Origin of the sequence: Pseudomonas mandelii (assembly GCF_002251635.1) — a bacterium.
GTDB classification, from domain to species: domain Bacteria; phylum Pseudomonadota; class Gammaproteobacteria; order Pseudomonadales; family Pseudomonadaceae; genus Aquipseudomonas; species Aquipseudomonas mandelii_B.
In genome coordinates, this window is the sequence record NZ_NMOJ01000154.1 from 1 (window position 1) to 57,671 (window position 57,671).

At 59.9% G+C, this 57,671-nt stretch carries 50 protein-coding genes, 1 tRNA gene and 1 pseudogene (1 of these 52 running past the window's edge); 21 read left to right on the forward strand and 31 right to left on the reverse strand.

Going from position 1 to position 57,671, the window contains the following annotated elements; all coding sequences use genetic code 11:
- Positions 1-151: 151 nt before the first annotated feature.
- Both B7L09_RS32025 and B7L09_RS19880 read right to left on the reverse strand, forming a co-directional pair.
- The gene (locus B7L09_RS32025) at positions 152-643 is read right to left on the reverse strand and encodes a DUF3757 domain-containing protein (RefSeq protein WP_176457735.1); all 492 of its coding nucleotides are present in this window, start codon (positions 641-643) and stop codon (positions 152-154) included.
- Between the two features lie 273 nt (positions 644-916).
- Positions 917-1,129: a cold-shock protein gene (locus tag B7L09_RS19880; protein ID WP_010467055.1), complete on the reverse strand. Its 213-nt coding sequence runs from the start codon at positions 1,127-1,129 to the stop codon at positions 917-919.
- A gap of 323 nt (positions 1,130-1,452) precedes the next feature.
- On the opposite strand from B7L09_RS19880, the gene B7L09_RS19885 reads away from it, so the two are divergent.
- On the forward strand, positions 1,453-2,010 hold the full coding sequence (locus tag B7L09_RS19885; RefSeq protein ID WP_094470293.1) for a DUF2780 domain-containing protein: 558 nt from the start codon (positions 1,453-1,455) through the stop codon (positions 2,008-2,010).
- 1 nt (position 2,011) lies between these two features.
- On the opposite strand, the gene yihG is transcribed toward B7L09_RS19885, so the two are convergent.
- Complete coding sequence (gene yihG, locus B7L09_RS19890; protein ID WP_094470294.1) at positions 2,012-2,899, reverse strand: 1-acylglycerol-3-phosphate O-acyltransferase, YihG family; 888 nt, start codon at positions 2,897-2,899, stop codon at positions 2,012-2,014.
- A 342-nt stretch (positions 2,900-3,241) separates the two neighbouring features.
- Here yihG and rloA2 point away from each other — a divergent pair, with 342 nt between their 5' ends.
- The 4 genes from rloA2 (at position 3,242) to creD (ending at position 7,454) form a co-directional block, all read left to right on the forward strand.
- A complete protein-coding gene (gene rloA2, locus B7L09_RS19895; RefSeq protein WP_176457736.1) occupies positions 3,242-3,748 on the forward strand; it encodes a retropepsin-like aspartic peptidase RloA2 in 507 nt (168 codons plus the stop codon).
- 59 nt (positions 3,749-3,807) lie between these two features.
- The gene (gene creB, locus B7L09_RS19900) at positions 3,808-4,488 is read left to right on the forward strand and encodes a two-component system response regulator CreB (protein ID WP_094470296.1); all 681 of its coding nucleotides are present in this window, start codon (positions 3,808-3,810) and stop codon (positions 4,486-4,488) included.
- The gene (gene creC, locus B7L09_RS19905) at positions 4,488-5,906 is read left to right on the forward strand and encodes a two-component system sensor histidine kinase CreC (RefSeq protein ID WP_094470297.1); all 1,419 of its coding nucleotides are present in this window, start codon (positions 4,488-4,490) and stop codon (positions 5,904-5,906) included. The genes creB and creC overlap by 1 nt, the downstream gene beginning before the upstream one ends.
- A gap of 177 nt (positions 5,907-6,083) precedes the next feature.
- Positions 6,084-7,454, forward strand: a complete 1,371-nt coding sequence (creD, locus tag B7L09_RS19910) for a cell envelope integrity protein CreD (RefSeq protein ID WP_094470298.1) — start codon at positions 6,084-6,086, stop codon at positions 7,452-7,454.
- A 207-nt stretch (positions 7,455-7,661) separates the two neighbouring features.
- Here creD and B7L09_RS19920 read toward each other — a convergent pair whose 3' ends face one another.
- The 8 genes from B7L09_RS19920 to B7L09_RS19955 form a co-directional block, all read right to left on the reverse strand.
- Entirely contained in the window at positions 7,662-8,291 is a 630-nt protein-coding gene (locus tag B7L09_RS19920) for a glutathione S-transferase (RefSeq protein WP_094470335.1), read from the reverse strand.
- Positions 8,292-8,392: 101 nt separating this feature from the next.
- A complete protein-coding gene (locus tag B7L09_RS32030; RefSeq protein WP_176457734.1) occupies positions 8,393-8,629 on the reverse strand; it encodes a hypothetical protein in 237 nt (78 codons plus the stop codon).
- Positions 8,626-9,756: a PepSY-associated TM helix domain-containing protein gene (locus B7L09_RS19930; RefSeq protein WP_094470336.1), complete on the reverse strand. Its 1,131-nt coding sequence runs from the start codon at positions 9,754-9,756 to the stop codon at positions 8,626-8,628. The genes B7L09_RS32030 and B7L09_RS19930 overlap by 4 nt, the downstream gene beginning before the upstream one ends.
- Positions 9,757-9,828: 72 nt before the next feature.
- Positions 9,829-12,255, reverse strand: a complete 2,427-nt coding sequence (locus B7L09_RS19935; protein WP_094470299.1) for a TonB-dependent siderophore receptor — start codon at positions 12,253-12,255, stop codon at positions 9,829-9,831.
- A 245-nt stretch (positions 12,256-12,500) separates the two neighbouring features.
- Positions 12,501-13,472, reverse strand: coding sequence for a FecR family protein (locus B7L09_RS19940; RefSeq protein ID WP_094470300.1), 972 nt, complete (start codon positions 13,470-13,472; stop codon positions 12,501-12,503).
- Positions 13,469-13,987 carry an RNA polymerase sigma factor gene (locus B7L09_RS19945; protein ID WP_094470301.1) on the reverse strand — a complete coding sequence of 173 codons (519 nt, stop codon included), beginning with the start codon at positions 13,985-13,987 and terminating at the stop codon, positions 13,469-13,471. Before B7L09_RS19945 ends, B7L09_RS19940 begins: the two co-directional genes overlap by 4 nt.
- Positions 13,988-14,226: 239 nt before the next feature.
- On the reverse strand, positions 14,227-14,934 hold the full coding sequence (locus B7L09_RS19950) for a 3'-5' exonuclease (protein WP_094470302.1): 708 nt from the start codon (positions 14,932-14,934) through the stop codon (positions 14,227-14,229).
- Entirely contained in the window at positions 14,931-16,871 is a 1,941-nt protein-coding gene (locus B7L09_RS19955) for a putative nucleotidyltransferase substrate binding domain-containing protein (protein ID WP_094470303.1), read from the reverse strand. The genes B7L09_RS19950 and B7L09_RS19955 overlap by 4 nt, the downstream gene beginning before the upstream one ends.
- 255 nt (positions 16,872-17,126) lie before the next feature.
- On the opposite strand from B7L09_RS19955, the gene B7L09_RS19960 reads away from it, so the two are divergent.
- Entirely contained in the window at positions 17,127-17,585 is a 459-nt protein-coding gene (locus B7L09_RS19960; protein ID WP_094470304.1) for a response regulator, read from the forward strand.
- A gap of 57 nt (positions 17,586-17,642) precedes the next feature.
- Here the strand turns inward: B7L09_RS19960 and B7L09_RS19965 are convergent, their stop codons facing one another.
- Positions 17,643-19,820 carry a malate synthase G gene (locus B7L09_RS19965; RefSeq protein ID WP_094470305.1) on the reverse strand — a complete coding sequence of 726 codons (2,178 nt, stop codon included), beginning with the start codon at positions 19,818-19,820 and terminating at the stop codon, positions 17,643-17,645.
- 534 nt (positions 19,821-20,354) lie between these two features.
- Here B7L09_RS19965 and B7L09_RS19970 point away from each other — a divergent pair.
- Positions 20,355-20,873 (forward strand): glycine cleavage system transcriptional repressor, encoded by a 519-nt coding sequence (locus B7L09_RS19970; protein ID WP_094470306.1) that lies wholly within the window; start codon positions 20,355-20,357, stop codon positions 20,871-20,873.
- A gap of 215 nt (positions 20,874-21,088) precedes the next feature.
- Here B7L09_RS19970 and rarD read toward each other — a convergent pair whose 3' ends face one another.
- From rarD to B7L09_RS19995, 5 genes are all read right to left on the reverse strand, one after another.
- The gene (gene rarD / locus B7L09_RS19975; protein WP_094470307.1) at positions 21,089-21,976 is read right to left on the reverse strand and encodes an EamA family transporter RarD; all 888 of its coding nucleotides are present in this window, start codon (positions 21,974-21,976) and stop codon (positions 21,089-21,091) included.
- Positions 21,977-22,144: 168 nt separating this feature from the next.
- Positions 22,145-23,119 carry a serine/threonine protein kinase gene (locus B7L09_RS19980; RefSeq protein WP_094470308.1) on the reverse strand — a complete coding sequence of 325 codons (975 nt, stop codon included), beginning with the start codon at positions 23,117-23,119 and terminating at the stop codon, positions 22,145-22,147.
- 183 nt (positions 23,120-23,302) lie between these two features.
- Positions 23,303-25,204 carry a PhoX family protein gene (locus B7L09_RS19985; RefSeq protein ID WP_094470309.1) on the reverse strand — a complete coding sequence of 634 codons (1,902 nt, stop codon included), beginning with the start codon at positions 25,202-25,204 and terminating at the stop codon, positions 23,303-23,305.
- 58 nt (positions 25,205-25,262) lie between these two features.
- On the reverse strand, positions 25,263-26,027 hold the full coding sequence (locus B7L09_RS19990; RefSeq protein WP_094470310.1) for a TOBE domain-containing protein: 765 nt from the start codon (positions 26,025-26,027) through the stop codon (positions 25,263-25,265).
- Between the two features lie 188 nt (positions 26,028-26,215).
- On the reverse strand, positions 26,216-26,956 hold the full coding sequence (locus B7L09_RS19995) for a ComF family protein (RefSeq protein WP_094470311.1): 741 nt from the start codon (positions 26,954-26,956) through the stop codon (positions 26,216-26,218).
- 91 nt (positions 26,957-27,047) lie between these two features.
- On the opposite strand from B7L09_RS19995, the gene bioB reads away from it, so the two are divergent.
- From bioB to B7L09_RS20045, 10 genes are all read left to right on the forward strand, one after another.
- Positions 27,048-28,103, forward strand: coding sequence for a biotin synthase BioB (bioB, locus tag B7L09_RS20000; RefSeq protein ID WP_058415231.1), 1,056 nt, complete (start codon positions 27,048-27,050; stop codon positions 28,101-28,103).
- 166 nt (positions 28,104-28,269) lie between these two features.
- A complete protein-coding gene (bioF, locus tag B7L09_RS20005) occupies positions 28,270-29,448 on the forward strand; it encodes an 8-amino-7-oxononanoate synthase (RefSeq protein ID WP_094470312.1) in 1,179 nt (392 codons plus the stop codon).
- The gene (locus tag B7L09_RS20010) at positions 29,441-30,172 is read left to right on the forward strand and encodes an alpha/beta fold hydrolase (protein ID WP_094470313.1); all 732 of its coding nucleotides are present in this window, start codon (positions 29,441-29,443) and stop codon (positions 30,170-30,172) included. The genes bioF and B7L09_RS20010 overlap by 8 nt, the downstream gene beginning before the upstream one ends.
- A complete protein-coding gene (bioC, locus tag B7L09_RS20015) occupies positions 30,165-30,977 on the forward strand; it encodes a malonyl-ACP O-methyltransferase BioC (RefSeq protein ID WP_094470314.1) in 813 nt (270 codons plus the stop codon). Before B7L09_RS20010 ends, bioC begins: the two co-directional genes overlap by 8 nt.
- Positions 30,974-31,654 carry a dethiobiotin synthase gene (gene bioD, locus B7L09_RS20020; protein ID WP_094470315.1) on the forward strand — a complete coding sequence of 227 codons (681 nt, stop codon included), beginning with the start codon at positions 30,974-30,976 and terminating at the stop codon, positions 31,652-31,654. Before bioC ends, bioD begins: the two co-directional genes overlap by 4 nt.
- 106 nt (positions 31,655-31,760) lie before the next feature.
- A complete protein-coding gene (locus B7L09_RS20025) occupies positions 31,761-32,057 on the forward strand; it encodes a pyrroloquinoline quinone biosynthesis protein PqqE (protein ID WP_094470316.1) in 297 nt (98 codons plus the stop codon).
- A 276-nt stretch (positions 32,058-32,333) separates the two neighbouring features.
- A complete protein-coding gene (locus B7L09_RS20030; protein WP_094470317.1) occupies positions 32,334-34,139 on the forward strand; it encodes a phenylacyl-CoA dehydrogenase in 1,806 nt (601 codons plus the stop codon).
- A 241-nt stretch (positions 34,140-34,380) separates the two neighbouring features.
- On the forward strand, positions 34,381-35,670 hold the full coding sequence (locus tag B7L09_RS20035) for a GGDEF domain-containing protein (protein ID WP_094470318.1): 1,290 nt from the start codon (positions 34,381-34,383) through the stop codon (positions 35,668-35,670).
- Positions 35,671-35,760: 90 nt separating this feature from the next.
- A complete protein-coding gene (locus B7L09_RS20040; protein ID WP_094470319.1) occupies positions 35,761-37,557 on the forward strand; it encodes an acyl-CoA dehydrogenase C-terminal domain-containing protein in 1,797 nt (598 codons plus the stop codon).
- A gap of 263 nt (positions 37,558-37,820) precedes the next feature.
- On the forward strand, positions 37,821-39,599 hold the full coding sequence (locus B7L09_RS20045) for an acyl-CoA dehydrogenase C-terminal domain-containing protein (RefSeq protein WP_094470320.1): 1,779 nt from the start codon (positions 37,821-37,823) through the stop codon (positions 39,597-39,599).
- A 227-nt stretch (positions 39,600-39,826) separates the two neighbouring features.
- On the opposite strand, the gene B7L09_RS20050 is transcribed toward B7L09_RS20045, so the two are convergent.
- Positions 39,827-40,756: a LysR family transcriptional regulator gene (locus B7L09_RS20050; RefSeq protein ID WP_094470321.1), complete on the reverse strand. Its 930-nt coding sequence runs from the start codon at positions 40,754-40,756 to the stop codon at positions 39,827-39,829.
- A gap of 169 nt (positions 40,757-40,925) precedes the next feature.
- Here B7L09_RS20050 and B7L09_RS20055 point away from each other — a divergent pair, with 169 nt between their 5' ends.
- Positions 40,926-42,167 (forward strand): aspartate aminotransferase family protein, encoded by a 1,242-nt coding sequence (locus B7L09_RS20055; RefSeq protein WP_094470322.1) that lies wholly within the window; start codon positions 40,926-40,928, stop codon positions 42,165-42,167.
- Between the two features lie 209 nt (positions 42,168-42,376).
- On the forward strand, positions 42,377-42,535 hold the full coding sequence (locus B7L09_RS20060) for a YqaE/Pmp3 family membrane protein (protein WP_007904205.1): 159 nt from the start codon (positions 42,377-42,379) through the stop codon (positions 42,533-42,535).
- A gap of 115 nt (positions 42,536-42,650) precedes the next feature.
- Here B7L09_RS20060 and B7L09_RS20065 read toward each other — a convergent pair whose 3' ends face one another.
- From B7L09_RS20065 to B7L09_RS20110, 10 genes are all read right to left on the reverse strand, one after another.
- Positions 42,651-44,471, reverse strand: a complete 1,821-nt coding sequence (locus B7L09_RS20065) for a S9 family peptidase (RefSeq protein ID WP_094470323.1) — start codon at positions 44,469-44,471, stop codon at positions 42,651-42,653.
- Positions 44,437-45,579, reverse strand: a complete 1,143-nt coding sequence (gene pqqE, locus B7L09_RS20070) for a pyrroloquinoline quinone biosynthesis protein PqqE (protein ID WP_176457738.1) — start codon at positions 45,577-45,579, stop codon at positions 44,437-44,439. The genes B7L09_RS20065 and pqqE overlap by 35 nt, the downstream gene beginning before the upstream one ends.
- A 4-nt stretch (positions 45,580-45,583) precedes the next feature.
- Complete coding sequence (pqqD, locus tag B7L09_RS20075) at positions 45,584-45,859, reverse strand: pyrroloquinoline quinone biosynthesis peptide chaperone PqqD (protein ID WP_094470325.1); 276 nt, start codon at positions 45,857-45,859, stop codon at positions 45,584-45,586.
- Entirely contained in the window at positions 45,856-46,608 is a 753-nt protein-coding gene (gene pqqC, locus B7L09_RS20080; protein WP_094470326.1) for a pyrroloquinoline-quinone synthase PqqC, read from the reverse strand. The genes pqqD and pqqC overlap by 4 nt, the downstream gene beginning before the upstream one ends.
- Before the next feature lie 133 nt (positions 46,609-46,741).
- Complete coding sequence (pqqB, locus tag B7L09_RS20085; protein ID WP_094470327.1) at positions 46,742-47,653, reverse strand: pyrroloquinoline quinone biosynthesis protein PqqB; 912 nt, start codon at positions 47,651-47,653, stop codon at positions 46,742-46,744.
- Positions 47,654-47,732: 79 nt separating this feature from the next.
- On the reverse strand, positions 47,733-47,807 hold the full coding sequence (gene pqqA, locus B7L09_RS20090) for a pyrroloquinoline quinone precursor peptide PqqA (protein WP_009045898.1): 75 nt from the start codon (positions 47,805-47,807) through the stop codon (positions 47,733-47,735).
- A 155-nt stretch (positions 47,808-47,962) separates the two neighbouring features.
- Positions 47,963-50,389 carry a pyrroloquinoline quinone biosynthesis protein PqqF gene (gene pqqF / locus B7L09_RS20095; RefSeq protein ID WP_094470328.1) on the reverse strand — a complete coding sequence of 809 codons (2,427 nt, stop codon included), beginning with the start codon at positions 50,387-50,389 and terminating at the stop codon, positions 47,963-47,965.
- Positions 50,390-50,437: 48 nt separating this feature from the next.
- Entirely contained in the window at positions 50,438-51,232 is a 795-nt protein-coding gene (locus B7L09_RS20100) for a carbon-nitrogen hydrolase family protein (RefSeq protein WP_094470329.1), read from the reverse strand.
- Positions 51,233-51,244: 12 nt separating this feature from the next.
- Complete coding sequence (locus B7L09_RS20105) at positions 51,245-52,927, reverse strand: flavin monoamine oxidase family protein (RefSeq protein WP_094470330.1); 1,683 nt, start codon at positions 52,925-52,927, stop codon at positions 51,245-51,247.
- Positions 52,928-53,133: 206 nt separating this feature from the next.
- On the reverse strand, positions 53,134-53,595 hold the full coding sequence (locus tag B7L09_RS20110) for an Lrp/AsnC family transcriptional regulator (RefSeq protein ID WP_094470331.1): 462 nt from the start codon (positions 53,593-53,595) through the stop codon (positions 53,134-53,136).
- Positions 53,596-53,751: 156 nt separating this feature from the next.
- Between B7L09_RS20110 and B7L09_RS20115 the strand changes: the two genes are divergently transcribed.
- On the forward strand, positions 53,752-54,429 hold the full coding sequence (locus B7L09_RS20115; RefSeq protein WP_094470332.1) for a peptidase M41: 678 nt from the start codon (positions 53,752-53,754) through the stop codon (positions 54,427-54,429).
- 79 nt (positions 54,430-54,508) lie between these two features.
- Here B7L09_RS20115 and B7L09_RS20120 read toward each other — a convergent pair whose 3' ends face one another.
- Positions 54,509-54,817 carry a DUF3077 domain-containing protein gene (locus B7L09_RS20120; RefSeq protein WP_094470333.1) on the reverse strand — a complete coding sequence of 103 codons (309 nt, stop codon included), beginning with the start codon at positions 54,815-54,817 and terminating at the stop codon, positions 54,509-54,511.
- Between the two features lie 451 nt (positions 54,818-55,268).
- On the opposite strand from B7L09_RS20120, the pseudogene B7L09_RS32885 reads away from it, so the two are divergent.
- Positions 55,269-55,462 (forward strand): annotated as a pseudogene (locus tag B7L09_RS32885) (hypothetical protein).
- Between the two features lie 370 nt (positions 55,463-55,832).
- On the opposite strand, the gene B7L09_RS20130 reads toward B7L09_RS32885, so the two are convergent.
- Positions 55,833-55,909, reverse strand: a tRNA-Ile gene (locus B7L09_RS20130).
- A gap of 15 nt (positions 55,910-55,924) precedes the next feature.
- Positions 55,925-57,671: the 3' portion of an EAL domain-containing protein gene (locus B7L09_RS20135; protein ID WP_094470334.1), read on the reverse strand. The gene runs 1,976 nt beyond the window's last position; 1,747 of the gene's 3,723 nt are visible here — the last part of the coding sequence; the start codon falls outside the window, past its right edge; it ends in the stop codon at positions 55,925-55,927.

Consider the following 57,671-nt stretch of genomic DNA (forward strand, 5'->3'; position numbering starts at 1 on the left):
GCAAGACGGGAGAAGGGCGACAGTGATGTCGCCCTTTTTTATTGATTGCTGATGGTGAATGAGCACTCGCTGATGGATTTCGTACAGTGATTTGCTTTGTCCCAGGCTCCAGAGGCTGGTTTCCAACCGGTCACGTTATCGAGAACCATCGCTATTTTTCCGTAACGACAGCTGCCAGATTTTGGTAGCGGCAACTCAACTGACTGACTTTCACTGGCCCGTTTTCGGTTTCGTCTTCAGTGATATACGCCGCATCTTCAAAAACCAGAGTCTTAACATCGACCGGTTGTCCCGGATCTTCTCCTTTCCAGATATGGCCGGATTTGTCCTTGGCTTCAAAGCTACTTTTTGTTTTGTAAATAGATGAGGGTTCAGGGCAAGTATCTGCGTAGGTATAGTTACTCACGGTCAGGATTGCTAAAACGCTGGCAATAATCTTTGTCTGCATGGTGTCTAACCCCCGTTTGTTTGTCAGTAATAAACACTCGCGTTGATACCTATTGCCAGCTAATTGCCGTAAGTGAAGAAAAACAATAGCTTCAGTTGGTATGTACGCACAAGAGAAGCTGGACTTACGGTCAAAGCCAAATAGATTTAATGAGGCTTTTTGTCGCTTACCACTATGATGTTCTTTGCGTACCACTGTCCGTTATCGCCTTGGACTAGGTCATACGTCACCTTATCGCCGACCTTTGGATGACGGTCGCCCGGGTTGATGCAAAAGATAATTGGTTGAGTCTCCAGTTCTATATGTTCCAAACTTTTCGATGGCGACGAAGTAGGTTCGTTAACGACTGTGGTATCGCACTTTTCTGTTTTTCGCCTCATCGCCGTGTCTCCGATAAGAATGGCCTGCCCTAACGACTAGGTGGAAGCAGGCCTGGTCGAGTCTTCAACGACTTTGGTCATTGTTTATTTATTCGGTGCGTACCTGCGCAGCCTGTTGACCTTTTTGCCCTTTTTCTGAAACGTAAGATACTGCTTGTCCCTCTTTCAAAGTTTTAAAGCCGTCTGATTCAATTGCTTTGAAGTGTACGAAAAGTTCCGCTCCTCCACTATCTGGAGTGATAAATCCAAAGCCCTTTTCATCGTTAAACCATTTAACTATACCTGTTTCTCTGCCAGCCATATTAATGCTTCCTACCAGATCGAAAACGAAGAGGTGCGAGCTGCTATTTAATAACTCACTCCCAATTGCAGTATTGCGACTAAAAGACTAAGTAAACTATGGGTAGGTAGCAACTGTCAGATCTGACAGATTTTTATGTCGGTTTGGTGTAATGGATACATTTTTTATAGCCGGGGAATATTCGTTGTTTCCAACGCACATTTATCGCGTAAGCGGGATAAAATGCCTGCCCCATCGAGGAACAATGCCACCTAAACCCCGGTCAAACCGGCAGTTTTCCCGTCCGCTCTCGGGCGGCTCTCACGGCACAAGAGGATGTCTGGATGAAGATTTCACGCAGTTTTGCACTGGCCTCTCTGATGACCCTCGCGGCCAGCCCGGTCTTCGCCGGTTTCAGCCTGGACGATGTGACCAAAGCGGCCTCGAGCATGCAGGGTGGTAATGCGGCCACTGCCGCCGCACCCACGCAGGAAACCGCCGGGCTGCTCGGCGCGCTGACTTCGCAGTTGAACGTTAAACCTGAGCAAGCCGTCGGTGGCACCGCAGCGATGTTAGGGCTGGCAAAGAATCAATTGAGCTCGACTGATTACTCGCAACTGGCCAAAAGCGTACCGGGCCTGGACAAGCTGTCAGGCGGCGGTGAACTGGGCGCTCTCGCGGGTTTGCTCGGCTCGTCCGGCAAGTCGGCCGGTCTGGAGAACGCGCTGGGCAATGTGAAGAACACCAGCGACCTGAACAGCGCGTTCGGCGCTCTGGGCATGGACGGCAGCATGGTCGGCCAGTTTGCCCCGGTGCTCCTCAAGTACCTCGGCGATCAGGGCGTGGGCGGTCCGTTGCTGGAAAGCCTGGGCGGGATCTGGGGTGCCGGCACCGGTAGTTGATTCAACGGCGCTCGGCGCGCAATGCGTCGATGCGTTGATCCTTCTCGATCCAGAGCTGGTTGACCCAGTTCTGGATCGTTTCGCGAAACACCGGATCGTTCTCGTAATCACCCTGCCACAACGCCGGGTCGAGTTCGCGGGTCTTGATGTCGATGATGATCCTCGGCACGTTGCCGCTGATCAAATCCCAGAATCCCGGAATTTTCTGCTGCGGATACACCACCGTGACATCGAGCACAGCGTCCAGCTGTTCGCCCATTGCCGCGAGCACAAACGCCACGCCGCCGGCCTTGGGCTTGAGCAGGTGAGTGAAGGGTGACTGCTGCTGAGTGCTTTTCGCTGCGGTGTATCGGGTGCCTTCCAGGTAATTGACCACGGTCACCCGCTGACGCTTGTACAACTCGCACGCCGCTTTGGTGATGTCCAGGTCCTGGCCCGCCAGTTCCGGGTGCTTGGCCAGGAACGCCTTGGTGTAGCGTTTCATGAACGGGTAATCCAGTGCCCACCACGCCAGCCCCAGGAATGGCACCCAGATCAGTTCCTTCTTGAGGAAGAACTTGAAGAACGGCGTGCGGCGGTTGAGTGTCTGGATCAGGGCTGGAATGTCGACCCACGACTGATGGTTGCTGATCACCAGGTAAGAGGTATCGCGTCGCAGGTCGCCGCCGCCGCGAATGTCCCATTGAGTGGGCGTGCACCGGGAGAATATAAGCTTGTCGATTTCGGCCCAGGTTTCGGCGATCCACATCACCGCCCATGACGCGTAGTCGCGACAGCGCCCGCGGGCCACCAACTTGATCAGGGCAAACACCATCAGNGGCCCGAACAGGACCAGGGTGTTGAGCAACAACAGCAGGGTAACGAAACAGCCGGTGAGCAGGCGGCGCATAAGTAACTCTTGAAAGCCTTTGGGCGCGCCATGATATGCAGCTTCGCGCGGCAGGCCAAATCGGCGGTGACGAATGTTTCACTTTTACATCGTTATGCTTGAGTGAATTTGAATCTGTCAGCATTTTTGGTGACTGATCTGGCCTCTTCGCGGGCAAGCCCGCTCCCACAGTAGATTAGGGTGTACTCAAGGTTTGTNAGTAGATTAGGGTGTACTCAAGGTTTGTGAACGACACGAAACCCTGTGGGAGCGTGGCTTGCCCGCGATGCGATTTCAAGAGCGAACGAATTGCTCACTGACGGTCTAAAATTCCGCTGCCCACTCCTTATGGATGCCCATTACGTGAAATCCCTCCTTGCACTGCTTTCCCTCGTGGCCCTGCCAGTCCTGGCCGCCGAGCCGACGCTGTACGGGCGTTACGAATACATTGCGCTGCCGGAAATCGGCGGCGAAGTGCTCAAGGCCAAAATGGACACCGGTGCCCTGACGGCATCACTGTCGGCCAAGGACATCGAAACCTTCACCCGCGACGGGGACGAGTGGGTACGTTTCCGCCTCGCCACCAAAGACGCGAGCAACAAGGTCTACGAACACAAGGTCGCGCGGATCAGCAAGATCAAGACACGCTCCGAAGAAGACGAGGATGACAAGGAAGCCATCGAGCCCACCAAACGCCCGGTGGTCGATCTGGAGCTGTGCCTGGGCAACGTCAAGCGCACCGTCGAGGTCAACCTTACTGACCGCAGCAGCTTCAACTACCCGCTGCTGATCGGCGCCAAGGCCCTGCGTGAATTCGGCGCGGCGGTCAACCCGGCGCGGCGTTTCACGGCCGACAAACCCGACTGCTGATTGACGGAACGAGAGGCTTGGGGCACCGTTCGCCCACTTAACTGCCGGGCTCGGACGCCATGCCTCATATCCTGATTGTCGAAGACGAAGCGGCGATTGCCGACACCCTGATATTCGCGCTGCAGGGCGAGGGGTTCACCACCACCTGGTTGAGCCTCGGCGCGGCGGCGCTGGAGCATCAGCGCCAGACCCCGGCCGACCTGATCATTCTCGACATCGGCCTGCCGGACATCAGCGGCTTCGAGACCTGCAAGCAACTGCGGCGTTTCAGCGACGTGCCGGTGATCTTCCTCAGCGCCCGTGATGCGGAAATCGACCGCGTCGTGGGCCTGGANATCGGCGCCGACGATTATGTGGTCAAGCCGTTCAGCCCACGGGAAGTCGCGGCGCGGGTCCGGGCGATTCTCAAGCGAATGGCGCCGCGACTGGTGGCCGACGTCTCATCGGCGTTGTTTCGTGTCGACAGCGAACGCGTGCAGATCAGCTATCGCAATCAGCCCTTGAGCCTCACCCGGCACGAATTCCGTCTGCTGCAGTGCCTGCTGGAACAACCCGAACGCGTCTTCAGCCGCGAGCAATTGCTCGATGCGCTGGGGGTCGCCGCCGATGCCGGTTACGAGCGCAGCATCGACAGCCACATCAAAAGCGTGCGCGCCAAATTGCGTCTGGTGAAGGCCGACGCCGAACCGATCCACACCCATCGCGGCCTCGGTTACAGTTACAGCCCGGGGCACAGCTGATGCCATTGGGGATNCGGATTTTCCTGGTGTATGCGCTGTTTATCGGCCTGACCGGTTACTTCGTGCTCAATACCGTGATGGAAGAAATTCGCCCCGGCGTGCGTCAGTCCACGGAAGAAACCCTGGTCGACACCGCCAACCTGATGGCCGAAATCCTGCGTGATGATTTCAAGGCCGGCACCCTCAACCAGAACCGCTGGCCCGAACTGCTCAAGGCCTACGGCGAACGGCAGCCGAAGGCAAGCATCTGGGGCTTGCCAAAGAATCAGGTCAACCACCGCATCTACGTCACCGACGCCAAAGGCATCGTCGTGCTGGATTCCAGTGGCGCGGCGATGGGGCAGGATTACTCGCGCTGGAACGACGTCTACCTGACGCTACGCGGTGAATACGGCGCACGTTCCACCCGCAGCGATCCCAACGATGCGNCCTCGTCGGTGATGCACGTTGGTGCGCCGATCCGCGATAACGGGCAAATCATCGGCGTGGTCACCGTGGCCAAGCCCAACAGTTCGTTGCAGCCCTATGTCGACCGCACCGAACGTCGATTACTCGTCTATGGCGCCGGACTGATCGGCCTGGGCCTGCTGTTCGGCGCGCTGTTGTCGTGGTGGTTGAGCGCGGCCCTGCGGCGGTTGACGGCTTATGCACAGGCCGTCAGCGAAGGGCGTCGCGTCGAGGTGCCGCATTATCGTGGCGGGGAGCTGGAGCAACTGGCCACGGCGGTGGAGCAGATGCGAACGCAGCTGGAAGGCAAAGCCTACGTCGAGCGTTATGTGCACACCCTGACCCATGAATTGAAAAGCCCATTGGCGGCGATTCGCGGTGCAGCGGAGTTGCTGCAAGGTGAAATGCCGTTGGCTCAGCAGCAGCGTTTCGTCAGTAACATCGACAGCGAAAGTGTGCGGATGCAGCAGTTGATTGAGCGGTTGCTGAACCTGGCCCAGGTTGAACAGCGTCAAGGGCTGGAAGAGCGGGTGGCGGTGCCGTTGGCGGGTTTGGTGAATGAATTGCTCATCGCCCAGGCTGCGCGGATCGAAAGCAAGCAGTTGCATGTGGAACAGCTGATTGCGCCGGATATCACCCTGCATGGCGAGCCGTTTCTGTTGCGTCAGGCGTTGGGGAATCTGCTGGAGAATGCTTTGGATTTCACTGCGCCTCAGGGCTTGCTGCGGTTCAGCGCCGAGAGGGTCGGTGAGCAGATCGAGTTCAAGTTGTTCAACCAGGCCGAGGCGATTCCCGACTATGCGTTGCCGCGTTTGAGCGAGCGTTTTTACTCGCTGCCGCGCCCGGACAGTGGGCGCAAGAGCACCGGGTTAGGGCTTAACTTTGTGGAAGAAGTGGTCAAGTTACATGGCGGGGCATTGAGCGTCGGCAATGTCGAGGGTGGTGTTGAAGTCAGGTTGCGCCTGGCTTAGGACCGAGTTGCGATTGGGTCGGCCCAGTCTCCACATGTGGTGTTGAAGTCAGGTTGCGCCTGGCTTAGGACCGAGTTGCGATTGGGTCGGCCCAGTCTCCACATAATCTACATATTGCCCCCATAAATCCCCCACACACCCATCCCAGACTCTCCCCATCCAAACAGGGAGAGTCCCATGAACCGCAGCCTGCNTTTCAAACTTGGCGCAATTGCGCTGCTGATTCTGTTGTTGCTGATTCCGTTGCTGATGATCAACGGCATCATCAGCGACCGTCAGCAACTGCGCGATGGCGTATTGATGGACATCGCCCGCAGCTCCAGCTACAGCCAGCGCCTGAGCGGGCCGCTGATGGTGGTGCCGTATCGCAAAGTGGTGCGCACCTGGAAACTCAACGAGAAAACCAACCAGCGCTACCAGGACATCGGTGAGGAGCGAGGTCGTCTGTATTTCCTCCCGGAACGCTTCGAACTCGACGGGCAGGTGCAGACCGAACTGCGCTCCCGAGGCATTTACGAGGCGCGGCTGTTCCACGCCGACAACCGCATCAGCGGGCATTTCTCAGTCCCGGCGCAACTGGGCATCAAGGAAGACTTCGCTGATTACCAGTTCGATCAGCCGTTTCTGGCGGTCGGTATCAGCGACATTCGCGGCATCGAAAACGCCCTGAAACTCGAACTCAATGACCAGCGGCTGGACTTCGTTCCGGGGACCCAGGTGGGCTGGCTAGGCGAAGGTGTACACGTGACATTGCCAGCGCTGGATGCCAGGCAATCCACGGAATTGACCTTCGGTTTCGACCTGCGGCTGCAAGGCACCGGTCAATTGCAGATCCTTCCAGTGGGCAAGACCAGCAAGGTGTCGCTGAGCGCCAACTGGCCGCACCCAAGCTTCATCGGCAACTACCTGCCGGCCCAGCGTGAAGTCACCGATCAGGGGTTTACCGCCAACTGGCAGACCTCGTTTTTCTCCACCAACCTACAAGAAGCGCTGAGCAGTTGTGTGTCCGGCGGTGGGTGCGAGGCGTACAGCGGCCGCAGCTTTGGCGTGAGTTTCATCGATCCGGTGGACCAGTACCTGAAGAGCGATCGGGCAATCAAGTATGCGCTGCTGTTCATCGTGCTGACCTTCGCCGGCTTCTTCCTCTTCGAAGTGCTGAAAAGCCTGGCGGTGCACCCGGTGCAATATGCATTGGTGGGCGTGGCGCTGGCGTTCTTCTACCTGTTGCTGCTGTCACTGTCGGAGCACATCGGTTTTGCCTTGGCTTATCTGTTGTCGGCCGGTGGCTGCGTGTTACTAATCGGGTTCTATGTCTGCCATGTACTGCGCAGCGTGCGTCACGGCCTGGGGTTTTCGGCGGGGTTGGCGGCGTTGTATGGCTTGTTGTACGGGTTGCTGAGTGCCGAGGATTACGCGCTGCTGATGGGCTCGTTGTTGCTGTTCGGCTTGCTCGGCGTGTTCATGGTGCTGACCCGCAAGCTGGATTGGTACGGGATCGGGCAGAAGCCGGCCAAGCCGCTGGCGTTTGATCTTGGAGCGGTGGAATGAGCCGGTCGTTGGGGTTGCGCGAGGACCAGCGGGAAGGGGAGGTGTTGGCGACGCTGATTGCGGTGTTGTTTCCTGTGGATCCGGTGGGGTGCCATCGCGGGCAAGTCGCTCCCACAAGGGATCTTCTGCGAACACGAATTTCGCGCACGGCAAGGACCCTGTGGGAGCGGGCTTGCCCGCGATGAGGCCGGTACAGTCGGCGAAGATCTAGAGCTTCGGCATCGTCGCCACCATCGAAGGCCGCTGACTCACCTCGAAATACCAGGCCGCCAGCTGCGGGTTCGTCTCGCGCCATTGCAGATCCGGATGGCGCAGGTCGAGGTAACCCAACGCACACGCCACGCTGATCGCCGCCACATCGAAATGGCTGGTCAGCTCGGCAATCGCGTCCTTCTCCAACAGCGCCAGCGCGCGACGAATCTTGTCGCGCTGGCCATCGAGCCATTCGTCCCAGTGTTTTTCCGGAGCGCGCAGGGCCACTTCGTACCGAACCATCACCGAAGCGTCCATGATCCCGTCGGCCAGGGAGGCCAGGGTCAAACGACGCCAGCGGGCCGCGCCGTCGCGGGGTATCAGCGGGTTGCCGACGTGCTGGTAGTCAAGGTAATCGAGGATCACCCGGCTGTCATGGATGACGTTGCCGTCAGCCAGGCGCAGGGCCGGGATCTTGCCCAGCGGGTTGTCTTCGTTGAGTGTCTGGTCCGGGTTCACCGGCGTGAGCACGCAGTCTTGCAGCGCCACGCGGTCGGTCTGACCGGTTTCGTGCAACAGCACCATGACTTTGCGAACGAAGGGCGATAACGAGTTATGGAACAGGGTCATGCTGGGGGCGGACATGGCAACGTCTCGGTGTTGGGCAGTGCTGGGCAGCATAGCNCGATGACCAACGCACGCAAATCCTTGTGGGAGCGAGCCTGCTCGCGATGAGGTCGTCACATTCAGCACTCATGTTGAATGTCAGGCCGCCATCGCGAGCAGGCTCGCTCCCACATGGGTTCAGGTTCAGGCGGCTGGCCGCGCAGGGCCAGGACAGCAGGAATACCCAGGCCGAGCCAGCTCAAGGCATCCCACACCCCATCGCCCAGCAACGCGGCGAACAACCCCGCGGCGCTGAGAAGCGCGATCACGGTGGGTGTGGCGAAGACCTTCCAGAAGTTCGACTGTCGCGGCCTCATGCTTGAGCCTCCGCTTGCTCGAGCGCAGGTTTCGCCGCCTTGCGCCGCACCACCCACAGATAAACCCCGCTGCCCAGCACGACGATGGTCAGCCCATCCAGGGTCGCCCAGAGAATTTTCATCGGCANGCCGCCATAGTCACCAAAGTGCAACGGCTGGGACATGCCCATGGCGTCCATGTACCACGGCCGTTCGGCGATGGCGGTGACGGCCAGGGTGCTCGCGTCGATCAGCACTGGCGTCAGCAGGTGCGANGTCAGATGGGTGCTGCCTTTCATGAACACGGCGTAATGGTGTTCGCTGGAAAACCGCGTGCCGGGGAAGGCGATGAAATCGGGTTGCATACCCGGCGCGACTTCCTTGGCGATGTCGAGCAAACGGGTCGCGGGTGCCAATTGCGTCAGCGGTGGCGCGTCGCGGTACGGCGCGATCATCGTGCTCAGTGCGTCGTTGCGCCAGGCGGCGATCAGCAGGTCGGCGCAGGCGCTGATCACGCCGGTCACGCCCACCACCAGCGCCCAGGTCAGCGTGACCACGCCGATAAGGTTATGCAGGTCGAGCCAGCGCAGGCGGGTGGATTTGTCCTGGCGTACGGTGGCGAACTTCAAGCGGCGCATAAACGGCAGGTACAGCACCGTGCCCGAGACAATCGCCAGCACAAACAGAATGCCCATGAACGCCAGCAGCAATTTGCCCGGNAGCCCGGCGAACATGTCCACGTGCAGGCGCAGCATCACCATCATGAAACCGCCGTTGGCCGACGGCATCTCCAGCGCTTCGCCGGTGCGGGCATCGAGCATGAAGGTGTGCGACGAATTGGGTTCCGTGCCGGCGGTGGCCGCCATGATGGCGATCGCCGCGTTGGGTTCTTCTTCGTCGAAGCCAAAATACTGCATGACTTCGCCGGGGCGATGTTTTTCCGCCGCCTGGACCAACTGCTGCAAATTCAGTTGCGGGGTGTCCGCCGGCATGTGCTTCAACTCGGCGGCATCGCCCAGCAAGTGGTCGATCTCGTGGTGAAAGATCAACGGCAGGCCGGTCAGCGCCAGCATCAGCAGGAACACGGTGCAGATCAGGCTGGTCCACGTATGGATGAACGACCAGCGGCGAATTGTTTTACTTTTCATTTGATGGCCTTCAGAAATACCAAAGCCGTCCTCGAGGGACGGCTTGGTCTTGGAGCGTTTCAGCTCAGGCAATTACCACTTGTAAGTTGCACTGGCGACGACACTGCGCTGGTCGCCGTAGTAGCAGTAGAAACTGTCACAGGTGGAGATGTAGTCCTTGTCCAGCAGGTTGGTGGCGTTCAGTGCCAGGGACGCGCCTTTCAGGCTGTTGTCCAGACGGCCGAGGTCGTAATGGACCGCGGCGTCGAACACGGTATAGGCGTCGGCCTTGCCCAGCCAGGTGTTGGCCTGATCGCCGTAGGTGTTGCCGGTATAGCGAGCGCCGGCACCAATACCGAAGCCGTCCAGCACGCCGGTGTGCCAGGTGTAATCGGCCCACAGTGAAGCCTGTTGGTTAGGCATCAGTTGCAGACGATTGCCCTTGTTGTCGCCTTTTTGCACTTCGGATTTGGCCAGGGTGTAGGCCGCGATGATTTTCAGGTTTTCGGTAACGTCGGACACCGCTTCCAGCTCCAGGCCCTTGACCTTCACTTCGCCAGTCTGGCTGGTGATCGGTGTCGCGCCGACGGTGGTGGTGACCGAGACGTTTTTCTGGGTCAGGTCATACACCGCCGCGGTGAGCAGGGTGTTGCTGCCCGGTGGCTGGTACTTGATGCCCAATTCCCACTGCTTGCCTTCGGTCGGCTTGAACGAGTCGGTGGCCGTGGCCGAAGCACCCATGGTTGGCTGGAAGGATTCGGCGTACGACAGGTACGGCACAAAGCCCGAATCAAACACATAGCTGATCGCCGCGTTGCCGCTGAAGTTCTTGTCGCGCTGGGTGTTGGTGGCATCGCCCTTGTTGAAGAACTCGGTGCTGGTGTGAACCCAATCCTCACGTCCGCCGACGGTCAGGCGCCATTGGTCGAGGGCCATTTGATCCTGCACGTACAGGCCGGTCTGGTAGGTCTTCTGGTTGTAGTCGTAGAACGCGGTAGAGCGCGGCGGACGAACGATTGGCTGGCCATAGATCGGGTTGTTGACGTTGGTGGTCAGCCCGTCGCCGAAAATCGAGGTGTAGTTGGTGTTGCTGCGCTGGTGGTCGAGACCCAGCAGCAGGGTGTGACGGACATCGCCGGTGGCGAAATCGGCCTGGAAATTGTTATCCACGGCGAACTGGCTGATGTCTTCATCGACGATGGTGCTGGTGCGCCCGACGTTGCCTTCGTTATCCACCTGGGTGAACGGATACGAGCCGACAGTGAGCCCCTGGAACGACAGATCGGATTTGGTGTAACGCAGGTTCTGCTTGAACTGCCAGATGTCGTTCAGACGTGTTTCGAAGGCGTAACCCAGCGCGTAGTAGGTGCGGTCGTAGNATTCCCAGTCCGGGTCGCCGAGGTTCTTGTGATGGGAAACCTTGCCGAACGGCATGTCGATCTTGGTGCCTTGCACTGGCAGGAACTGGCTTGTGATGCCGGTATCGTCGCGGGTGAATTGCGTAAGCAGGGTGAACCTGGTGTCTTCGTCGATGTTCCAGGTCAGGCTCGGCGCGATGTTGTAGCGCTTGTTATCGACGTGGTCGATCTGCGTGCCGCTGTCGCGCACCACGCCGCTCAGGCTATAGAGGAACTGGCCTTCGTCATCGATCTTGCCGGTGTTGGCGAAGTTGATCTGACGCTGGTTATCGCTGCCGTATTGCAGCTGGATCTCGTGACTGTCTTCAGCGGTTGGACGGCGGCTGACCATGTCCAGCAAGCCACCCGGCGGGGTCTGGCCGTAGACCGACGACGCCGGGCCGCGCAGCAGGGCGAGGCGATCGAGGTTCCAGGTTTCCTGTTTCGGGTTGGCGTAGGTGCCTTTCGGCAGCGGCAGCCCATCGAGGAACTGGGTCGGTTCAAAACCCCGGACCCGTAGCCAGTCGGCGCGGGTGTCGCTGCCGTAGCTGCTGGCGACGATGCCGGGCATGTAGCGCACGGCGTCATCGAGGTTCTGCACATTGCGATCGTCCATTTGCTGGCGGGTTGCGATCGAAATCGAGCGCGGCGCTTCGACCAGCGCGGTGTCGGTCTTGGTGCCGGCGGCGGTGCGCGTGGCGAGGTAGCCTTCCACCGGGCCCCAGGCGCTTTCAGTATTTTCGACGCCGATGACCGCAGTTTCCGGCAGGGCCAGCGTGCCCTCGGGAATGGCGACCAGGCTGTAGGTGCCGGCGCTGCTTTGCTCCAGTTGCAGACCGGAGCCGCGCAAGGCTTCACGCAGGGCGCCGGCGGCATCGAACTGGCCCTTCACCGGTGCCGAGGTTTTGCCCGACGCCAGCGCCGGGTTAAGGGTCAGCGCCAGGCCCGCCTGGCTGGCGATCTGGTTCAGGGTGCTGGCCAGCGGCGCGGCCGGCAGGTTGTAGGCGCGCACGTTCGACGCCTGTTCAGCGGCAATCAGCTGACTGCTGGCCAGCGGGGCGCAAAGGGCAATGGCAACGGCCAGCAAGCTGGGGCGCAACAAGGTGTCTAGCGTGCGGGACATGGGGTGGCTCCTGAATGGAAATATTTCTCAATTGCCTATGTGCCGAGCGAGAATCCAAAAGTGATAGGGCTGGATGAAAATAATTTCGATTCAGTAAAGAAGATGAGTTTCTAAGGGTGAGGCGATGGCGTCGGTTCAGGCTCCGAGAATTTCAGGGCTTCGCATCAGCCTTCGTAATTTCGATTCAGTAAAGAAGATGAGTTTCTAAGGGTGAGGCGATGGCGTCGGTTCAGGCTCCGAGAATTTCAGGGCTTCGCATCAGCCTTCGCCACCGTCACCCACCACGGCGTGTGCTGCTCAATCTGCACGGGCAAGGTCGGCAGCAGCGCGCTCAGGGCCTTGTCGGTGTCGTGCAGGGGGAAGCTGCCGGTGATCCGCAGGTCAGCAACCTCCGGCGCAACACCCAGATGCCCGCGTCGATAGCGACCGAGTTCGTGCACCAGGTCTTCCAGTCGTGTGTTGTCCACCACCAGCATGCCGCGGGTCCAGGCATCGGCGCCCAGGTTCAGCGCGACGATGGGCCCCAGGCCGTTGCTGCGCATCAGCACTTGCTGGCCTTCACGCAGGATCTGTTCTTCAGGGCTCGACTGCGGATGGGCCGCCACCGCTGACTGCAACACGCTCAGCCGCGTGCCGTCGTCCTCGCGCTTGACCAGGAACCGCGTGCCCAGCGCGCGCAGGCTACCTTCACGAGTTTCGACGATAAACGGCCGGGCATCGCCATGACCGGTTTCGACGAGGATTTCCCCTTCCTGAAGGATGATCAGTCGCTGCTTCTCGTCAAAACGCACGTCCACCGCACTGTGGGTATTGAGGTTGATCAGCGTGCCATCCGCGAGTTTCAGCGTGCGCTGCTCGCCGGTGGCGGTGCGCTGGTCTGCCAGCCAATAGTGGATGGGNANGTAGCGATCACCGGCGAACAGCGCCAGGCCGATCACTGCAACGATGCTGGCCAGGCCACTGCCGAGCGTGCGTACCCGTCGGCGAATGCTTTCGCGCGATTGCAATAACGCCGTGCGCGCAGGACCGTTGGCGACGCTGAAACGCTGGTCGAGCATGCCCAANTGGCGCCAGGCGCGCGCNTGTTCCTCATNGGCGGCGTGCCATTTGGCGAATTCTTCACGCTCCACCGGGCTGCCGGAATCCAGGGACAATTGCCAGGCAATCGCGGCATCCAGCACGTGGGCTGATACCGGTTTGGAACTGGCCGGGCTCATACCGGCTCACCGTACAGCGCGATGTAGCACTGACGAATGCCTTGGGTCAGGTATTGGCGAACCCGGGGCACCGACACACCCAGGCGCTCGGCGATTTGCGCATGGCCGAGGCCGTCGAGACGGTTATAGAGAAACGCCGCCCGGGCCTTGCTTGAAAGCTTGCCGAGCAGGCGGTCGATGTTTTTCAGGTCTTCGAGGATCAGTTGCTGTTCTTCCACCGACGGTTGTTCGCCTTCGGGGATCAGCATCAACTCAGTAAGGTAGGCCTGTTCCAGCGCTGCACGGCGGAAATAGTCGAACAGCAAGCCTTTGGCGATCGCCACCAGAAACGCCCGCGGTTCGCGAGGCTCCTTCAGCTCATCACGGCCCAGCAAGCGCACGAAGGTGTCCTGACTCAGGTCTTCGGCCCGTTGCGGACAGGCCACATTGCGTCGCAGCCAGGCCAATAGCCAACCGCGATGGTCGCGATACAACGCACCAACGAGCTCACTTTGGGGGCTTTGGACTGACGACACGCAGCATCACCGATTGGGAAGTGTTAACTAACGAGAATTGTTCGCGATTGTGGCAGAGGCGGGGGAGGTAAGCAATTGGCCACTGGTCAGGTGGTTTTTGATGGGGGGCTTCAGTTGGACCGCGTGATCGTTCTTCGCGGGCAAGCCTCGCTCCTACAGGATGTCGTAGTTCCACAGATCGACACAAAACCTGTAGGAGCGAGGCTGCCCGCGAAGGCGTCAGAACAGGCACCGCAAGGCTAAAAGGACGGCGCCCGCTGCCGCCGTTTCCACTGGCTCAACCGCTGCTGCAAATTCAACGGGCTATGAATCTGCTGCTGCCGCGCCCGGCTGAACAGAATCAACGCCAGCTCCGCCGTGGCTAACGCATCTGCGCTGGCGTTGTGCCGTTCGAAAACCTCCAGCTTGAACCAGTCGATCCACTCATCCAGTCCGGCATCGCGAATGTGCGCCTGAGGACAGAGCAGCGGCGCGATATCCGCCACATCCAGGAACGGATGCTGCAACTTGTAACCCAAATGATCTTTCAGCGAACGCCCCAGCATGTGTTGATCGAACGGCGCATGAAACGCCAGCAGCGGGCTGTCTGCGACGAACTCCATGAATTCGACCAAGGCCTGAGCCGGATCGCTGCCAGCAGCAATCGCGCTAGGCCCCAGTCCATGAATCAACACGGCGGGCCCCACCTTCATATCGGCGCATTGCAGCGTGCGTTCGAACTGCTGGCTGAAATCGATCGCCCCGTCTTCGATCACCACCGCGCCGATGGACAACACCCGGTCCTTGTTCAGGTTCAAGCCAGTGGTTTCCAGGTCGAGCACCACCCAACGCTGCTCGCGCAGGCTGCATTCACTCAGTTCGGCCGCCGAGGGCAAGCGTTGCAGACGTTGCTGGAGTTCAGCGGTCAGGCTTGGGCCTGCCGGGCGCAACCATGAAAACAGGCTCATAGCTGATACCGCAGGGCCAGGCTGCTTTGCAGGCGTTGAGCCTGGCGCAGGGATTCACGCAGGATCCGTCGGTCCAGATGATTGAGGCTGTCTGGATCGACCCGGTTGGAGTAGGGCAAGTTCTCCCTNGTCTGCAACTGGTGCTGCTGCATGCGGGTTTGCTGGATAAAGTGATAGGCCTCTTCATACGCGGCGCCGTCCAGCCGTTCAATGACCTCTTTGGCCACCAATTCGCGAAAGCGCTCCAGGGTATTGTTGGACTCGATGCCATGGGCCAGGGCCAGCAATCGAGCGCCATCGACGAAAGGCGTCAGCCCCTGGACCTTCAGATCCAGCGTGGCTTTCTCACCATTCTTGCGTGCCAGCACGAACTCACGGAAACGTCCCACGGGCGGNCGTTGGCGCAAGGCGTTCTCGGCCAGCATGCGTTGGAACAGCCGGTTGTCGTTGACCTGATCGAGAATGCCCTGACGCAGCTGGTCACAGCCTTGCTCGTCGCCCCAGACCACGCGCAGGTCGAAATAAATGCTCGATCCCAGCAAATTCTCCGGCGTCGCCTCACGAATAAACGCACCGAAGCGCCGCGCCCATTCGGCCCGCGACAGGCACAGTTCAGGGTTGCCGGCCATGATGTTGCCCTTGCACAGCGTGAAGCCGCAGAGCGCCAGGCTCTGATTGATCTGCTGGGCAATCGGCAGTAATTTGCCGCGAATTTCGGCGGCATGCGCCGCGTCCCGGGCTTCAAACAGAATGCCGTTGTCCTGATCGGTGTGCAGCGTCTGTTCACGGCGGCCTTCACTGCCGAAGCACAACCAGCTGAACGGAACGCCGGGGTCACCTTTCTCGGCGAGTGTCAGTTCGATNACCCGGCACACGGTGTGATCGTTGAGCAACGTAATGATGTGCGTGATCTGGGTGGACGACGCGCCATGGGCGAGCATGCGTTCGACCAGTTGGCCGATCTCGCCGCGAAGTGCCACCAGGTTTTCGACCCNCGGGGCGCTGCGGATGGTGCGGGCCAGGTGCACCAGGTCAACCCGTTGCAGGGAAAACAAGTCGCGTTCGGACACCACGCCACACAGGCGCTGATCTTTCACCAGGCACACATGGGCGATATGCCGCTCGGTCATGGCGATGGCGGCGTCGAAGGCGCTGTGGTCCGGGCTCAGGAAGAACGGCGCCTGGGTCATATGACCTTCGATGGCCTGATTGAANTCACTGGTGCCGTCAGCGACCACCTGGCGCAGGTCGCGCAGGGTGAAAATCCCCAGCGGGGCTTTGTGCTCGTCGACAATCACGATGCTGCCCACTTGTTGCTCGTGCATCAGCGTCACGGCTTCACGCAATGGCGTGGCGGGGCTGCAGGTGACCGGATGGCGCATGGCCAATTCGCCCAGCCGCGTGTTCAGCGAATATTGAGTACCGAGGGTTTCCACAGCTTTTTGCTGGACTTGCTGATTGACCTGATCCAGCAGGCTGCTGACACCGCGTAGGGCAAAGTCGCGAAACGTGGTGGAAAGTGCGAACAACTTGATGAACGCCAGCTTGTTCAGCTGTAGGCAAAAAGTATCTTCTGCCGCCAGGTGTTCGGTGCGGGTCGCACGCTCACCCAGCAGCGCGGCGAGGGGGAAACACTCGCCGGTGGTGATTTCAAAGGTAGTTTCGGTGCCGCCCTTGGCCGTATGCGGGCGTTCGCCCACGACCCGGCCTTGTTTGACGATGTAAAAATGTTCGACCGGCCCATCGGCAGGTTTGATGATGCTCTCGCCAGGGGCGTAGAAACGCATCTGACATTGCTCAACCAGGTACGCCAGGTGCGCGTGTTCCATTTGGTTGAAGGGCGGGAAGCGCTGAAGGAATTGCAAAGTGCCCTGGATGTTCTGCAACACCGCGGTTTTCCCTGCCTGGGTGAAGGCGTCCGCTTTACTCATAACCATGACCGCAGTCTTTTTTTGAATTGTTGTTGTCGGATGACTCAGCCATGGTCGGCCCCTGCGCGCAGGGTGCCCATTGGACGTAAGTCTAGGTCGGGGCGTGCAGGCGTCGGAAGTTAGGAAATGTCTGACGCAACTGTGCGAAAAACCTCCTACATTTGCTATAGGAAAACTTTCCGACGAAGTGCACATTGAAGGCCTGCTTAGCAATGTCTGACGGATGTGCTAGGGAATTGAAATGAAAACGTAGAGAAAGCCATGTCCGACCACGATATTTTGAGTGATGCCGAGCGCGAGGCGCTGAGCGCCGTGATGCTGGAGCCTGATTTACCGCCGCAGCGTGTGCTGATCGTCGACGACGATAAAGATGCACGGGAGCTGTTGTCAGAGATTCTTGGTCTGGACGGTATCCGCTGCATGACCGCAGCCAGTGGCGAAACCGCACTCAAGATGTTGAGCGAGAAACCCGCGATCGGCCTGGTGATTACCGATCTGCGCATGGGGCACATCGATGGCTTGGAGCTGATCCGCCAGGTGCGTGAGTCGGTTAGGGCGGCAATGCCGATCATCATTGTTTCCGGCGACGCCGATGTGCAAGACGCGATTGCCGCCATGCATTTAAGCGTGGTCGACTTCCTGCTCAAACCTGTCGATACCGGCAAGCTGGTGGCGCTGGTCAAGCATGAGTTGGGAATGGATGTGCAAGAACCGATTTGAAAAAAAAAGGCCCTGATCTTTCGATCAGGGCCTTTTTTATCCGGCGTCAGCGCTTAGTTACAGGCCATTGGCAGCCTTGAACTCGCGACGACGACGGTGCAAGACTGGCTCGGTGTAGCCNTTGGGTTGCTTGGTCCCTTCAATCACCAGTTCCACCGCCGCCTGGAAGGCGATGTTGCTGTCGAAGTCCGGGGCCAGTGGGCGATACAGCGCGTCACCGGCATTCTGACGGTCTACCACCGGCGCCATGCGCTTGAGGCTTTCCATCACTTGGGCTTCGTTGACAACGCCGTGGCGCAGCCAGTTGGCGATGTGCTGGCTGGAGATACGCAGCGTAGCGCGGTCTTCCATCAGGCCGACGTCGTTGATGTCCGGCACTTTCGAACAGCCCACGCCCTGGTCGATCCAACGCACCACATAGCCAAGGATGCCCTGGGCGTTGTTGTCCAGTTCGTTCTTGATCTGTTCCGCGGTCCAGTCTGGATTGACGGCCAACGGGATGGTCAGGATGTCATCCACCGAAGCGCGGGCACGTTTGGCCAGCTCGGCCTGACGGGCGAACACGTCGACCTTGTGGTAATGCAGCGCGTGCAGCGCGGCGGCGGTCGGCGATGGAACCCAGGCCGTGTTGGCGCCGGCGAGCGGGTGAGCGATTTTCTGTTCGAGCATCGCCGCCATCAAGTCGGGCATTGCCCACATGCCTTTACCGATCTGCGCACGCCCTTGCAGGCCGGTGCTCAGGCCGATATCGACGTTCCAGTTCTCGTAGGCACCGATCCATTTTTCCGCCTTCATGGCGGCCTTGCGCACCATCGCGCCGGCTTCCATGGAAGTGTGGATCTCGTCGCCGGTGCGGTCGAGGAAGCCGGTGTTGATAAACACCACACGCTCGCTGGCCGCCTTGATGCAGGCCTTGAGGTTGACCGTGGTGCGGCGCTCTTCGTCCATGATCCCGACTTTTAGCGTGTTGCGCGGCAGGTTCAGCACGTCTTCGATGCGGCCGAACAGCTCGTTGGTGAACGCCGCTTCTTCGGGGCCATGCATCTTCGGCTTCACGATGTACACCGAACCGGTGCGGCTGTTCTTGCGGCTGCTGTTGCCGTTGAGGCTGTGGATGGCCGCGAGGCTGGTGAGCAGGCCGTCGAGGATGCCTTCCGGTACTTCGTTGCCATCTTTGTCGAGGATCGCGTCGATGGTCATCAAGTGGCCAACGTTGCGCACGAACAACAGCGAACGACCGTGCAGGCTCAGTTCCTTGCCATCGACACCGGTGTAGGTGCGATCAGCGTTCATGGTGCGGGTAAAAGTCTTGCCGCCCTTGGCCACTTCTTCGGCCAGGTCGCCTTTCATCAGGCCGAGCCAGTTGCGGTAGATCACCACTTTGTCATCGGCATCAACAGCGGCGACGGAGTCTTCGCAGTCCATGATGGTGGTCAGCGCAGCTTCCATCAGCACGTCTTTGACGCCGGCGGCGTCGGTCTGGCCGACCGGGGTGCTGGCGTCGATCTGGATTTCGAAGTGCAGGCCATTGTGCTTCAGCAGGATCGCGGTCGGTGCGGCTGCATCGCCGTGGAAACCGATCAGCTGGGCGTCGTTGCGCAGGCCGGTGTTGCTGCCGCCTTTAAGGGCGACCACCAGTTTGCCGTCCACGATTTTGTAAGCGGTGGAGTCGACGTGGCTGCCGGCAGCGAGCGGCGCGGCTTCGTCGAGGAAGGCACGGGCGAAGGCAATCACCTTGTCGCCGCGCACTTTGTTGTAGCCCTTGCCCTTTTCGGCGCCGTCGGCTTCGCTGATGGCATCGGTGCCATACAGCGCGTCATACAGCGAGCCCCAGCGCGCATTTGAGGCGTTGAGGGCGAAACGGGCGTTCATCACCGGCACAACCAGCTGTGGGCCGGCCATGCGGGCGATTTCGTCATCGACGTTTTGGGTCGAGGCCTGGAAATCAGCCGCTTCTGGCAGCAGATAACCGATGTCTTGCAAGAAGGCTTTATAGGCCACAGCGTCGTGTGGTTGACCGGCACGGGATTGGTGCCAGCCATCGATACGAGCCTGGAAATCGTCGCGTTTGGCGAGTAGGGCTTTGTTCTTCGGTGCCAGGTCGTGGATGACCTTGTCGGCGCCGGCCCAGAACTGGTCGGCAGTGATGCCGGTACCGGGAATGGCTTCGTTATTCACGAAGTCGAACAGGACTTTGGCGACCTGCAGGCCACCGACTTGAACGTGTTCAGTCATTGCTTGCCTCACTCTGCTCAGCTATTTCGCTTTTCAGCTCTTCAAATTAACAATGAAGCCTCTGGCTATTTAAACCACAAACCCCCTCCACCAGTACATGCCATTTCGGGCGGCTGGGATGGAACCGATCAACGGCTTTGAGGCCTTGCTGATAGGGCTTTCAGGGCTGCGAGTGTGCCTGTGGCAGACATCGATCCAACGTTATGTAGTGCGCGCTTNGGCATACTACATGATGACTTGCGGTTGTGAAAATTAGACTAAATACGTCGTTTAGCGACCCATTTTGGNNNTGCGGTCACGGCGGNNNACGGGATGTTCTCAAAAAACTATTGGATTGTTCCAGTTAAATATAAAAACTTGTACACATAATCTTTAATGCACTGCTATGGCGCTTAGCTTTTGTGGCGAGGGAGCTTGCTCCCGTTCAGCTGCGAGGCAGTCGNGAGCAAGCTCCCTCGCCAAAGAAAAGCAGTGCCGGGCTGATTCCGGTCCCTTGCCTATACTTCTTTTTCTATAACAAAAGAGGGCTGCGCCATGGACCACCTCGTACTCACTGTTTTCGCTCCGGACAAGCCTGGGCAGGTCGAGCGCATTGCCCAATGCATTGCCGAGCATGGCGGTAACTGGCTGGAGAGCCGCATGTCGCGCATGGCCGGGCAGTTCGCCGGGATTCTTCGGGTGGGCGTGCCGGCCGAGGCCTACGATGAACTGGTCGATGCCCTGAAGGCGTTGTCCGCCCACGGCATTCGTGTGCTGATCGCCGAAAGCGGCATCGAGCAATCCTGCACCTGGAAACCGATTGCCATGGAATTGGTGGGCAATGACCGCCCGGGGATTGTCCGTGACATCACTCGCCTGCTGAGTGAACAAGGTGTGAACCTGGAGCGTCTGGTGACCGAAGTGCGTCCGGCACCGATGAGCAGCGAGCCGTTGTTTCACGCCGAAGCGATTCTGGCAGTGCCGCTGACCTTGTCGCTGGATGTCTTGCAGTCGCGGCTGGAAACCCTGGCCGACGATTTGATGGTGGAATTGGTGCTGCGCAGCGAACCCTGACAGGGTTATCCAAGTTAAACGTGCACCTGCCTGTGGATAACCTGTAGAGACAGCCCGCCAGCCCACGCCGGCCGGGCTTCTTCAAGATCTGATCAAAAAACCATCAGTTTCAACAAGTTGCGCACAAACGGCGGGGATCACGCTGTGGATAACCTTGGGAAGGATCCATGCAGGCCACGAAGGACGTGGCTCGCAGAGGTTTGTGTGTTTTTTGATCAGCTGCGGCGACGCATACTGATCACCGCATCGACGCTGTAAACCGCCAGGCCGGCCCAGATAAAGATAAACGCGACCAGCGTGCTGGACGACAAATGCTCGCCAAACAGCAGCACGGCTTGCAACAGCACCAGCGTCGGCGCCAAGTACTGCAAAAAGCCCAGCGCGGTGTAGGGCAAATGCCGTGCGGCGGCGTTGAAACACACCAGCGGGATCAGCGTCACCGGGCCTGCGGCCACCAGCCACCAGGCTTCGGATGTGGTCCAGAACTCGGGTTGAGCACTCATGGCTGTCTGATTGAACANCAACCAGGCCACGGCAATCGGCACCAGCATCCAGGTTTCCACCACCAGCCCCGGCAGCGCCTTGACCGGCGCCTGCTTGCGGATCAAGCCGTAAAAGCCAAAGGTCAGCGCCAGCACCAGCGACACCCACGGCAAACTGCCGACTTGCCACACCTGTTGCGCCACACCTACCGCTGCCAGCCCGACGGCCATCCACTGCAAGCGCCGCAGGCGTTCGCCGAGGATCAACATCCCCAGCAGCACGTTTACCAGAGGGTTGATGTAGTAACCGAGGCTGGCTTCGAGCATGCGCCCGTTGTTCACCGACCAGACGTAGGTCAGCCAGTTGGCCGCAATCAGTGTGCCGCTCAGGGCCAGGACCGCCAGGCGTTTCGGGTTGTCCCGCAGCTCCTGCCACCAGCCCGGATGTTTCCAGACCATCAGCAACAAACCGCCGAACAGCGCGGACCACAACACACGGTGCACGATGATCTCTGCGGCGGGAACACTGGCGATGGCTTTGAAATAGAGCGGGAACAGACCCCAGATGACATAGGCACTCAGGCCCAGGATGTACCCCTTGCGGGGGTTGGCGGCTTGCATTGCAGAATCCTTGCTTAGGCAGCTAACAAAGAGGGGATTGTAAGGAGATTTGTTTGCGGATGTCCTGCCTGATTAGGTTGGGCNTTGAGAACATCACCTTGGTGCTACTGATGCACCGAGTTGTTTGCATCGCCGGCAAGCCAGCTCCCACAAGAAGCAGCGTCAGGGTCAGAACAGTTTCAGCGGTTCTTCATTGAGAGCCGACAGCTGCTCACGCAACGCCAGCACCTGATCACCCCAATACCGCTCGCTGCCGAACCACGGGAAGCTGTGAGGAAACGCCGGGTCATCCCAGCGCCGTGCCAGCCAGGCGCTGTAGTGCATCAGGCGCAAGGCGCGCAGCGGTTCGATGAGTGCCAGTTCGCGCGGGTCGAAGTCGTGGAACTCCTGATAGCCGTCCATCAATTCCGACAGCTGGCCCAGGCATTCCTGACGGTCCCCTGCGAGCATCATCCACAGGTCCTGGACGGCCGGGCCCATGCGGCAGTCATCGAGGTCGACGATATGGAACATCTCATCGCGGCACATCATGTTGCCGGGGTGGCAATCGCCGTGCATGCGGATGTTCTTGTGCGGCGTGGCCTTGTACACCTCTTCCACACGCTTGAGCAGGTCGCGGGCCACGGACTCGTACGCCGGCAGCAGGCTCTTGGGAATGAAATTGCCTTCGAGCAAGGTGGTCAGCGAATCGTGACCGAAATTCTTCACGCCCAGTGCTTCACGGTGTTCGAACGGCTTGGTCGCACCGACGGCGTGCAGCCTGCCGAGCAGTTGGCCCAGGCGATACAGCTGATCGAGATTACCCGGCTCCGGCGCACGGCCACCACGGCGTGGAAACAGGGTGAANCGAAACCCGGCGTGTTCGTGCAGGCTGGCACCGTTGTGAATCATCGGCGCCACCACTGGCACGTCGCACTCGGCGAGTTCGAAGGTGAACTGGTGCTCTTCGAGAATCGCTTCGTTGGTCCAGCGNTGGGGCCGGTAGAACTTGGCGATCAGCGGTTCGGAGTCTTCGATGCCCACCTGATACACACGGTTTTCGTAGCTGTTGAGCGCCAGAACGCGAGCATCGCTGAGAAAGCCGATACTTTCGACAGCGTCGAGTACCAGGTCGGGGGTGAGTGTTGCAAACGGGTGGGCCATGCTGACTCCTGCGCGCAGCAGGCTGCCGCGTCCGGCCAAGCATGGTAGCGCAGACGGGGCGTCTTTAGTGTTAAGGCTTGAGTCGTGTGTTGTTTTGGCTGACGCCATCGCGGGCAAGCCCGCTCCCANAGTGTGCACACTCTGGAACCCTGTGGGAACGGGCTTGCCCGCGAAGAGGCCCGATCAGGCGCCGACGATCCCGCCATCCTCACGGGAAATCGCCATCACCGAAGACCGCGGTTTGCCATTGGGCAGATGCTCTGGGAACGTCGACCCGCCGTTCTCCCCCGGATGCTGAATCCCCACGAACAGCGTCTTCTGATCCGGCGAAAAGCTGATCCCCGTGACCTCACACGCCACCGGCCCGACCATGAAACGGCGAATTTCGCCGGTCGTCGGGTCGGCACACAGCATCTGGTTATTGCCCATGCCGGCGAAGTCGCCCGCGTTGCTGTAGTCGCCGTCGGTCAGAATCCACAACCGCCCGGCCTTGTCGAAGCCCAGGCCATCCGGGCTGTTGAACATGTTCTGTGGCGTGATGTTCGACGAACCGCCCTTCGGCGTGCCGGCGTGGACGCCCGGGTTGCCGGCGACCACAAACAGGTCCCAGGCAAAGCTTTTCGAGCCGTGATCGTCGCGGTCAGTGCGCCAGCGCAAAATCTGCCCGTAGACGTTCTTCTCGCGCGGGTTCGGCCCGCCCACAGGTTGGCCGTCTTCGCCGCGCTTGGCGTTGTTGGTGAGCGTGCAGTAGACCTGGCCATCGGTGGGGCTGACCACGATCCATTCCGGGCGGTCCATGCGGGTGGCTTTCACCACACTGGCGGCCAGGCGTGCATGGATCAGCACTTCGGCCTGGCTGGCGAAACCGCTGCTGGCGTCGATGCCGTTTTTGCCGTGGGTCAGNTCGATCCATTCGCCCTTGCCTTTGGGGTGATCAGCGTTGCCGTCGCCCGCATCGAAGCGCGCCACGTACAAGGTGCCGTGGTCCAGCAGGTCGCGGTTGGCCTTGGGGTTTTTGTGGTTGATTTTGTCGCGGCTGACGAACTTGTAGATGAACTCACCGCGNTCGTCGTCGCCCATGTACACCACGGCACGCCCGTCATGGGTTTCAGCCAGCGCAGCGTTTTCATGTTTGAAGCGGCCCAGCGCGGTCCGTTTGACCGGCGTCGATTGCGGATCGAACGGGTCGATTTCCACGACCCAGCCGTGACGGTTGAGCTCGTTCGGATTTTTCGCCAGGTCGAACCGCTCATCGTGTTGATGCCAGTTGATCTCTTTGCTGGCCGCCACTGCGCCGTAGCGCTTCTGCGCGGCATCGAACTTCTGCTCGGCATTGCTGCTGCCGAAGCAGTCGGTGAAGTTCTCTTCGCACGTCAGATAAGTGCCCCACGGCGTCTTGCCGTTGGCGCAGTTCTGGAAGGTGCCGAGCACGTTTTTGCCGGTTTTNTCGGCGCTGGTTTTCACCAGTGCGTGGCCGGCAGCCGGGCCGCTCAGGCTGATCGGTGCGTTGCCGTGAATGCGCCGGTTGTAGCGCGAGCCCTGGACGAATTGCCACTGGCCGTTCTTGCGTTGCACTTCGATCACCGACACGCCTTCGCAGGCCAGTGCCTTGTGCACCTCTTGCGCAGACTGCGGCGCACCGCCGTGGGCGTAGAGGTAACGGTAGTTGGTGTATTCGTTGTTGATCGCCATGAGTGCGCGGTTGTCGTCGCCAGGGAAGGCGAACAGGCTCATGCCGTCGTTGTTGTCACCGAACTGGACTTCCTGCTGCTCGGCGGTGCCGTTACCGCTCGGGTCAAAGGCCGGGCCATTCTTGTGCAGCGGCTGGCCCCAACTGATCAACACCGAGGCGGTGTAGCCGGGCGGCAAGGTGATGGCGTCGCTGGTGGCGGCGGGGATGCTGTCAAAACCCAACAGTTTGCTGGAGCCTGCGCTGACACTCGCGGCCAGCACGCTGCGGCTCAGCAGGTTGCCACCGAGGAACATGGCCGCACCGCAGAGGGCGCCGGCGCTGATGAAACCACGGCGACTTAGGCCGACCATTTTNTCGAGGTCAGTGGCTTGGTTTTCTTCTAATAGGCTCACATCAGGCTCCCTGCTGGTTTTTGCAGCCACCTTAAAGAGCAATCATGAAGCTTATGTTTCAGAGCGGTGTACCAAGCAATACGTTGGACGGCGCAAACTGCACCCGCACCGGTTTGTCGGTGGCAAGACCCTGGCTTTTCAGGTGCTGCGGCTCGGCCAGCGCGCAGAGAGTCTGGCCGTTGGGCAGGCCAATGCGCACTTCGCTGGGGCCGTCTTGGGCGTCGAGTATTTGTTCGATGGTGCCATTCAGGACGTTGTTGCCCGGTGTTGCTTGTTGATCGATGCCCAGCAACTCCAGCCAACCGGCCTTGATCAGGGCCACGACTTCGGTGCCGGTCCCCAGCTCCAGGCGCAGGGTGCTGTCGTGCGTGATCTGCGCATCGAGGGTTAAGCCTTCGACCAGTTCGAGGCCAATCCGGTCGTTGTGCCCCTGGTTATCGATCGCGACGACCTTGCCGTGCAATTGATTGCGCGCGCTGGTTCTGAGCATCAGCCGACCGAGCAGGTCCAGGTCGCTGGCATCTTCGGCAGCTTCCAGTATCTGGGCCTGCAAGGCTTGCAGCTTTTGATAGAGGCGCAGCACTCGCTGGCCTTCGCTTGACAGCTTGGCGCCGCCGCCGCCCTTGCCGCCGACGCTGCGTTCGACCAGTGGTTTCTGCGCGAGGTTGTTCAGCTCATCGATAGCGTCCCACGCCGCCTTGTAACTCAGCCCCGCACTTTTCGCGGCTCGGGTGATCGAGCCCTGTTCGGCGATGTGCTGCAGCAACGCGATGCGCTGCGGGCGACGGACAATGTGCTGGGACAACAAGGTGGGCAAGGACATGGCGAGGCGCTTTGGGCTGTGGCGATGGGGAGGACGTTGGCGGCTGGAAGCCTGGGAGTCAAGTCAGCCCATTTTCCCTGTGGGAGCGAGCTTGCTCGCGATGAGGCCATCACAGTCACCATTGATATGTGTGATACACCGCCATCGCGAGCAGGCTCGCTCCCACAGGTTTTGTGCATGGCTTTACGTCAGTTTGCGTCACCGGGTTTGGGTGTGCGGGCCAGGCAATAAACATCGACCCGTGCCGCGCCCGCATCCATCAACAGGCGAGCCAGGGCCTGAGCCGTGGCACCGGTGGTCAGCACGTCGTCCACTATCGCCAGATGCCGACCCTTGATGGACGCATCAGGCCCCAGGGCAAAGGCATTGCGCAGGTTCTTTTTGCGCGCATCGGCATTCAGGTCCTGTTGCGCGCTGGTGTCCTGAATCCTCAGCAGCAGTTTTTCATCGCAAGGGATGTCGAGGCTGCTACTGAGCCAGCGGGCGAGCATCGCGGCCTGGTTGAAACCCCGTTGACGCAGGCGTTTTGCAGCCAGCGGAACAGGGACCAGAGCGTCGGGCCGATCAAGGTCCTCATCGAAGCGATGTTGCAGGAACTGCGCGAGAAGTTCGCCGAGAAGGCGGCCAAACGGCCACTTGGCGCTGTGCTTGAAGCGCGTGATCAATGTGTCCACCGGAAAGCTGTACGTCCAGGGCGCGGCGACCCGCTCGAAAGCCGGCGCCAGCTTTAAACAGGGGCTGCACGTCAGGCCCGACGCAGGCAAGGGCAGGGCGCAGGTCTGACAGTGATCGCCCAGCCAGGGCAGGTCGGTTTCACAGGCCATGCAGATGGGCCTGACGTCTTCGGTGGCTTCGCTGCAGAGCAAGCAGTGTTGGTTATTGTTTAACCAGATGTAAACCGGTCCTACGTATCGTGGTTGACAGCGCATCACTCTTCCTTAAATATGCCGAGCATCCGTGTCGTGCCTGTGGGTATTGCCCTTCCCCAGTGAAAGCCCAAGCATAATCAAGGAATCGCCCATGAGCGCCAGCACCACTGCCACCCTGCGTCACGATTGGTCCTTAGCCGAAGTCAAAGCGCTGTTTGTACAGCCCTTCAATGACCTGTTGTTCCAGGCGCAGACCGTGCACCGCGCGCATTTCGACGCCAACCGGGTGCAGGTGTCGACCTTGCTGTCGATCAAAACCGGCGCCTGCCCGGAAGATTGCAAATATTGTCCGCAGTCGGGCCACTACAACACCGGCCTGGAAAAAGAAAAGCTGATGGAGGTGCAGAAGGTCCTCGAAGAGGCCGCTCGCGCCAAGGCCATCGGTTCGACCCGCTTCTGCATGGGCGCCGCCTGGAAACACCCGTCGGCCAAAGACATGCCGTACGTGCTTGAAATGGTCAAAGGCGTGAAGGCCATGGGCCTGGAAACCTGCATGACCCTCGGTCGTCTCGACCAGGACCAGACTGAAGCCCTGGCCCAGGCCGGCCTCGACTACTACAACCACAACCTCGACACCTCGCCCGAGTTCTACGGCAGCATCATCACCACCCGCACCTACGGCGAGCGCCTGCAAACCCTGGCTTATGTGCGCGATTCCGGGATGAAAATCTGCTCGGGTGGCATCCTCGGCATGGGCGAGTCCCTCGACGACCGCGCCAACCTGCTGATCCAGTTGGCCAACCTGCCGGAGCATCCGGAGTCGGTGCCGATCAATATGCTGGTGAAGGTAGCCGGTACGCCGCTGGAAAACGCCGAAGACATCGACCCGTTCGACTTCATCCGCATGCTGGCGGTGGCGCGCATCCTGATGCCGCAATCCCATGTGCGCCTGTCGGCCGGTCGTGAGGCGATGAACGAGCAGATGCAGGCCCTGGCGTTTTTCGCCGGTGCCAATTCGATCTTCTACGGCGACAAGTTGCTGACCACCGCCAACCCGCAGGCAGACAAGGACATGCAACTGTTCTCGCGCCTGGGGATCCTGCCGGAAGCGCGCGAAGAACACGCGGACGAAGTGCATCAGGCGGCCATTGAACAGGCACTGGTTGAGCAGAAGAGCAGCGAGCAGTTTTACAACGCGGCTGTCTGACCCGCCACAAATCCAATGTGGGAGCGGGCTTGCTCGCGAATGCGGAGTTTCAGTGCGAATGCGGAGTTTCAGTCACCATCCATGTTGGATGTGACGGCCCCTTCGCGAGCAAGCCCGCTCCCACACTGGGATTGGGTGCATACCCATATTGATCTTCGAGGCCTGCATGTCTTTCGATCTCGCCGCACGCCTTGCTGCCCGTCGTGCCGAAAACCTTTACCGCCAGCGCCCCCTGCTCGAAAGCCCTCAAGGCCCGGAAGTGGTGGTCGACGGTCAGCCGTTGCTGGCGTTCTGCAACAACGACTACCTGGGCCTGGCCAATCACCCNCAAGTGATCGAAGCCTGGCGCGCCGGCGCTGCTCGTTGGGGCGTNGGNGGTGGCGCTTCGCACTTGGTGGTGGGCCATGCCACGCCGCACCACGAACTGGAAGAAGCCCTCGCCGACCTGACCGGTCGCCCGCGTGCACTGCTGTTTACCACTGGCTATATGGCCAACCTCGGTGCGGTCACTGCGTTGGTGGGGCAGGGCGATACGGTGCTGGAAGACCGCCTCAATCACGCTTCGTTGCTGGATGCCGGTTTGTTGTCCGGCGCACGTTTCAATCGCTATCTGCACAACGACGCGGCCAGTCTGGCCAAACGGCTGGAGAGGGCGACCGGCAATACGCTGGTGGTCACCGATGGGGTATTCAGCATGGACGGCGACCTGGCTGACCTGCCAGCGTTGGCCCGGGAAACCAAGGCCAAAGGCGCCTGGTTGATGGTGGACGACGCCCATGGTTTTGGCCCGTTGGGCGCAAAGGGTGGCGGGATCGTCGAGCATTTCGGCCTGAGCCAGGAGGACGTGCCGGTGCTGGTCGGCACCCTGGGCAAAGCGTTTGGCACCGCCGGGGCGTTTGTGGCGGGCAGCGAAGAGCTGATCGAGAGCCTGATCCAGTTCGCCCGGCCGTATATCTACACCACCAGCCAACCGCCGGCATTGGCCTGTGCAACCTTGAAGAGCCTCGAGCTGCTGCGCACCGAACAGTGGCGACGCGAGCACCTCAATAACCTGATCCGCCAGTTCCGCCGGGGCGCCGAGCAGATCGGCCTGGCATTGATGGACAGCTTTACGCCGATCCAGCCGATCATGATCGGCGACAGCGCCAAGGCCATGCGCCTGTCACAGATGTTGCGCGAGCGCGGNCTGATGGTCACGGCGATTCGTCCGCCCACCGTGCCCGCCGGCAGCGCCCGTCTGCGCGTGACCCTGACCGCCGCCCACAGCGAGGCGCAGGTGCAGCTATTGTTGAATGGACTGGCCGATTGTTTCCAACAACTTGGACCGGAGCCAAACCATGCGTGATCGACTGATTCTGCTGCCCGGTTGGGGCCTCGGAATTTCACCGCTGGAGCCTTTGGCGGCCGCCTTGCAGGGGCTGGATGAGCATCTGCGGGTCGAAATCGAGCCGTTGCCGGAACTGGAATCGAGCGAGCTCGAAGAATGGCTCGATGAGCTGGATTCGACGATCCCGCAGGACGTCTGGCTCGGTGGCTGGTCCCTCGGCGGCATGCTTGCGTCTGAACTGGCGGCGCGTCGTGGTGATCGTTGCTGCGGCTTGCTGACCCTGGCGAGCAACCCTTCTTTTGTCGCCCATGAGCAATGGCCGAGCGCGATGCACGGCGAAACCTTCGACGCGTTTCTCGCCGGTTGCAAGGCTGATCCGCGGATGACGTTGAAGCGTTTTTCACTCCTTTGCGCTCAAGGCTCGGAAGATCCTCGCGGGCTTTCGCGGTTGTTGCTCGGTGGGGCGCCGCATACCTCTGAAGCGGTGCTGATGAGCGGATTGGAAGTGCTCGCACAACTGGATACCCGCCAGGCGTTGCAGGCATTCCGCGGTCCGCAACTGCATTTGTTCGCCGGCCTCGACGGGCTGGTCCCGGCCGAAGCGGCCGGAGAACTTCTGGCCTTGCTGCCGGACGTCGAAATCGGTCTGATTGAACAGGCCAGCCATGCGTTTCTTCTGGAAGACCCCCACGGTGTGGCGGGGGCGATCCAGGCCTTTTTNCACGAGTGCGTTGATGACTGATTTATCCCACCCCTCACTGCCGGGTGCCTTGCCGGACAAGCGCCAGGTGGCGGCGTCGTTTTCCCGTGCGGCGGCCAGTTACGACAGCGTGGCCGAATTGCAGCGCGATGTCGGTAGCCAGTTGTTGAGTCGTTTACCGGGTGAATGTGTGCCGGGTGTCTGGCTGGATCTGGGTTGCGGCACCGGGCATTTCAGCCGGGCATTGGGCGAGCGATTTCCTGCAGGTCACGGACTGGCAATGGACATCGCCGAAGGCATGCTCAACCACGCCAGGCCTTTGGGTGGCGCCAGCCATTTCATCGCCGGGGATGCAGAGCGTTTGCCGTTGCAGGATTCGACCTGTGATCTGATCTTCTCCAGCCTGGCGGTGCAGTGGTGCGCGGATTTCGAGTCGGTGCTCAGTGAGGCGTATCGGGCCCTGAAACCGGGCGGGATTTTCGCGTTTGCTAGTCTTTGCGTAGGGACGTTGTTTGAGTTGCGTGACAGCTGGCGTCAAGTGGATGGCATGGTGCACGTCAATCGCTTCCGCGAGTTGGGCGTTTATCAACATTTGTGCGCGTCCAGTGGCTTGAAGGTGGTCAGCCTGCAAACCCGTGCGCATGTGTTGCATTACCCGGACGTGCGCAGCCTGACGCATGAACTCAAGGCGTTGGGCGCACACAATTTGAACCCCGGTCGGCCGGGCGGTTTGACCGGTCGGGCGCGGATCCTCGGCTTGGTCGAGGCGTATGAGCAGTTTCGTCAGGCCGAAGGATTGCCGGCGACTTATCAAGTGGTCTACGCCGTGTTGGAGAAACCTCTATGAGCGCCGCTTACTTCATCACGGGCACCGACACTGATGTCGGCAAGACCACCATCGCCGCCGGCCTGCTACATGCCGCACGGTCGGCGGGCATGAGTACGGCGGCGGGCAAGCCGGTCGCTTCCGGCTGTGATGTGACGCCCAAGGGGTTGCGTAATTCCGATGCGCTGGCGTTGCTGGCTGAGTGCTCACTGCCGCTGACTTATGCACAGGTCAACCCGGTGGCGTTCGAGCCGCCGATCGCTCCGCACCTGGCCGCGCGGGAAGCAGGTGTGGCGCTGACGGTGCAATCGCTGTTGACGCCGATGCTCGACATTCTCGACATGCTGGCGGATTTCACCTTGATCGAAGGCGCCGGCGGCTGGCGCGTGCCGTTGGCGGATCAGGACAATCTGTCGGACCTGGCAATGGCGCTGGGCCTGCCGGTGATCCTTGTGGTTGGGGTGCGCTTGGGCTGTATCAATCATGCGCTGCTGACGGCCGAGGCGATTGCCCAGGACGGTTTACAGCTGGCGGGTTGGGTGGCCAATATCATCGATCCGAAAACCTCGCGCCTGGAAGAGAACCTAGCGACTCTCGCCGAGCGGATTCCTGCGCCTTGTCTTGGACGAGTGCCGAAACTCAAATCGGTGACAGCAGAAGCGGTGGCGGAACATTTGCAGCTGGATTTGCTGGATTGAGGTTTTGCCTATGACAAGTCACTGTGCCATTAGTGTTTTTGTCGGGCCTTTTGCCATCATGTCTGGTTCAATGGCCGCAGTTAATCCTTTGTAGGACGAGTTCCCTATGGAAATCTCAGGAAACACCGCTTTTTATGCCGGTCTGAGCACTATTCAGACAGGACAGAACCGTGTCGATCAGGCATCCGGCCAGATCGCCAGCAGCACCATCGAGCGTGCGGTGACCAGCCAGTCTTCCGACGTTCAGGTAGACCGCCTGCGTTCGGTTGACCGCAGCCAGCAATCGGACCTGGCCAGCAATATGGTCGAGATGGCCCAGGGCAAGTTTCANGTNGAGCTGGGCGCCAAAGTCGCCAAGGCTTCNNATGAAATGCTTGGCACGTTGATCGATACCTTCGCTTGATCCCTCGCTGAACCCGTCCTGCCAACGCCGCGACTATTCGCGGCGTTTTTGTGCGTAAGTCCTTCACCCTCAACTAATCTTTCCTGCAGGGCCTGTTGCGTTGTCAACGGCGGCCGCGTGGCTGCGTGTCCGGCAATTGGCGGCGTGATGACGAACGGCAAAAGATCGGCGCTTGACAAGATTTGGGCGTAAACGTATGTTTCAAACAACTGTTTGACCGTCACAACAAATCCACGCGGTTGTTCATCCCAGATACATCAGCAGAGGTTTATCGCTATGCCTGACTACAAGGCCCCCTTGCGTGATATTCGCTTCGTTCGTGACGAACTGCTCGGCTATGAAGCGCACTATCAGAGCCTGCCGGCTTGCCAGGACGCTACCCCGGACATGGTTGACGCCATTCTCGAGGAAGGCGCCAAGTTTTGTGAGCAAGTGCTGGCACCGTTGAACCGCGTGGGTGACATCGAAGGGTGCACCTGGAGCGAGTCAGGCGTTAAGACCCCTGCTGGTTTCAAAGAAGCCTACAAACAATTCGTCGAAGGCGGCTGGCCAAGCCTGGCCCACGACGTGGAGCACGGCGGCCAAGGCTTGCCGGAATCCCTGGGCCTGGCCGTCAGCGAAATGGTCGGTGAAGCCAACTGGTCGTGGGGCATGTACCCAGGCCTGTCCCACGGTGCAATGAACACTATCTCCGAGCACGGCACCCTGGAACAGCAGGACGCTTACCTGACCAAACTGGTCTCGGGTGAGTGGACCGGCACCATGTGCCTGACCGAGCCCCACTGCGGTACCGACCTGGGCATGCTGCGCACCAAGGCCGAGCCTCAGGCGGACGGTTCCTACAAAGTCTCCGGCACCAAGATCTTCATCTCGGCCGGTGAGCACGACATGGCAGACAACATCGTCCACATCGTGCTGGCTCGCCTGCCGGACGCACCGGCCGGCACCAAAGGCATTTCGCTGTTCATCGTGCCGAAGTTCATGCCGAACGCAGACGGTTCGATCGGCGCACGCAACGCCGTGAGCTGTGGTTCCCTGGAACACAAAATGGGCATTCACGGCAACGCCACCTGCGTGATGAACTTCGACGCGGCCACCGGTTTCCTGATCGGCCCGGCGAACAAAGGCCTGAACTGCATGTTCACCTTTATGAACACCGCTCGCCTGGGCACTGCACTGCAAGGCCTGGCCCACGCTGAAATCGGCTTCCAGGGCGGCCTGAAATACGCTCGCGATCGTCTGCAAATGCGCTCCCTGACTGGCCCGAAAGCGCCGGACAAAGCCGCTGACCCGATCATCGTGCACCCTGACGTGCGCCGNATGCTGCTGACCATGAAAGCCTTCGCCGAAGGCAACCGTGCGATGGTGTACTTCACCGCCAAGCAAGTGGACATCGTCAAGTACGGCACCGACGACGAAGCCAAGAAACAGGCCGACGGCCTGCTGGCATTCATGACGCCGATCGCCAAGGCATTCATGACCGAAGTCGGTTTTGAATCCGCCAACCACGGCGTTCAGATCTACGGCGGCCACGGCTTTATCGCCGAGTGGGGCATGGAGCAGAACGTTCGCGACAGCCGCATTTCGATGCTGTACGAAGGCACCACCGGCATTCAGGCGCTGGACCTGCTCGGCCGTAAAGTGCTGATGACTCAAGGCGAAGCGCTCAAGGGCTTCACCAAGATCGTGCACAAGTTCTGCCAGACCAACGAAGGCAACGAGGCGGTCAAAGAGTTCGTCGAGCCATTGGCTGCGCTGAACAAAGAATGGGGCGAGCTGACCATGAAGGTCGGTATGGCCGCCATGAAGGATCGCGAAGAAGTCGGCGCGGCGTCGGTGGACTACCTGATGTACTCCGGTTACGCCTGCCTTGCCTACTTCTGGGCTGACATGGCGCGCCTGGCTGCCGAGAAACTGGCTGCCGGCACCACTGAAGAGGCGTTCTACACCGCCAAGCTGCAGACGGCGCGCTTCTACTTCCAGCGCATTCTGCCGCGTACCCGCACCCACGTTGCAACCATGCTGTCGGGCGCCAGCAACCTGATGGACATGAAAGAAGAAGACTTCGNNCTGGGCTACTAAGCCTTAACGCTGTTCTTCATAAAGCCGCTACGCCTTCGGGGGTAGCGGCTTTTTTGTTTGAAAAATAGTAAAACCAGCCGCCCACGACCTCTGATGGCATAACCGTCACTGGCCACCCGGCCTGCGGCCAGTGACGCTGCCTCTAAAAAAACCTGACAAATCGCTCAGTAAGTCGGCTTTTCTGCCGTTACAGTAGGTGGGCACAATGCCATCTATTGTCATGACGGTCGGAGCTTTACCCTTGCCGCGTTCTTCCGCTGTACGTTTCAGCCATTTCCTACCGTCATTACTGCTTTTACTTGCGGGGCTTGCGGCCGCCTACATCAAGGACCTCAACGTCTTCTTCACCTCGCTGTTCAACGTGTTGCCTACCCTTGTGCTGTTGCTCGGCGGTTCGTACTGCGCGGTGTATCGACGNCAGCGCGAACTGTTTCTGATGGTGACGGTGTACATCGCCTACTTTCTGCTCGACACCCAGACCGATTATTACCGCGACAACGGCAAGGTCCGTGAAGACGCAGCAGTGGTGTTCCACCTGTGTTGCCTGTTACTGCCGCTGTTGTTCGGCGTGTTCGCCGCCTGGCAGGAACGCACTCATTTATTTCAGGACATGGTGGCGCGCTTCGCGGTATTGCTGGCCGTCGGCAGTGTCGCGTTGGGGCTGGAGCAAAGTTATCCCCAGGCCTTATTGATGTGGCTGTCGGAAATCCGCTGGCCAGCGCTGCATGGCGCCTGGATGAGCCTGATCCAGCTGTCCTATCCCGTGTTCATCGCCTCGTTCCTGCTGCTGAGTTGGCAATACTGGCGTAACCCGAGACCCTTGCACGCCGCACAACTCGTCGGTTTGCTCGGGTTGTTCTGGGCGTTGCCGAAAACCTTCATCCTGCCGTTTACCCTGAACATCATGTGCAGTCAGGTGATGCTAATGATTGCCGCTGCTGTGGCGCATGANGCCTATCAAATGGCCTTTCGTGATGAGCTCACCGGCTTGCCGGGCCGCCGGGCGCTCAACGAGCGTATGCAGCGGCTGGGGCGCAATTATGTGTTGGCGATGAGTGACGTCGATCACTTCAAACGGTTCAACGACACTCACGGTCATGACGTCGGCGACCAGGTCTTGCGACTGGTCGCCAGCAAGCTGTCGAAAATCGGCGGAGGCGGTAGGGCGTATCGCTACGGCGGTGAGGAATTTGCCCTGGTATTCGCGGGCAAGACACTGGAAGAGTGCATGCCGCACCTGGAAGTCATCCGCGAGTCCATCGCCACGTACAACATTCAACTGCGCAACCAAGACGCCCGCCCGCAGGACGACCAGCAAGGTCGTCAGCGTCGCGCAGGGCCGGGCGCTACAAGCGTGTCGGTGACTGTGAGCATCGGCGTTGCTGAGCGCGTGGAGCAGCGTACCCCCGAAAAAGTGCTCAAGTCCGCTGACGAAGCGCTCTACAGCGCCAAGGGCGCCGGGCGAAATTGTGTGGTGGCCTTCGGTCAGACTCGCCGTGGCGCGGTGCGCATGGACGCCGCTGCGGGTTGAGTGATGATGGCGCATTCAGCGTCTGGACTGTGATTGTGAGGCAGGGTGGGCAGCAGTAGGTTTGAACGATCTGCTGCCGGAGACATCGCCATGCCTGAGTACAAAGCTCCCCTGCGCGACATGCGCTTTCTGATCGACAACGTGTTTGATTTCCACGCTAATTACGCCGCGCTGGGCGCCACCGACGCGAGCCCGGACATGGTCAATGCGATCCTCGAAGAAGGGGCGAAGTTCTGCGAGAACGTTCTCGCACCGTTGAATCGCTCCGGCGACGAAGAAGGCTGCCATTTCGACAACGGCGTGGTGACAACGCCTACAGGCTTCAAGCAGGCTTTCGCACAGTACGTGGAAGGTGGCTGGCACGGTCTGGCAGCTGATCCGGCGTATGGCGGCCAGGGTTTGCCGAGTTCACTGGGCCTGGTCATCAGTGAAATGGTCGGATCGAGCAATACCTCGTGGGGCATGTACCCCGGCCTGACCCACGGCGCAATGTCGGCCATCCACGCCCACGGCACCGACGATCAGAAGAACACCTACCTGAGCAAACTGACGGCTGGTCAATGGACCGGCACCATGTGCCTGACCGAGGCGCATTGCGGCACTGACCTGGGCATCATCAAAACCCGCGCCGTCCCTTCAGCCGACGGCAGCTACGCGATTTCCGGCAGCAAGATCTTCATCTCGGCCGGCGAACACGACATGAGCGACAACATCATTCATCTGGTGTTGGCGAAACTGCCGGATGCTCCGGCAGGCACCAAGGGTATTTCCCTGTTCATCGTTCCCAAATTCCTACCCGATGCCGAAGGTGAAGCCGGCAAGCGCAACGGCGTTTCCTGCGGCTCGATCGAACACAAAATGGGCATCAAGGCCTCGGCTACCTGCGTGCTGAACTTCGACGAGGCCAAGGGCTTCTTGATCGGCGAGCCGAACAAAGGCCTCAACTGCATGTTCACCATGATGAACCACGCACGCCTGGGCACTGGCATGCAGGGCCTGTGTAATGGCGAGACAAGCTTCCAGGGCGCGATCAAGTACGCCAACGATCGCCTGCAAATGCGTTCGCTGACCGGCGCCAAAGCCCCGGACAAAGCCGCCGACCCGATCATCGTGCACGCCGATGTGCGCCGCATGTTGCTGACCATGAAAGCCTTCAANGAAGGCAACCGCGCGCTGACNTATTTCACCGCGCAGCTGCTGGACGTGGCGCACCTGAGCCCCGATGAAACGGCGCGTCAGGACGCCGAAGACCTGTTGGCCTTCCTGACGCCGATCTGCAAAGCCTTTATGACCGAAACCGGGCTGGAAGTGACCAACCACGGCATGCAGGTATTCGGCGGCCATGGCTACATTCGCGAATGGGGCATGGAGCAGTTGGTTCGCGACTGCCGGATTGCGCCGATCTACGAAGGCACCAATGGCATTCAGGCGCTGGATTTGCTCGGGCGCAAAGTGCTCGGCAGCCAAGGCAAATTGCTGCGCGGGTTTACCAAGATCGTGCATAAGTTCTGTGCGGCGAATGCCGAGCATCCGCAGCTCAAGGCCCATGTGGNGCAACTCAATGAGTTGAATCAGCAGTGGGGCGAGTTGACCGCCAAGGTCGGCATGGCTGCGATGAAGAATCCGGATGAAGTCGGTGCGGCGTCCGTGGATTACTTGATGTACAGCGGTTACATCATCCTCGGCTATCTGTGGCTGCACATGGCGCTGGTGGCTCAGGCGCAACTCGACGCGGGCAGCGGCGATGCCGATTATTGCCAGGGGAAACTGGCAACCAGCGAGTTTTACTTCAAGCGTTTGCTGCCACGCACTGCCGCTCATCGCGCGGCGATAGAGGCTGGAAGTGATTGCCTGATGAAGCTGCCGGCGGAGTTGTTTGCGCTCTGACGATTGTTAAAAGCTTCGCGGGCAAGCCTCGCTCCTACAGGTCGGTGTCGTTCACGGGGTATGCGTGACCCCAACTGTAGGAGCGAGGCTTGCCGCGAATACGTTCTGGCAGGCGAGAGCTGCTCAGCTGAAATACTGATGACTAAAAATTACAAAACGGTCACGGCCTGACCCTATGTGTCGCAAAAGTTGTTGGGTTACACTCGGACCCAACGAAAACATCATTCCCACGAATCACCTGTTTAGATCTTGCGAGGTTTGCCATGGCTGACTACAAAGCGCCCCTGCGCGATATGCGCTTCGTCCTCAATGAAGTCTTCGAGGTCGCCAAACTCTGGGCGGAGCTGCCTGCGCTGGCCGAGACCGTTGATGCTGAAACCGTCGAAGCCATCCTCGAAGAAGCCGGCAAGGTCACCAGCAAAAGCATCGCGCCCCTGAGCCGTGCAGCTGACGAAGAAGGTTGCCATTGGGCGGACGGAGCCGTCACCACGCCGGCCGGTTTCCCACAGGCTTATCAGACTTATGCCGAAGGCGGCTGGGTCGGTGTCGGTGGCGATCCGACCTACGGCGGCATGGGCATGCCCAAGGCCGTGTCGGCGCAAGTCGAAGAAATGGTCAACTCCGCCAGCCTGTCGTTCGGTCTGTACCCGATGCTGACCGCCGGTGCCTGCCTGTCGATCAACGCCCACGCCAGTGAAGAACTGAAAGCCGCGTACCTGCCGAACATGTACGCCGGCGTGTGGGCCGGTTCCATGTGCCTGACGGAAGCGCATGCCGGGACTGACCTGGGGATGATCCGCACCAAAGCTGAGCCTCAGACGGACGGTTCCTACAAGATCAGCGGCACCAAGATCTTTATCACCGGCGGCGAACACGACCTTACCGAAAACATTATCCACCTGGTGCTGGCCAAGCTGCCGGATGCGCCGGCGGGCCCCAAGGGCATCTCGCTGTTCCTGGTGCCGAAGTTCATGGTNAATGCCGATGGCAGCCTGGGCGCGCGTAACCCTTTGAGCTGCGGTTCGATTGAACACAAGATGGGCATCCAGGCCTCCGCGACGTGCGTGATGAACTTCGACGAAGCCGTGGGTTACCTGGTCGGCGAGCCGAACAAAGGTCTGGCGGCGATGTTCACCATGATGAACTACGAGCGTCTGGGCGTCGGTATCCAGGGCCTGGCCACCGGCGAGCGCTCGTACCAGAACGCCGTCGAATACGCCCGCGACCGTCTGCAAAGCCGTTCGCCGACCGGCGCGCAGAACAAAGACAAAGTCGCTGACCCGATCATCGTCCACCCGGACGTGCGTCGTATGCTGCTGACCATGAAAGCCTCGAACGAAGGCGGCCGTGCATTCTCCACCTACGTGGCCATGCAACTGGACACCGCTAAGTTCAGCGAAGACGCGACCGTCCGCAAACGCGCGGAAGATCTGGTTGCACTGCTGACGCCAGTCGCCAAGGCGTTCCTGACAGACCTCGGTCTGGAAACCACCGTGCACGGCCAGCAGGTTTTTGGCGGCCACGGTTACATCCGTGAGTGGGGCCAGGAACAACTGGTACGCGACGTGCGCATTACCCAGATCTACGAAGGCACCAACGGCATTCAGGCGCTGGACCTGGTGGGACGCAAGATCGTCGGCACGGGTGGGGCGTTCTACAACCTGTTCGCGGATGAAATTCGTCATTTCACGGCCACCGCCAGCGCAGACCTCGCGGAGTTCACCAAGCCGCTGAACGATGCCGTCACCACCCTCGACGAGCTGACTTTGTGGTTGCTGGACCGGGCGAAAAGCAACCCGAACGAAATCGGCGCGGCGTCGGTCGAGTACCTGCAAGCCTTCGGTTACGTGGCTTACGCCTACATGTGGGCGCTGATGGCCAAGGCGGCCTTCGGCAAAGAAGCGCAGGAAGATTTCTATGCGAGCAAGCTGGGCACGGCGCGGTTCTATTTCGCCCGTCTGCTGCCGCGTATTCACTCGCTGAGTGCGTCGGTGAAGGCGGGGAGCGAATCGCTGTTCCTGCTGGACGCCGGACAGTTCTGACCCGATAGCGTCATGTAAGCATTCTCTTACATGACGTGCTGCTGTTCTCCCATAGGCGAAGATTGGATCCACGGATAATCTACTTCACATGGACGTCGCGCAGGAAGCGCAAAGCAACAACACGGACACGTAGGATTCTGCCAGGACGGCGGAGTGAAATGGATGTCAGGGAAACAATCTGCAAAGCCCCGCTTCGGCGGGGTTTTCTTTTGCCCGCAGAAAAGTATTCAGCGCAGCCCGTCGAGCGCAGTCGAGCTGTTCAAACGGTCGTCCGGCCTGTTCATCACTTCTTCCAACAGCGTGCGCAATAGGGCCAGCGAGGCTTGTTGCCGCTGCACATCCCGACACACCAATCCGACTTTCAGCGGCACACGCGGCTCGGTCAGCGGTTTCCAGAGCAGTTCATTGTTGCCGAGCGCCTTTTGCGAGCGCCCGGGCAGTACGGTGGCCAGCCGGGTGTGGGGCAGACTGTCGAGAATCCCCGCCATGTTGTTCAGTTCCGCCTGAACCTGCGGCCGTCGTCCCAGATTGGCCAGTTGTGTCTGCCAGATCTGCCGCACTTGAAATTCTTCACCCAGCAACAGCATGGGCAACTCGGCCGCCTGACTCATCGAGACTTTCTTGAATTCACGCAACGGATGGTCCGCCGGGATGACCAGGGTCAGTTCATCTTCGTACAGCATGACGCCATGCAACCCCGGTTGACGGGGCGGCAGGTAGCTGATGCCGATGTCGAGCGACCCATTGAGCAGTCGCCGCTCGATTTCCAGGCCCGTCAATTCATAGATCTGCACCACCAGATGCGGTTGCGCCTTGCGCACGCGTTCGAGCATCTGCGGGACCAGGCTGGTGTGCACGGTTTGCAGTACGCCAATGGCCAAGGTGCGCATCGCCTGGCCCTTGAAGTTGCGCANGGCTTCGCGTGCCCGTTGCAGGCCATCGAGCAAGGGCAGGGCGTGGTTGTACAAAGTGTGGGCAGCCAGTGTGGGCAGCAGGCGCTTGCTGCTGCGNTCGAACAGGCTCACATCGAGGTTTTGTTCGAGCTGGCGAATCTGCTGGGACAGTGCCGGTTGGGAGATCGAAAGTCGCTCGGCCGCCCGGCCGACGTGGCCTTCCTCATACACCGCGACGAAATAACGCAGTTGCTTGAAATCCATAAGGTGCGCTTATCGAAAATGCTGGGAAATCGAAATGGCTCAACGCCGTGCCTGAGCCTAGTCTAACCGCATTCACAAGGCTTACAGGGCCAGAGCGCACGATGAATACCGTTTACGTCGATGGTGTTTACATAGGTAAGGCAAAAAACCTCACGCGGGGTTTCAGCCAATGAATTTGTTCAACTTGCGTCGTACTCAACCGAGCCTCGACGATTTGGTCGTCGACACTTTCCAACCCTCCAGACGCGACAACCTTTCCAGCGAGTGTCTGATGCCCAGTGTCGAGCGGCTGAAGCAGATTTTTGTCCGTGGCCAAGGCTCCTGGCTGTGGGACAGCGATGACCGCGCTTTCCTGGATTTCTCGCAGGGTGGTGGCGCCAATAGCCTGGGCCACAGTCCTTCGGTGCTGGTCAACGCGATCTCGGAACAGGCTAAATCGCTGATCAACCCGGGGTTCGCGCTGCATAACCGCGGCATGCTCAACCTTGCCGAGCGGCTCTGCACCAGCACCGGCAGTGATCAAGCGTACCTGCTCAACAGCGGCAACGAAGCCTGTGAGGCCGCGATTCAACTGGCGCGTCAATGGGGTCAACGACATCGCAGCGGGGCTTCACGGATCATCGTTGCCAGCAACGGCTGCCATGGCCGTAGTCCCGTGACGATTTCAGCGTCGAACTTTCACTACGTTCACTTCAATGATCTTGCGGCGATTCACGCGGCGGTCGATGCCCGGACCGTGGCAATCCTGCTCGAACCGATCCAGAGCGACGCCGGGGTGATTCCGGCCACCGAGCATTACCTCAAGGGTGTCGAACGCCTGTGCCGGGAACTGGGTATTTTGTTGATCCTCGACGAAGTGCAAACCGGTATTGGGCGTTGCGGCACCTTGCTTGCCGAACAACAGTACGGCGTGCGCGCCGACATCGTGACCCTGGGCAAAGGGCTCGGCGGCGGCGTGCCACTGGCCGCGTTGTTGGCGCGAGGCAAGGCTTGCTGCTTCGAGGTGGGCGAACTGAGCGGAACTCATCATGGCAATGCCCTGATGACGGCGGCCGGTCTTGCCGTGCTCAACACTATTCAGGACAAGGGTTTTCTCGATCATGTGGGCGAAACCGGCCAGCACCTGCGCGAAGGACTGAGTCGTTTGTCCCACCGCTACGGTCACGGCCAACTGCGCGGGCAAGGGCTGCTCTGGGGGCTGACCCTGTCCGACGATTCGGCTGATGCCGTAGTCAAATCAGCCTTGTACGAAGGCTTGTTGCTCGACGCCCCGCAACCTGACTGCCTGCGCTTTACTCCGGCCCTCACGGTCAGCAAAAGCAACATCGACGAAATGCTCGTACGCCTGGCCCGCGCCTTTTCCCGCGTACGCACCGCACAACTGCAGTGCCGCAAAGGGATTGCGGTCTGATCAGACTTTTCCCGCACGAATTACAGAACCGTCTCGCGGTAATAACGCATCGCGCCACGTTTGATTCTTTTCGCGTGGGGCGTTTTTTTGTCTCCGCGTTTTGCCAAATGCCAATCGGAGCTTGAGCAACCGCGCTGAACCCTGACGAACGGCGCAGGTCGATTAGCTGTAGGGCTTTCATGAGCCCACTTCAAATCAGGAGCTGCCCCATGGATTTCATTCGCATCATCATTGCCATTCTGTTGCCACCACTGGGCGTGTTTCTGCAAGTCGGTTTCGCCGGTGCGTTCTGGCTGAATATTCTGCTGACGTTGTGCGGTTACATTCCGGGGATCGTGCATGCGGTGTACATCATCGCCAAGCGCTGAGTTCATCGGCGCCAGATAGACCACCATCGCGAGCAGGCTCGCTCCCACAGGGGATTTGGACCGTTCACAAATCCAATGTGGGAGGGCACCGCAGTTTTTGATCCAAGCGCCGACTTCAGTCCGCCATCACCCGCCGATAAAACAACCATTCCTGCTCCAGCGCATGGGCCTGGTTCCCCGCCTTGCGAAAGCCATGACGTTCGTCCGCGTAGTAATGCGCATCCACCAGAATACCGTTGTCCTGTAGCGCCGTGACCATGTCGCGGGTCTGTTGCGGCACCACCACGGCGTCCAGCTCGCCCTGAAAGAAAATCACCGGAACACTGATGTTGCTCGCATGCAGCAGCGGCGTTCGTGCGGCATAGCGTTCGGCATCCTCTTCCGGATCACCAATCAGCCAATCCAGATAATCGCCTTCGAACTTGTGGGTCGCCCGGCCCAGTGCCACGGGATCGCTGACACCGTAAAGGCTGGCGCCAGCGCGGAAGACGTTGTGAAAGGCCAACGCACAAAGCGTGGTGTAACCGCCGGCACTGCCGCCGCGGATAAATGCCTTGTTACCGTCGATCAATCCTCGTTCGGCAAGATGAGCGACTACGGCGCAGGCATCCTCTACATCGACTTCGCCCCAACTCAAATGCAGCGCCTGGCGATATGCCCGGCCATAGCCACTGCTGCCACGGTAATTGAGGTCGGCCACGGCGAAGCCGCGTTGCGCCCAGTATTGAATACGTGGATCGAGCATCGGGTAGCAGGCCGAGGTCGGGCCGCCGTGGATAAACACCACCAGCGGCGGTTTCGCCTCGCCGGTCATCGCCGGATAGAAAAAGCCGTGGGCCTCGCCCGAACCGCTCGGATAACGCAAGGTTTGCGGGACGCTGATGTGCTCGGCGGGCAACGGTGCAATCCCGCCAGCCAGGACTTTGACCTGGCGGGTATCGCGCTCGATTGCGATCACCGCCGACGAACTGATTGGCGATGCCGCGATGCAGTAGATGAATTGCTCATCCAGTGCGAGATGACGAAAACGGCTGTAATCACCGGTGAACTCTTCAGCGGCGTCACCGCAAATGCCCAGTTTGCCAAACCCGCCTTCGGTCCAGCTGGCCAGATAGCTGCTTTCACCCAGCGGCAACCAGGTGCTGCCACCCAGCTGCCACGGCGCCGGGCCATGATCGGCTGCGGTACTCGGCAACGGACTCAGGCCCTCTGCGGATTCCGCCCAAGGCTGCCAGTAGCCGCCGCGATCCGTCAGGCAAAACAGACGTCCGTCGCTGTCGAAACGCGGTTGTTGCAGTGACTCCTGCACGCCGTCGCCCGCCACACAACGCGGTTGAGCAAAACCCCCATCGTTCTGGCGCTCGGCAACCATCAGACGAGTGGCGGTCCATGGCTGATCCGGGCGGCTCCATTCGATCCACGCCAATCGTTGCGAGTCCGGACTCAGCGTCGGCGCGGCATAGAAATCGGCGCCTTCGGCCAGCAGGTGACGCTGGCCGTCAGCCACATCAATCGCCACCAGACGATGCCGATCCCGGTTTTCTTCAACCGCCCAAACCTGTCCGTTGGCAAACTGCAGATCGCCGTAACGGCATTCCCCGGAGGTCAGCGCCTCAGGCGTCTCGCCCGCCAGCGATTGTCGATAGAGTTGCTGGTCCGCTTCGTTGACGAAAACAATCCCGTCATCCGTCAGACAAAACGCGCCACCGCCATATTCATACACCCGACTGCGCACGCTGAAACCGGCTGGCGTCAGGCAACGGGCCTGGCCGTCGCGCCAATGCCAGATCCTGCAGGCGGCATCCTCGGGGCGGTATTCGTTCCAGAACAGGCCATGCTGGCCGACCAGCAACTCGGCGAAGTCGATACCGGCGGCGACGGCCCGGGAAGCGCTGAAGGGTTCAGCTTTTAGCGATGAGGCGTGAATTTCGTTCATTGCGAAAGGCCAGTTGTTCGATGGTCTGGGTGGCATGTTCGGCCTCTTCCCGCGCTTGCAGGATGATGCCGTGCTGCTCGGACTTGCTGCACACCGGGTCGGCATTGCTCGCGTCGCCCGTGAGCATGAACGCCTGGCAACGGCAGCCGCCAAAGTCCTTTTCTTTTTCATCGCATGAACGGCAAGGCTCGGGCATCCAGTCGTAGCCGCGAAAGCGGTTGAAGCCAAACGAGTCGTACCAGATGTGCTGCATGCTGTGGTCACGCACATTGGGAAATTGCACCGGCATCTGTCGGGCACCGTGGCAGGGCAGGGCAGTGCCGTCCGGCGTTACCGTCAGAAAAATGCTGCCCCAGCCATTCATGCAGGCTTTCGGGCGTTCCTCGTAATAATCCGGTGTGACGAAAATCAGCTTGCACGGGTGGCCTTCGGCCTCCAGCTTGGCGCGGTACTCGTTGGTGATACGTTCGGCGCGCACCAGCTGTTCTTTAGTCGGCAGCAACCCCACACGATTGAGCTGCGCCCAGCCATAGAACTGGCAGGTGGCGAGCTCGACGAAGTCTGCTTCCAGTGCGATGCACAGCTCGATGATGCGGTCGATTTTATCGATATTGTGCCGATGGGTGACGAAGTTCAGCACCATCGGATAGCCATGCGCTTTCACTGCGCGGGCCATTTCGAGTTTTTGCGCGAAGGCTTTTTTCGAGCCTGCCAGCAAGTTGTTCACCTGCTCATCGCTGGCCTGGAAGCTGATCTGGATATGGTCCAGGCCGGCTTTCTTGAAGTCACTGATCTTCTGCTCAGTGAGGCCAATGCCGGAGGTAATCAGGTTGGTGTAGAAGCCCAGCTTACGCGCTTCGGCGATCAGCTCGGCAAGGTCCTGGCGCACCAGCGGTTCACCGCCGGAGAAGCCCAATTGCGCAGCGCCCATNTCCCGGGCTTCGCGGAACACTTTGATCCACTGCTCAGTGCTCAGTTCTTTGCCTTGTTCGGCGAAGTCCAGCGGGTTGGAGCAGTACGGACATTGCAGCGGACAGCGGTACGTCAGCTCGGCCAGCAGCCACAGCGGCAGGCCGATTTCAGGTTTTGGCGGTAACGTGCCTGACATGGAATCAGGCAAGTTCGATCCAGTGCTGAGCACGGGCGACCTCCATGAATTGCTCGATGTCCTCAGCGAGCTCAGGCACGCCAGGGAATTGTTTATCCAGCTCGGCGATGATCGCCGCTACGTCGCGCTCGCCGTCGATCAAACCGCCGATCAGCGCGGCGCTTTCATTGAGTTTGATCATGCCTTCCGGGTACAGCAGCACATGACCTTTCTGCGCCGGTTCGTACTGATAGCGGTAGCCCTGACGCCAGGTCGGAATCTTGCTGCGATCNAANCTCATANGGTGATCCCTTTATGCCAGACCCGCTGCTCGGTCACGCTGTGATAGGGCGGGCGGTTCAGTTCATAGGCCATGCTCATGGCATCCAGCATGCTCCACAGAATGTCCAATTTGAACTGGAGAATTTCCAGCATGCGCTCCTGGCCTTCACGCGTCGTGTAGTGCTGCAAGGTGATGGTCAGACCGTGCTCGACATCACGGCGNGCCTGGCCCAGGCGGGTGCGGAAATACTCATAACCGGCAGGGTCGATCCACGGGTAGTGCTGCGGCCAGCTGTCGAGGCGCGACTGGTGGATCTGCGGCGCGAACAGTTCGGTCAGTGAGCTGCTGGCGGCTTCTTGCCAGCTGGCGCGGCGGGCGAAGTTGACGTAGGCGTCCACGGCGAACCGCACGCCAGGCAATACCAACTCCTGCGAGCGCAGCTGATCCGGGTCGAGGCCGACCGCCTGACCCAAACGCAGCCAGGCTTCGATGCCGCCATCTTCACCGGGGGCGCCGTCGTGGTCGAGCAGGCGCTGGATCCACTCGCGGCGGATTTCGCGGTCCGGGCAGTTGGCNAGGATCGCGGCGTCCTTCAAGGGGATGTTCACCTGATAGTAAAAACGGTTGGCGACCCAGCCCTGGATCTGCTCGCGGGAGGCGCGGCCTTCATACATCGCCACGTGGTACGGGTGATGGATATGGTAGAAGGCGCCCTTGGCNCGCAGGGCCGCTTCGAATTCGGCGGGGGACATTGGGGTGTCAGTCATTGCGGTTCTCCGGGGAATCTTCGGTGTCTGGTCTGGCCGCATCGCGGGCAAGTCGAATCGTCGCACCGCCGCTCCCACAGGTTTTNGNGGGAGCGGGCTTGCCCGCGATAGACCGCGAAGCGGTCTCGGTTACTTACAACACAATACTCATGCCGTCATACGCCACTTCAACCTTGCGCCGAGCCAACTCGGCACGCTCCGGCGAATCCTCATCAAGAATCGGGTTGGTGTTGTTGATGTGGATAAGCACTTTGCGCTGCTTGGGCAACTGTTCCAGCACTTCCAGCATGCCGCCGGGGCCGTTTTGCGCCAGGTGGCCCATCTCGCGACCGGTGCGGGTGCCAACGCCACGGCGCTGCATTTCATCGTCATCCCACATCGTGCCGTCCACCAGCAGGCAATCGCTGCCCGCCATGATCTCCAGCAATGGCGCATCGACCTTGCCCAGGCCCGGGGCGTAGAACAGTTTGCCGCCGGTGCGCAGGTCTTCAACGATCAGGCCGATGTTATCGCCGGGGTGCGGGTCGAAGCGGTGCGGCGAGTAGGGTGGTGCGGCGCTGCGCAGTGGCAGCGGGGTGAAACGCAGGTTAGGGCACGCCGGGATGGTGAAGCTGGCGTCCAGTTCGATGCGGTTCCAGGCCAGGCCGCCGTTCCAGTGCGTGAGCATGGTGAACAGCGGGAAGCCGGTGCTCAGGTCTTCATGGACCATGTCGGTGCACCACACCTGGTGCGGGCAGCCTTCGCGCAGGCTCAACAGGCCGGTGGTGTGGTCGATCTGGCTGTCCATCAAGATGATCGCGCTGATGCCGGTATCGCGTAGGGCGCGGCCGGGTTGCATCGGTGCAAAGCCTTGCAGTTGCGCGCGGATATCCGGCGAAGCATTACACAGCACCCAGTTAACGCCATCGTCAGAGATCGCGATGGACGACTGAGTACGCGCCTGGGCCCGCAGGCTGCCATCGCGAAAGCCTGCGCAGTTCACGCAGTTGCAGTTCCACTGCGGGAAGCCACCGCCGGCGGCGGAACCTAGAATCTGGACAAACATGGNCGCTCCATCATTTCAACGCTGAAAATAAAAACGCCCCGGTAAACCGAGGCGTTGCACATCATTACAACGGCAGACCTTAGCGGCTTGCGAAGTACATGGTGACTTCAAAGCCGATACGCAGGTCGGTGTAAGCAGGTTTGGACCAGGACATGGGAGCGCTCCTTCAGGTGATGAGACAGTTAAGACCTATACATATAGTCCACCTCCAGCCGGAGATGTTCAGATAGTTAGGTGGCTATGTTACTCAAAATTACAGAGCGATTGGCCGCGAATCTTTGAGAAAGCTAATTGCAGCGTCGGTAATGATCATTTTGCCGCTTGCCAAGGCGCCGATGCGCAAGCACTGCTGGCCAGGCAGCGCCAGCCACCTTCGGCTTGATTCAATTGTCGGGCTGCTTCTTTCAATGCGTTGCGATCGATCATCAGGATCGCTTCTGGCAAACGCTCCAGATAATCCGACGAGTGGCCCGCCAGTTTGCCCTGCCAGAGCAGTTCGGCCGCCTGAGCCTGGGGCAGTGCGCAGGCGTGGAATTGATCGGCCAAGGCCTGGCGCAGGGCGATGAAGGTCGCGTCATCGACGCCTTCAATCACTGCGGGCATTTCGCTCAAGAAGCGCTCTATGTGTTTCAACAGATCCTGAGGCGCAACGCTTGGTGATTGCACGCCGAACAGCAGGCCGGTTTGCCCATGGAACTGACGCAGGCCGCTGAACACGGCATAACCCAATTGCAGCTCAACCCGCAGGCGCTGATAGAACGGCGTCTGGCACAGGTGAGCGAGCAAACGCCAAGACGCTTCGTCTTCGATGTCCGGCGTGGCCGGTGGACAAAACAGCAACAGGGCGTGTTCGCTGGAATCGGTGTCGAGCGTGCTCCACAGATACTGCGAGTTTATCGAGGCGGGCGGCGAAGGCTGATCGTCAGCAGCACCGGGCACGCGGCTCAGTGCCAGGCCCATCGCTGCTTGCGTCTGCGCCGACAGGCCCATCGCCAGACCTTGCCAGCGTGCGCTCGCCCAGAGTTGCTGCATGTCATCACTTTCAGCGGTGCGCTCAAGTGAATGCTCGGGAAGCATTTTCAGCAGCTGTCTGATCGGCATCAACGGTACGCTTGGCGGTTCTTCCTGAGGGAAACCGGCGTCGGGTTTTGTCAGCTCTTTCAGCGCATGTTCGAGGACGGTCGGCATGGGCTCTTGCAGGCCTGTCATCTTCAGCAGCCATTCATTGCCTGATGCACTGAATGAAAAGTCGACGCCAGCCTGACGGGCATCTTCACGCAAGGGTTGCAGGCGATTTTCCAGGCTCGATTGAAGACGAGGGTGAGGTTTGGCCTGCAGTCGCCAGCGCAGGTAAATCGCACCCTCATCCGTGTTATCCGGCAACACCTGACTGAACTGCATCGGCGAGTTTTCGCGACGGCTGCGCGAGCGGTCCTGGGCGAACGTCCGCAGGCCACGGTGTTTGCTGGTCTGGCCGCGAATCAGCCCGGCATTGGCCGCTGGCGCTTCAGCACGTAAAAACGGATTAGGCGTCGGTAGTTTCCATTTGCCGCTGAAGTTATCCACAGCGCCGATTTTTTTCAGGATGTCCTTGAGTGCTACGACGCCTTGTTCGGATAAACCGGTTTCAAGCTGCTCACTGTCCAGTCGCGCCAGTTGCATGGCTCCCCTGACTCGTTGCTGACGGTCGAGCAGGGCGGCGTACTCCTGGCGCAACTCGGCCCAGTTCTGGTGAGAGGCAAAAAAGCCCAGCCAATCCACCAGCCGCTCGCAGCTCGCGTTCCCCGGTTTATCTGTGGTGAATTCAATGTGCAGCAAGGCTTGCCCGGCAAACTGATACAACGGCACGGCTTTCAGGCTGTCCGCCAGCCCTTCCTCGCCCAATTCAGCCAGCAGACCGCCGGGTTTCGCGGCGTTCAGCGAGTGACACAGAAACGCTAATGCTTCGCGCGAGGAGTCTGGCAACGCTTCGAGCGCGAACAGAAGATCGAGCCGACGTTCACCAGCCTGTTGATAACGTGTGTAGGAAGAATCCATCAGCGGTACAGGCGCTTGTTGCGCGACCTTTTCCCCTGCGGAAATAGGTTCGCCAAAGCGCTGAGCCATTGCCCTCAACTCATCAAGTGTTTGCGGGCCGGCCAGGCTCAACGTCATCTGCCCGGTCTGATAAAACTGCCGATGGAAATCCCTCAACGCTTGCTGAAACTCCGGCTGCGGCACCGGCAGGCTGTAACGGTTGCCCGCATGAAACGCCCGAAGCGGGTGAGCGGCCGACAGCCCGTCGAACAACGCGAACTGCTGCTGAGCCGTGGCATCCCGGGACCAGGCGACAAACTCAGCGTGCAGCACTTCCCGTTCCCGCCGCTGATCGTCCAGATTCATACGTGGATGAGCGAGCATGTCTGACAGACGCTCCAGCCCACCGGCAAAGGCTTGCGGTGGCAATTCGAAAAAGAAATCGGTAGTGCGTTCGCTGGTGCGCGCATTCACCTGGCCGCCGTGACCTTGCACGTAGGCCATCAGCCCTTGCCCGGCGGGAAAGCGCTCCGTCCCCAGAAACAGCAAATGCTCAAGAAAGTGCGCGAGGCCGGGCCATGCCAGCGGCACGTCATGGCTGCCCGCGAAAACCCGCAACGCCGCCGCGCAGCGCTTCAAATCGGGAGCATGACGTAGCGTCACCCGCAGGCCGTTGGCCAGGGTTTCGGTGTGGGGGCGAGGGTGATTCAGCGCAGGCATGAGCACTTCCAGAACAGAGAAGCGCTAATGCTAGCGGATTACGATGAGTCAGCGCTTGTTAAGGTCGCCGTAAAGCTCGGGGCGGCGATCGATCAAGTAGCGATTGGCGGCGCGGGAGTCGACCATCAACTGACGGTCCAGCTCACCGACAATCAGTGCTTCATCGAGGCCAGCCTGGGCGATGCGGCTGCCATCCGGCGCGGCGATGCTGCTCTGGCCGCAGTAATTGATCTCGCCTTCCTGCCCGCAGTAGTTCGCGTACGCCACATAACACTGGTTTTCGAAGGCGCGGGAACGAACGGTGACGTCTGCAACGAAATCGAAGGGAATCATGTTCGCCGTCGGCACCAGGATCAGCTCGGCACCGGCCAGGGCCAGGCGTCGGGCGTTTTCCGGAAACTCGAGGTCATAGCAGATCAAAAAGCCGAGCTTCCAGCCGTTGAGTTCCACCAGCGGGAAATCGTCCTCCCCGGCGCTGAACATCGAGTGATCCAGGTCGCCAAACAGGTGGGTCTTGCGGTAGTTGCACAGGCGCTGGCCGTGAGCGTCGATCAACTGCACGGCGTTGTAGATCTGCCCGTCCTCGGTGCGCTCGGGATAGCCATACAAAATGGCGATCCCGGCGGTCTTGGCGATGCGCGCGATCTGCTGCGCCGATTCACCGTTGTGCACTTCCGCCAGCACGCTGACGGCATCGATGCCGATGTTGTAGCCGGTCAGGAACATCTCCGGCAGCACCAGCAAGTCTGCGCCCTTGGCCTCCAGCGCCAGTTGATGCAGGCGTTGCAGGTTGCCTGCGACATCCAGGGGCAGCGGTGGACATTGGTAAAGGGCTACGCGCATTTGGAACTCCTTTTACTCGGGCAGGGCGATCGGACCGATCTCGTTGAACACATCACCTGGACCCGGGTTCTCGGCGTGAGTTTCACCGCCGAAGTGTTTCATGATGCCCCAGACCGCGTTGAGCGAGGTCTGCACCGCGCCTTCCACCCAGGCGGGCGTCCAGGACACGTCGTCACCGGCGATAAAAATCCCGCGTTGTTCGGCGGGCATGTCCTTTTGCATGAAGTGCGCATACATCCGCTGGTTATAGCGATAGTGGCCGGGCAATGCACCTTTGAACGCCCCGAGGAAATGCGGGTCGGCTTCCCACGATACGGTGATTGGGTCGCCGATGATGCGCGCCTTGATGTCGACTTTCGGGTAAATCTTCTTCAGCGCGTCGAGGGCCAGCTTCACGCGCTTGTCGATGGGCTGCGGCAGCATTTTCAGCGCGTCGCTCATCCACGAGTACGACAGGCAGATAACCCCAGGCTTGTCGTCGCCGTTGTCGAACAGGTAAGTGCCACGGGTCAGGCGATCGGTGAGGGTCATGCTCATCAGGTCGCGGCCGGTTTCCGGGTCTTTGTCTTTCCAGAACGGGCGGTCGACCATCACGAAGGTTTTCGACGACTGCATGTAGCGCGTGCGGTCCAGGGCCATCCACATTTTTTGCGAGAACAGGGTTTCGTCGCATTCGATCTGGGTGGTCAGCAGCCAGCTTTGGCAGGTGGTCAGTACGGCGGCGTATTCGCGGGTGTCGCCGTAGTTGTCGGTGACCGCAAAACGGCCGTCCGGGGCGTGAGCGATTTTCTTGACCCCGGAGCGTGGCGCGCCTCTGTGCAGCGACTTGAGGCTGGTGCCTTCGGGCCAGTGCACGCAGCGTTCCGGCACATGGCGCCAGATGCCTTGCGGTACTTGNGCCACACCGCCGACCACCAGGTGTTGATGGTCGTCGCAGTTGGTCATCACCACGCGGAAGATCTCGAGCATCGAGTTAGGGAAGTCCGAGTCCCAGCCGCCGGTGCCGAAACCGACCTGGCCGAACACTTCGCGGTGATGGAACGACAGCTTGGCGAAGGCCTTGGAGGTGGCGACGAAGTCATAGAAGGTGCGGTCGTCCCACAGCGGAACCAGGGTGTTCCACAGCTCTTTGAGGCGTGGCACATCGCGGTCGCGGATCGCTTGCTGGATATCGGCGAACTGCGAGCCAGCCTCCAGTGCATCTGCCCAAGCGTCAGCCACTTCCTGGAATAGTGCAGGAAGATCTGCCAGTTTCTGTGCGTAATGGGTTTTGCCTTCCAGGTCGATCACGGTGCTGCCAGAGGCAGGCGTCAGCGGATTGGGAAAGGGTTTGGTCTCAAGACCGAGCTTGTCGACATAGTGGTAAAACGCCGTGGACGACACAGGAAAGCGCATGCCGCCCAGTTCGGCGACGATGCCATCGGTCCCGTTGAACGCTTGGGAACGCAGACGGCCACCCATTTTCGAAGCTTCGTAGACGACGGGTTTGAGGCCCAGTTTCATCANCTCGTAGGCGGCCACCAGACCCGCGATCCCGGCACCGACAATCGCCACTTCGGCGCCATGGTTGGCCGCCGGAATGCTGCCCAGGCCGGCCGGGTGCTCGATCCAGTCGTCAAAGGCGAAAGGAAAGTCCGGGCCGAAAATGGTGACTGGTTTTTTACCGTCTGCAGGATGGCGATTGTTCTTGTTCATGACTGACCTTACTGGCGACCCGATGCGGAATGCGCATCTGAGTATAGGAAAAGATGGCAGCCATTCTAGAGAGCGTAGAACACGTTAATAAGACGCAATGTGTCGTCGTTTTGCCAGTTAATCAATCAATATGACGATCTATCGCTACACACTGACCAGTGTGGGAGCGGGCTTGCTCGCGAATCCGCTCCCACACTGGACCGCGTTTAAACCGGCTGCCCCCGATCAATCTTGCTGCTCAAGATGATCGAAGTCGTCGTCTTCTCCACCCCATCGACACTGCCAATCTGATCCAGCAACTGATCCAGCTGTTCCGGCGANTCGGTGCGCAACCACGCCACGTAATCGAATTCGCCACTCACCGCACACAGCTGCTGCACCTGGGCCATGGCGCTGAGCCGACGCAGCACTTCCTTGCCCGAGCGCGGTTGCACCGTGATCCCGACGTAAGCCTGCAATCCGCCGTCCACCACCCGCTGCCCCAAACGCACGCCGTAACCGGTGATGACTTTGGCCTTTTCCAGCCGTGCCAGACGTGAAGTCACCGTGGTCCGTGCGATCCCCAACTGCCGAGCGAGCATGGCCACGCTTTCACGGGCNTTGATCTGCAAGGCCGCGATCAGTTGGCGGTCGATTTCGTCAAGAACGGGTGGGCGGGTGTCAGGCAAGGGTCGTCTCCGGCAACACAAATCAGTGGCTTGGCATGTTACAGCACGGCTGGCGCGGCGGAGCTGGGATCTGGCTTCGGNNNATCTGGTCCATAGGATGGACACACAGAGTCAGTCGTAGTCGAATGCGAAATCGAGGGATGCGAGGTGACCACAATGACGAAGAAGATGCCTCCCGCTGTACGGGATCGCGCAATGCAGATTGCCCATCACGAAATGGGTCACTACGTCGTTGCCCGGGCCTTGGGGTTTGAAACGGGTGGCGTGAGTCTGACAGTCACCATGGATTTGAGGCATCAAGCGGGCGCTTCCATCACCTTGGCACGTTCGATTTCGTCGATTGAAGCAATGAAGGCGCATCTGGAGGCGCGGATGATGGTCCTGTTTGCTGGCGCGATGGCGCAGTCATTAACCTCAAAACGTTCACCCGGCAAACGCGTCGATCAGCCGAAAGCGACCGCCATCCTGAAGGGAGAGCTTGGGGCGGAGCAGGACTACGCAAAAATTAGGGAATTACGACACCTGCTGCGCAACATTGCCTACCCCGAGACGGATCCGGCTTCGGCTGACCGGGTAGCGGCTGAGCTGAAAGAGATTACGGATCGCGTGTGGTTGCGGACTCAAACAATCGTTGAGGAATTGGCGGATACGATTTCCGGCTTGGGCGAGGCATTGGTTGATGGCATGGGTATCGTGGAGCAATGGGGCAGGGCGGCGGTTACGTATGAGGGTGTTTTGACAAGGGAGGGGCTTGAGCGGATGGGGTTGGTGCGGGCGATTCCGGTGTTGAGTGTCTGGGCTGGCAACGATGGTGCCGATTCGCACAGGGAGTAACTTCCGGGCGCGCATTGCATGCCCGGTCACGACTGGAAGCCCCGAATAACCGGGGCGTCTTTCAGTGGGATAGTGCGCGCTACTCCTCTGATTCCGTCGCGGTCCGAGCCGGTCTCGGCGTTAGCACCTTCACAACATCATCAATCACCGCCTTACCCATCGCCGTCAGATAGTGCGCGGCCCAGGCGTGGCGGTCAGTGTCTCTTGCGTAGGCTGCGTCTTCGGCAAATGATTTGGCGAGGAACAGCAGATCGGAAGCTTGTGACAATGCTTCGACGATGGGGACGCCGGCGCGGACGTTGAACAACGCCTGATCCGAGCAGTAGATGAGTGGGGTGAAACCGATGGTTTTCAGGTCTGATGGTGCGGACGGATTTGCTTTGCTCATTGTTTCGCTCCTTAAAACGAGGAGCTGCCGCATTCGTTACCACACGAATGGGTGGCAGCTGTACGCAGGGTGGTAAACCGGGAAAGCAAAGAAACCGGCAGACCCGAAGGTCTCCCACGCACAGCCGCCATAACACAGGAATACAGGCGTAAAAACGCATGAAATCGTGATGGGAGCACTGTTGCACTTTGCCTCGCTGGGTTACCACACCCGATCACTGCATTTGCAGCGACGTTCGGAGAGTATTCCGTCGAAGAGAACGCCAACAAGGCGGCAAAGTGCCCAAAAGCACCCATTACGCAATTCTCGGAGTTTGCCTACAACCTTGGCAGACGTCATCCGATAACCCGACGTCAGCGCAAAATATAACCTAGACGGCAGACAGGAAAAAACGCATGCCCCGCCGCGGAGCAGCACACAGGGCGCGATTCGAGCCCCGACAGGAAGACTGATGCTACAAAATGACCGCAAAAATCTGGAGCTCGATAGGTTCAAGTCGAAGTCCGGACATTTATGGCCGAAGACATGCGTAGCCCAACGCCCACCGCGACCCGAGCGCAGGAGGCTTTTTGGTATCCGTTCGCAGTAGGCGCCGGTCTAGTGACCGCCGTTGTCGCCGCCGTCGGATTGTGGTTCAAGCTTTAAAATCGCTAACACACGGAAGCGACCAATGATCGGAGGTGCTTGAGTTTTACCGCTTAGCAGCCCACCTTATCTAACAAGGGTTAGCGCATTAGGCGTGACTCGTGATCCCTGCAGGAAGACGCAGTATGTCCACACCTCCTACAAAATCTGGAGCTCGATAGGTTCAAGTCGAAGTCCGGACATTTATGGCCGAAGACATGCGTAGCCCAACGCCCACCGCGACCCGAGCAATCCTACTGCCGTTCGGACTCGGTGCCGCGCTGGCGCTCGTGACTATTGTTGCTGTTGCTTTGGTGGTTCGGCTGGTCTGATCTCCTAGGCCAAACGTTAGTCTCAGAAAAAAGCCGCGCATTTGCGCGGCTTTCGTATTTGGTGGGCCCACACGGATTTGAACCGTGGACCAAAGGATTATGAGTCCCCTGCTCTAACCAACTGAGCTATAGGCCCTCAGTAGGCCGCGGATTATAGCGATGGTTTCTCGGCTGTGCTATCCGAAAAATCCGATACGGCTATACGAAGAAACGTCGCGGCGAATTCGTCGGGGGGGAGGGGCAGGCTGACGATGTAGCCCTGGATCTGTTCGCAGCCTTCTTCGGCCAGGAATTGTTGCTGCGCCAGGGTCTCGACGCCCTCCGCAATGACGGTGAATTGCATGCTGCGACCCAGGGCGATAATGGCGCGAACAATCGCTGCNTCGTGGGGATCGTCGGGCAGGCCGCGTACGAAAGACTGGTCGATCTTGAGGAAGTCCAGCGGCAGGCGCTTGAGGTAGCTGAGGGATGAATAGCCGGTGCCGAAGTCATCGATTGCCAGTTGCACGCCCAGTTGTTTGAGCTGGTGCAGCACCTCCAGCGCTTCTTCGGCCTGGCTCATGATGAAGTTTTCGGTAATTTCCAGTTGCAGAAAACCGGGTGCCAGGCCGTTGTCCTTGAGCAGTTGCTCGATCCGTCCGAGCAGGTTCGGCTGGCGCAGTTGAGCGCCCGCGAGATTGACCGACAGGGGGCCGAGGCACTCATAGACCTGATTCCACTCGTACATCTGCCGGCAGGCTGTCTCCAGTACCCAGTCGCCGATTTGCAGGATCATGCCGTTTTCTTCCGCCAAGGGAATGAAGTGTTCCGGCGGCACCGCACCGAAGGTCGGGTGATGCCAGCGAATGAGCGCTTCGGCGCCGACCAGTCGATGGTCGGCGAGGCTGATTTTCGGTTGGTAGCAGAGAAACAGCTCGTTGCGCTCGATGGCGCGGCGCAGTTCATGCTCCAGTGCTACGCGCTCTTTGGCTTGAGTGGTGAGGTCGCGGGTGTAGCTTTCAACGCGGTTGCGGCCCTTGGCCTTGGAGCGGTACATCGCGGCGTCGGCGTTTTTGACCAGGGTGGCGACGTCAGTGCCGTCCTGCGGGTACAGGCTGGTGCCGATGCTGGCGCTGATAAAGAACTCGTGCTCGCCGGCCTGGAACGGTGGGGTGAAGCAGGCGAGCAGCTTGTTGGCCAGGTGCTCGGCGTCGCTGGCTTGTTGCAGGCCGGGCAGCAGGATGATGAATTCGTCGCCGCCCAGGCGCGCCACGGTATCGACGTCGCGCAGTTGCTCCTTGAGGCGCACCGCGATGTCTTTGAGCAACAGGTCGCCAACGGGGTGGCCGAGGCTGTCGTTGATGTGTTTGAAGCGGTCCAGGTCGAGGAACAGCACGGCGCCCTGGTTACCGCTTTCCTGTTGGNCNTTGAGTGCGGTCAGCAGTCGGCTCTCGAACAGCGTGCGGTTTGGCAGGCCGGTCAGCGGATCGTGGTGCGCCTGGTAGTCGAGTTTGGCCTGCGCGTGCTTGAGGCTGGAAATGTCCGCGAACACCGCCACGAAGTGGGTGATGAATTTTTCCCGGTTACGCACGGCGCTGATGGTCAGCCAACTCGGGTAGAGCTCGCCATTTTTGCGTCGGTTGGAAATCTCGCCCTGCCAGTGCCCCAAAGCGGTCAACTGGTGCCACATTGCCGCATAGAATGCGCTGTCATGCAGNCCCGAGGCGAGCAGGCGAGGGGTGTGGCCCAGAGCCTCGCTCTCGCTGTAACCGGTGATCTCGGTGAACGCTCGGTTGACCGCGCTGATGTGTTGTTGGGTGTCGGTGATCAACACNCCNTCGGCNGTGCTTTCGAACACGGTGGCGGCCTGTTGCAGTTTTTCCTGCATGAATTGGCGTTCGGTGATGTCCCGCGCGATG

Excerpts from the sequence above, each read along its gene's own strand:
- B7L09_RS19880 (WP_010467055.1), bottom strand. The coding sequence starts at position 1,129 with ATGGCTGGCAGAGAAACAGGTATAGTTAAATGGTTTAACGATGAAAAG.
- B7L09_RS19885 (WP_094470293.1), top strand. The coding sequence starts at position 1,453 with ATGAAGATTTCACGCAGTTTTGCACTGGCCTCTCTGATGACCCTCGCG.
- B7L09_RS19920 (WP_094470335.1), bottom strand. The coding sequence starts at position 8,291 with ATGTCCGCCCCCAGCATGACCCTGTTCCATAACTCGTTATCGCCCTTC.
- B7L09_RS32030 (WP_176457734.1), bottom strand. The coding sequence starts at position 8,629 with ATGAGGCCGCGACAGTCGAACTTCTGGAAGGTCTTCGCCACACCCACC.
- B7L09_RS19950 (WP_094470302.1), bottom strand. The coding sequence starts at position 14,934 with ATGAGCCTGTTTTCATGGTTGCGCCCGGCAGGCCCAAGCCTGACCGCT.
- B7L09_RS19960 (WP_094470304.1), top strand. The coding sequence starts at position 17,127 with ATGTCCGACCACGATATTTTGAGTGATGCCGAGCGCGAGGCGCTGAGC.
- B7L09_RS19970 (WP_094470306.1), top strand. The coding sequence starts at position 20,355 with ATGGACCACCTCGTACTCACTGTTTTCGCTCCGGACAAGCCTGGGCAG.
- B7L09_RS19990 (WP_094470310.1), bottom strand. The coding sequence starts at position 26,027 with ATGTCCTTGCCCACCTTGTTGTCCCAGCACATTGTCCGTCGCCCGCAG.
- B7L09_RS19995 (WP_094470311.1), bottom strand. The coding sequence starts at position 26,956 with ATGCGCTGTCAACCACGATACGTAGGACCGGTTTACATCTGGTTAAAC.
- bioB (WP_058415231.1), top strand. The coding sequence starts at position 27,048 with ATGAGCGCCAGCACCACTGCCACCCTGCGTCACGATTGGTCCTTAGCC.
- bioC (WP_094470314.1), top strand. The coding sequence starts at position 30,165 with ATGACTGATTTATCCCACCCCTCACTGCCGGGTGCCTTGCCGGACAAG.
- bioD (WP_094470315.1), top strand. The coding sequence starts at position 30,974 with ATGAGCGCCGCTTACTTCATCACGGGCACCGACACTGATGTCGGCAAG.
- B7L09_RS20055 (WP_094470322.1), top strand. The coding sequence starts at position 40,926 with ATGAATTTGTTCAACTTGCGTCGTACTCAACCGAGCCTCGACGATTTG.
- B7L09_RS20060 (WP_007904205.1), top strand. The coding sequence starts at position 42,377 with ATGGATTTCATTCGCATCATCATTGCCATTCTGTTGCCACCACTGGGC.
- B7L09_RS20065 (WP_094470323.1), bottom strand. The coding sequence starts at position 44,471 with ATGAACGAAATTCACGCCTCATCGCTAAAAGCTGAACCCTTCAGCGCT.
- pqqB (WP_094470327.1), bottom strand. The coding sequence starts at position 47,653 with ATGTTTGTCCAGATTCTAGGTTCCGCCGCCGGCGGTGGCTTCCCGCAG.
- pqqF (WP_094470328.1), bottom strand. The coding sequence starts at position 50,389 with ATGCCTGCGCTGAATCACCCTCGCCCCCACACCGAAACCCTGGCCAAC.
- B7L09_RS20100 (WP_094470329.1), bottom strand. The coding sequence starts at position 51,232 with ATGCGCGTAGCCCTTTACCAATGTCCACCGCTGCCCCTGGATGTCGCA.
- B7L09_RS20115 (WP_094470332.1), top strand. The coding sequence starts at position 53,752 with ATGACGAAGAAGATGCCTCCCGCTGTACGGGATCGCGCAATGCAGATT.
- B7L09_RS20120 (WP_094470333.1), bottom strand. The coding sequence starts at position 54,817 with ATGAGCAAAGCAAATCCGTCCGCACCATCAGACCTGAAAACCATCGGT.